The organism is Thermococcus aegaeus (genome assembly GCF_055393685.1).
In genome coordinates this window covers 721,458-774,223 of the sequence record NZ_AP042464.1, presented here as the reverse complement: position 1 = coordinate 774,223, position 52,766 = coordinate 721,458, and the positions used below count along the sequence as shown (strand labels likewise).

Genomic DNA, 52,766 nt, shown 5'->3' with positions numbered 1-52,766 from the left:
CTGATGGGATTTGAGGAGTACAATCCTATAACTGAAGAGAGGGTTGAACAGTGGAGGAAGCTTAGACAAAAACTCCTTGAAGATGGGAACATTCCCCACTGGAGAAAGATTAGTGAGCTGATAAAGGAATATCCTGAAGTCCTAAGAAGTACTGTCGGGGCAGTTGCCTTTGATGGGCAAGAAATAGTGGCTGGCACTTCTACGGGGGGAGTTTTCTTGAAAATGTTTGGAAGGGTTGGAGATACCCCGATAATAGGAGCCGGAACTTATGCTAATGAATTTGCTGGGGCTTCGTGCACTGGACTTGGAGAAGTTGCCATAAAGCTTTCTCTTGCAAAAACCGCTACAGACTTTGTTAGATTCGGCCTGAATGCACAAAAAGCTAGCGAAGCTGCCATAGAACTTGCAACTAAGTACTTTGGGAGAGACAACATGGGGATAATCGTGGTTGATAGAGAAGGGAACATAGGCTTTGCCAAAAACACCAAGCATATGAGTGTTGCATACATGAAAGACGACATGGAGAGTCCAGCTGTGGAGATTTAGGGGGTAAAAGATGAGAAGAAAAGACTTATGGCTTCTTCATTTTTCGACACTTTTCTTCTTCTTGGGCTATATTCTAGTGGCACCTCTAATCTCCCCCCTTGCTATAACTTTTGGTGCCAGCCCATTCTTAGTTGGCATCGTAGCCTCCGTGTCCTCAATATTCGCCTTCGTACTGAAGCCCGTAGGGGGTATCTTGGGAGACAAGGGAAAAAGCTTTGAGGTAATGATGGTAGGCACGGTCCTTGGTGCTGTTGCAGGGGGGTTTTATCTTCTCTCTTTTTTCATGCGAAGTTTGACTATTTTTGCCATAGGAAGGGCAGTGCATGGAGCTGCATCAGCATTTTTCTTTCCCTCCTCCCTCTCAACTGCCATAAACCTAGCTCCTAAAGGAAGAGTCGGGGAAACTTTGGGATGGAGGGGAACAATGTTTTCCCTAAGCCAGCTCATTGGTCCGGCTGTGGGAGGAATAGTTGCAGATTACTTTGGATTTCATTCTGCCTTTGTTCTCGCAATCTTATTCTCTTTAGTGGGCTTTCTATTTGTTTTAAACGCATATAAGGAAGTTAGAGCTAAGATACAGTTCAAAGAAAGCGAAGAAAAGAAGGGTTCTTACAGGGATCTGATTAACATGTCTTTTGTTGGTGCTTCGATTTCACTTTTCTTTATGGTCTTCGCTTATAGTGGTATGTACACGTTTCTCCCGGCATACTACAAGATTGTTGGATTAGGCACAAGTATCTTTGGGATATATGCGAGCATCATGGGTGGTTTTAGCCTTCTCACAAGGGTTTTTGGTGGAAGGGAAGCAGATAAAAGGGGGCCAATTCCAGTAGCTTCTTCAGGATTGCTGCTAATAACATCTGCTTATGCTATCTTATTTTTCTACCTTCTACCCCCGGAAGCATATCTAAGCGCGGTTATTCTGGGAATGGGGTTTGGACTGGCTGTTCCCTCTCTTCAAATGCTGGCTTTAGCTAATCTCCCCAAGAATATTAGAGGGTTAGGCTCGAGTGTCTATACAATGTTTTTTGATTTGGGCTATCTTTCTGGGCCTTTAGTTCTTGGTTACCTAGCGGAAATTGAAGGCTACAAGTCAATATTCCTTTTCCTACCTATGCTAACATTTTTATCTCTATTTAACCTCATATTGCTCAGGATGCTTGGGAGGAAAAGACTATGAAAATAAGGGTTTCATATGGAACCGCAGTTGTCTTAGGGCTTAAGAAGGGAAAAATGTTTGCAAAGCCCACGACGGCGTATTTCATGACGTATTATGATGGGAGATGCTTAAACAATTGTGCCTTTTGTGTTCAGGCCAGAGGGAGTAAGTCAAATCTGGAAAAGCTTTCGAGGATAACTTGGCCTGCATTCGAGTTAAAGGAAGTTGTAGAAAAACTAGAAAGTTCAAAATTTGCGAGAATATGTCTGCAAACTATAGATTATCCAAATTTAAGGGAAGACGTCTTAAAGATTCTAAAAGCTTTTTATCCATTAGGTCTTCCAATTTCCCTCTCGATAACCCCTGTCGATAAAAACTCTCTTAGAGAGTTTCGGAGACTTGGAGTGGATTACATTGGTGTTGGAATAGATGCAGCAAGTGAGAGAGTTTATAGCCGAGTAAAGGAGTCTATGTACTCCTGGGAGGAAATGTGGAAATTTGTTGATGCAGTTATTGATGTTTTTGGGGAAGGGAAGGCATTTGTTCATTTGATCTTTGGATTGGGCGAGAGCGAAGAAGAGTTCTTACAAGCAGTTCAGAGGGCGTATGATTCAAAGGCTAAAGTTTCGATTTTTGCGTTTACTCCAGTTAAAGGAACTATATTGGAAAACCAGACTCCTCCGGATCCAAATAGATACAGATTAATGCAGATTGGGGTTTATTTAATTGAAAACCAGATAGCAAGGGTTGAAGAGTTTAAGTTTGACAATGGAAGACTAATGGATTTCGGCCTTTCCAAAGAAGAGCTTTTGAAGGTTCTCGATGAGAGTGCCTTTATGACTCATGGCTGTCCCGGGTGTAATCGGCCGTATTACAACGAGAAGCCAAGCAGAGAACCATATAACTTTCCGGTAAGACCTGAAAAGAGGCAGTTTGAAAGATTATTGGACAAGCTATTCCATGAGTGATTCTATAACCTCCTTGAGTTTTTCTGAGCTTATATCTTTGGCCAAGACCTGTGCTTTTTTAACATCCCCCTTTGTAAGGGCATCCAATGCCAGTACGAACATTTGGAGGTCTCTGTTAGTAGATGTTTGCGGGAACAAAATCTCCAGCCTATCTCTGATTAGGTCAAATTTATTATTCTTCTTGATTATTGCGAGAACGTTTTTTAGTCTCTCAACTCCGAGCGAAAACATTTCTTCATTTGAAGCATTCAGAAGTGCTCTAATTGAGCACTTTACAGCACCGCTGTAGTTGCCCTCTTCTATAAAAGCCTCGACCAAGCCAAAGCAGGCTTCAAAATAAATCCATGGATAAGAGCCCTTTGAGAGATGCATGACCTCATCGAATTTCTTTTTTGCAGCCTCAATTTTTCGTTCGTTTAATGCTCTTTGAGCCTCCTTTAAGAGGGTTGCAATGACCTCTTCTTTCTTTGTCATCTTTTACGCCTCTTTCAAGCTCTTTTTAAAGGCCTCTTCAAATTCTTTCCAAACCTCATCCCAATTTTTTTCTACCCGCCATTTTCGTTTAAACGAATTCAGGAGCACTCTGAGGTCTCTTTCCAGATAGTACTTGGCATCTGGAAAAGCCGTTGTTAAATATTGGGGCCAGTCTATTATTAATATATCCCCATTCTTTTTAAGAACTATGTTGTAAAGGCTCATATCGGAGTGAATTATCCCGAACTCAACAATCTTTTTATACTCTCCCAGAACTTTGTCTAGTATCTCTGATGCTTCCTCTTTTGTCAAATCTGTATCTGCAAGCTCTATAAGCTCAACCCCTTCTATAAATTCCATAACAATCGCATGTCTGTTCCACGCAAGGGGTTTTGGAACTTTGGCTATTGGGCTCAAGAGCTGAAGGGCTTCATACTCTCTCTGGGCAACAAGCCTTGAAATATAGAGCCATGATATATGCCTTTTGTCGGTAAAATCGGGTCTGTAGAGCTTTATTCTTGTGAAACTTGTTCTTCCTATCCGATTAAATTTAACGGCTACTTTTTCTTCATTCGGAGTTATCCCCACATAAACATCTGCCTCTTTCCCTACTCCAATCTGTGTCTGGCTTATCGCCTTTATAATCCCCTTTTTAGCAAATGCTCTTATTGCCAAAGCGTCGTAGCCGTGAATCGTGAGCTGGTAGCCAATATAACCTATGTCGCTTCTTCTCCTAACGAGCCCCCAGTTGTCAAGCTTTCCCAGTCTGTAAGATGCAGTTTCAACATCAACTCGGGCGAATCTTGCTACGATCTCTAAGGGCACCCACTCATAGTGGCGCATATTAAGCTCTACTCCCCTGAGTATCCTAAAATCGAGATCTTTGAGATTGGGATATACTTCGAGTGCAAGAAGTTTGCTTACCATGGTCCTCACTCAGCCCTATATTGTTTCCTTTTTATATTTAACTCTTCGATAATTTTTTAAACGTTCAACCTTTCACCTCAAAATATGCAGAAAAAACTTCTCCTACTGCTCTCTCTTGGGTGGATATTCAACTATGCCCATAGAATGGCTATTCCTCCCCTTATCCCAATAATCAAAGAAGAGTTAGCCATAACAAACGCCCAGGCTGGGCTTCTCATGACATCCCTTCTTCTCCCCTATGCGTTAATCCAAGTCCCTGCTGGTTATTTTGGGGACAAGCTCGGAAGGAAAAAGCTCATAGTCATTAGCATCGTTGGCTATTCATTAGCAAGCTCCTTGGCCATTTTTGCTCGGCAATACTGGCATCTTATTGGGATCAGGGCTCTCTACGGGATTTTTGCTGGTCTCTACTATGCCCCAGCCACCGCTCTCATAAGTGAGATATATAAGGAGAGAAAGGGCTCTGCGTTGGGTGTTTTTATGGTTGGTCCCCCAATAGGGACTGCCATTGCTCCAGCAATTGTTATCCCAATAGCCTTATCTCTAGAGTGGAGGTATTCGTTTTTGATTCTCTCACTTATGAGCCTAACAGTTGGAATAGCGCTTATGCTAATAATCAAAGGAGAGGTAAAGCAAGTTGAACGACCAAAGTTCACGGTGCCTAGGAAGGTATTTAGCTTGAGTATCATGAACTTCATAGTCCTAGCGGCCTTCTTTGGAATGCTAACTTTTCTTCCAGACTTCTTTGTGAACAAAGGCAGAAGTGTAGAAGAAGCTTCTTTTTACTTTTCTCTCCTTTCGATGGTGGGGATTTTTGGTTCCATTGCTGGAGGAGGTGTGTATGATAAGATCAGGGAAACCAGCCTTCTCTCTGTTCTTGTGCTTAATGCCCTCTTGTCTTTTCTGTTAGTGAAAACAGCTTATCCCATGCTGGTTTTGTTATTGGGGTTGTTTTTTTACTCCGTTGGCCCGATAGTAACTGCCTACACAAGCGAACATGCAAGTGAGGAAAATCTCGGCACTGTTATGGGTTTTGTGAACATGATGGGGTTTTTTGGAGCAACTGCGGGGCCCTATTTTGTAGGGCTTTTGATCGATACTGCAGGCTATGAAATAGCGTTTTATTCAATTTCAGGGATGTACCTGTTAAGTTTCTTAATTCTCTGGTGCTTTCGATGAGAAGCATTTGCTAATTCCTATGGTTTATTTCTTTTGGTTATACTTTTGTACATCTAAGCCTAAAATCAGTCGTTGGTGGGATTTATTTGAACCGTGATGTTGGTTTCTGTTGTTTGAAGAATATATAAACAAAGTATTTTGAGCGAATTTACTGTGTTAAACCTTTGGTTAAAAATCTAAGGATTTAGAAAGGCTTTTTTATACACAAAACAAGCTTTCAATGAGGATGAATAAAAATGTTCACTAGGACTATTTGTGTACATCGGTGGGGTGATGGAGTTGAGATATGTTAAGCTGCCGAAGGAGAATACTTACGAGTTCCTAGAGCGATTAAAGGACTGGGGAACCCTTTACGCTCCGGTAAAAATCTCAGAGAAGTTCTATGACTTCAGAGAAGTTGAAGACGTGAGGCAAATAGAATTCAAATATAACAGAACCATAATGCCTCCGAAGAAGTTCTTCTTCCTTCCGAGAGAAAAAATGTTTGAATTTAGCATTTCGAAGGCAGAATATAAGGAGATTATTGAAAACGTTGAACCATTTGTAGTTTTTGGGGTTCATGCGTGCGATATCTTCGGCCTTAAGATAATGGACACGATATACCTAGATGAGCTTCCTGACAAATACTACAAAGTCAGAAGAGAAAAGGGCATAATAATAGGAATAAGCTGTGTTCCAGATGAGTACTGTTTCTGTAATTTGAGGGAGACAGACTTTGCGGACGATGGGTTCGACTTATTCCTTCACGAGCTTCCTGATGGATGGCTGGTAAGGGTTGGCACCCCAATCGGACACAGAATAGTAGATAAAAACATAAAGCTCTTTGAAGAGGTAACGAGCCAAGATGTATGCAACTTCAGGGAGTTTGAAAACAAAAGACACCAGATGTTCAAATACCATGAAGATTGGGGGAACCTTAGGTATCTGCTTGAGATGGAAATGGAGCACCCCATGTGGGATGAGCAGAGTGAGATATGTTTAGCATGCGGAAACTGTAACCTGACATGTCCCACGTGTAGATGTTATGAAGTCCAAGATATACCAAATCTCGATGGAGACACAGGAGTTAGGATTAGAAGATGGGATTCATGTCAGCTGAGGAGTCACGGCCTTGTGGCTGGAAACCACAACTTTAGACCAACCAAGAAGAGTCGTTTTATGAACCGTTACCTGTGTAAGAACTCCTACAATGAGAAGCTTGGCATAAGCTACTGTGTAGGGTGTGGAAGGTGTACATACTTCTGTCCAGCAGAAATAAGTTTTGTAAAGAACCTGAGGACTATTATGGGACTTGAGGATAAATCATGTCCTCCTGAAGTTGCGGAGGAGATTCCGAAGAGAGGATTTGCATATGGCACTTCTGCCGGAGGTGAGGAACTATGAACACTCCCAGCACTGTACCAAAAGATATTATGATGCCCGATGAGAACCCATATGCTCTCCACAAAGCAAAAGTACTCAAAGTTTACAAGCTTACAGACACAGAAAAGCTATTCCTATTCCGTTTTGAAGATCCAGAGTTAGCTGAAAAATGGACGTTCAGACCAGGTCAGTTTGTCCAGCTTACTATTCCTGGTGTTGGGGAAGTACCTATTAGCATATGTTCTTCCGCTATGAGAAGAGGTTTCTTTGAACTTTGTATAAGAAAAGCAGGTAGAGTAACAACGGTAGTCCACAAGCTCAAGCCTGGAGATACGGTTTTAGTTAGAGGGCCCTACGGAAATGGATTTCCTGTCGATGAATGGGAGGGAATGGATCTACTGCTTATTGCTGCTGGACTGGGGACTGCTCCCCTTAGAAGTGTCTTCCTTTATGCAATGGACAACAGGTGGAAGTATGGAAACATCACATTCATAAACACGGCTAGATATGGAAAGGACTTGCTCTTTTACAAAGAGCTTGAGGCAATGAAAGATTTGGCAGAGGCGGAGAACGTTAAAATAATCCAAAGCGTTACAAGAGATCCTGATTGGCCTGGATTAAAGGGCAGGCCCCAGCAATTTATAGTTGAAGCTAACACAAACCCCAAGAATACAGCAGTTGCAGTTTGTGGTCCCCCAAGGATGTATAAGGCTGTCTTTGAGTCCCTCATAAACTATGGGTATAGGCCAGAAAACATCTACGTAACGCTTGAAAGAAAAATGAAGTGCGGAATCGGAAAATGTGGTCATTGTAACGTAGGAACAAGCACTTCATGGAAGTACATATGTAAAGACGGACCGGTATTTGGCTACTTTGACATAATATCAACCCCTGGACTGCTGGACTGAGGTGGGAGAGATGAGCGAGAAGGTTAGAATTGGATTTTACGCCTTAACTTCATGCTATGGCTGTCAGCTTCAAATGGCCATGATGGATGAAATACTTCACCTCTTAGATAAGACAGAGATAGAATGCTGGTTTATGGTGGAGAGAGACAGTGATGAAGACAGAGAAGTTGATATAGCCTTCATAGAGGGAAGCGTTTCTACTCAAGAGGAAGTAGAGCTTGTAAAGAAGATCAGGGAAAAGGCTAAAATAGTCGTTGCAGTTGGAGCTTGTGCAACCCAAGGTGGAGTGCAGAGCTGGGGTAAGGATAAAGAACTTAGTGAGCTTTGGAGGACTGTTTACGGAGATGCTCATGTTAAATTTGAGCCCAAGATGGCAGAGCCTGTTGAAAAATACATTAAGGTTGACTACAAGCTTTACGGATGTCCACCGGAGAAGAAGGATTTCCTATATGCATTGGGCACATTTTTAGTGGGCTCATGGCCTGAAGACATTGATTATCCGGTGTGTGTTGAGTGCAGGCTTAGAGGAAACCCCTGTATTCTCATAGAAAAGGGAGAGCCATGTCTGGGCCCAGTGACAGTCGCTGGATGTGACGCTAGGTGTCCAGCCTTTAACGTTGCTTGCATTGGGTGTAGGGGAGCTGTAGGCTATGACGTTGCGTGGTTTGACTCTCTAGCGTTAGAATTCAAGAAGAAAGGTCTTACAAAAGAGGAAATACTTGAGAGAATGAAGATCTTTAACGCCCACAATCCAAAGCTTGAGGAGATGGTTAACAAGATATTTGAGGAGGGAGAATGATGTACATCCCGATTACAGTTGATCATATAGCCCGTGTTGAGGGTAAAGGAGGAATAGAGATAGTTACAAGCGAAGAAGGGGTTAAAGAGGTAAAGCTTAATATAATAGAGGGGCCAAGATTCTTTGAGGCTATTACAATTGGTAAGAAGCTTGAAGAGGCGTTGGCAATCTATCCGAGAGTCTGTTCATTCTGTTCGGCTTCCCATAAGCTCACGGCATTAGAAGCGGCAGAAAAGGCTGTAGGATTTACTCCAAGACCCGAAATTCAAGATTTGAGAGAACTCCTCTATATGGGGGATACTATAGAGAGCCATGCCCTACATCTCTATTTACTAGTTCTTCCAGATTATCTCGGATACTCAAACCCACTGGCAATGGTGGATAAGTACAAGAAAGAAATCGAGTATGCAATGGCACTAAAAAACATTGGTTCAAAAATAATGGATTATCTCGGCTCAAGGGCAATTCATCAAGAAAACGCCGTACTTGGAGGCTTTGGAAAGCTTCCAACAAAAGCTCAGTTTGAGGAGCTTAAGAGAGAACTGAAAGAAGCACTACCTTTAGCCGAATATACAGTAGAGCTCTTCTCAAAGCTTGAGCAGTATAAAGAGGTGACCGATGATGAGATGGTTCATATGGCAGTGAAGCCAAGAAACAACGTCTATGGCATATACGGAGACTACATCAAGGTCAGTGATGGGTTTGAGTTCCCAGTTGAAGACTATAAGAAACACATAGTTGAAAAAGTCGTTGAGCACAGCTTTGCAAAGCACAGCTTTTACAAGGAGAGGCCCTTTATGGTAGGTGCAATCTCGAGAATAGTTAACAACGCGAATCTCCTATACGGCAAGGCAAAGGAGCTCTATGCCCAATACAAAGACCTTCTTAGATATAACAACTGTTTTGCAAACAATTTTGCCCAAGCAATTGAGCTGGTGTACTTCATAGAGAGGGCAATAGATATCATTGACGATACCCTTGCAAAGTGGCCGGTAAAAGAGAGGGATGAAGTTGAGCTGAAAGACGGCTTTGGAGTGAGCATAACCGAAGCTCCAAGAGGTTTACTCGTCTATGCCATTGAAGTTAAAGATGGAAAAGTCAACTATGCAGACATAATAACTCCAACAGCAATGAACCTTGCGATTATGGAGCGCCACGTTAGAATGATGGCGGAGAAGCACTGGCAAGACGATCCAGAAAGGCTCAAACTTCTTGCAGAGATGACTGTTAGGGCATACGACCCATGTATCTCATGTTCTGTGCACGTTGTTAGGCTTTAATTTTTTTAGCTTCCTCTCCAATTTTTGTTGGTGAGAATATGAACACGTTAATTCTTGCCCTTGGTAATGAACTAATGCGGGATGATGGTGTGGGGCTGAAAATTGGCAGAATTCTAGCAGATAGAGGTTACAACGTTCTTGAAATTGGGACCGATATATTCAAGCTCCACCGCTATTACAACGGGGAAGAGAAGATAATAATAGTGGATGCGATACTAACGGATAAATACAAACCTGGAGAAATGATTCATCTAAAGGGAGAAGAGATTTTTGGAAAGCTTAAGGCTGAAATAAGGAGTTCACATTTTATGGGAGCCATCGATGGACTCAAGCTTTTGATGACCCTTGATGAACGGTTGGCTAAAGCAGAGATTCATTTCGTTGGGGTTGTGGCTAAGGAGATTGGACTGGGCACTGAGCTTAGTGAAGAAGTTAAAAGCAATATTCATAATATTATAAATGCCATAGAGAATATCGCGAAATGATCTTTGCAAAAATTTTTTATACTTTCGAAGGTTCAGAAGGGTGGAATAGTTCGAAAGCCTTTTAAATACTTTCTTTTTACCCCACTACAGCTTTAGGGTATAGAAATGTAAAGGCTGACTGAAATGGCATGGCATATCTTCATCCCTGATTCACTCCTCGAAGAGACCTCTGACCCGAAAATAAGAACCTACAAAGTGGGGCAGATCGGCAGGGCGGCAGCGATCTTTGGTGTGGAGCACATATGGATTTATAAAGCAGGGGGAAAAGACGGGAAATTCATTAAACTCGTACTGGAGTACATGGAGACACCGCAGTACCTGCGAAAGAGCCTAATACCCCTTACAAAGGAGCTCAAGTACGTTGGTGTTTTGCCACCCCTGAGAACCCCGCACCACAAACTCAAGGAAAGACCCAAGCTCGGTGAAATCAGGGAGGGCATTGTAATCAGGAAGGGTAAAAGGCTTTACGCGGATATTGGCCTTGATGAGCTTGCCCTCGTGGAGGGAAGTGGAGAAGGGAGAATGACATTCAAAATCGTGTCTCTGAAACCGCTCAAGGTAGTGCCTTCAAAACCCGAGGAGTATTGGGGATATCGAGTGCACCTTACCAGAAAGTCCTTGGCAAAAACACTTAAAAAGGCAAAACTCAACCTTGCAATCGCGACCTCACGAAAGGGTGAGGATGTGAGAAAAGTGAACCTTCCCCCGTTGGATGGGGAAGTGGGATTCGTGTTTGGATCTCCCCGGAAGGGAATAATAGAGATCCTGAGAGACTTCAATGAGGATTATCCCTTTGATCTAATCCTCAATACGATTCCAAATCAAAAGACAAAGACCGTTAGAACGGAGGAAGCCGTGTTGGCGACATTGGCGATATTTAATTTCATAAGGAGGGATTGAAATGGGAAAAATTAGCAGACCAAGAAGAGGTTCATTGGCATATTCCCCAAGAAAAAGAGCCAAGAGCATAGTCCCGAGAATTAGAAAGTGGCCACAAGAGCAAGAGGTTAGGATGCTTGGATTTGCAGGATACAAAGCTGGAATGACCCATGTACTTATGATAGACGACGCTCCAGGGCTTACGAAGGGTAAGGAAATCTTCATGCCAGTGACAATAGTCGAAGCTCCACCATTGATAGTCTATGGGGTTAGGGCTTATAAGCAGGGTTACCTTGGACTTGAAACTGCGACTGAGGTCATGGTTCCAGATTTCAAGCTCGAGAATTACCCATCAAAGAAGGCAAAGAACATAACATTCTACAAGCTTCTTGAGAGAAGGATTAAGACCCTTCCAAAGAACTACAACGAAGAGACCTTCCAGCAAAAACTTGGAGAGCTCGAGGATCTTGTTAAGTCTGGAGAGGTGGTTGAGGTTAGGGCTCTTGTGGCAACTCAGCCATGGCTCGCAAGGATAAAGAAGAAGCCTGAGATCATGGAGTACGCTGTTGGTGGAACAAGCGTTGAGGAAAAATTCGCTTACATCAAAGAAAAGCTTGGAAAAGAACTCAGGGCAAGTGAAGTTCTCAAGGAAGGGGAGCTTCTTGACATTATAGCCGTCACAAAGGGTAAGGGTACTCAAGGCCCAGTTAAGAGATGGGGTATCAAGATCCAGTTCCACAAGGCTCAAAGAGCTGGAAAAGCAAGACACGTCGGTAACCTTGGTCCATGGCACCCAGCTAGGGTTATGTGGACGGTTCCACAAGCTGGACAGATGGGCTTCCACCATAGAACTGAATTCAACAAGAGGCTCTTGAGAATAGGGGAAAATGGAAAGCTCAAGCTTAATGGAGAGGAAATCGAGATCACTCCAAAGGGAGGATTCCCCCACTATGGAATAGTGAGAAATGATTTCCTAATGATCGCTGGAACGGTACCCGGAGCAATTAAAAGAATAATCAGGGTAAGACCGGCAATAAGACCTCCAGCAAAGAAGCCACCTGTTGAGGCTCCACAAATAACATACGTTAGTAGGGAATCAAAGCAATGAGGTGAGGGTTTATGAAAGTTAAGGTATTTTCACTCGATGGCGAGCCAATTGAAGAAATTGAACTTCCAAGGGTATTTCAAACACCTTTCAGGCCAGATCTCATTAGAAGAGCTGTCATCGCTTCATGGACCCACCGCATACAACCACAGGGGAGAGATCCCCTTGCGGGTAAGAGGAGGGTTACTGAGAACATCGGAAAAGGTCACGGCATGGCAAGGGTTGAAAGGATAAAGACCTCCCCGAGGTTTGCAGCATTTGTTCCATTTGCCAGAGGTGGTAGAAGAACCCACCCACCAAAAGTCGAGAAGATAATATGGGAAGACATCAACAAGAAGGAAAGGAGACTTGCCTTGATGAGCGCCATAGCTGCCACTGCAAACTACGATTTAGTTAAAGCGAGGGGTCACATAGTGGACAACCTGCCTCAAGTTCCTCTTGTGGTGGAGGATGAACTGGAAAAGGTTTACAAGACAGCAAAAACTAGAGAAATTTTCAAGAAGCTTGGTGTCTGGGATGATATTGAGAGGGCAAAGAAAAACACCAAAGTGAGAGCAGGAAAAGGTAAGATGAGGGGCAGAAGATACAAAAAGGCAAAAGGCCCACTCATTGTGGTTGCCAAAAATGAGGGAATAATTCAGGGAGCAAGGAACCACCCAGGTGTTGACGTGGTCTTAGTGGACAATTTGGGTGTGGAACTGTTAGCTCCAGGTGCACATCCTGGAAGGCTCACAATATGGACAAAGGGAGCAATAGAGAGATTAAGGGAGATTTATGGGTGATGAGCGATGGATCCATATAAGGTTATTATACGACCTGTGGTCACAGAAAAGGCAATCTCCATGGTTGAGAGAGAAAACAAGCTTACTTTCATAGTGGACAGAAGGGCCACAAAGCAAGATATAAAGAGGGCTGTCGAGGAAATATACAACGTCAAAGTGGAAAAAGTAAACACCCTCATAACAATGAAAGGTGAAAAGAAGGCTTATGTGAAATTGAAGCCTGAGTATAGCGCAAGTGAGGTTGCTGCTAGAATAGGATTGTTCTGAGGTGAGTGAGAATGGGTAAGAGTTTGATTCAACAGAGGAGAGGAAAAGGGACAACAACTTTCAGAGCACCATCTCACAGGTATAGGGGTGCGGTTAAGTACATTCCCTTGAATTTCACCCAAGAAAAGACCCTCGCTGGTAGAGTAATTGAGATACTCCACGACCCTGGAAGAACCGCACCGGTTGCCAAGGTTAAGTTTGAGAACGGTCTTGAGAAACTCATCCTTGCGCCAGAGGGCCTTTTAGTTGATCAGGAGGTTTATATTGGGCCCGAAGCTCCGATAGCAATTGGAAATACACTTCCACTTGCAAAGATCCCAGAGGGTACATACGTTTACAACATTGAGGGATCCCCGGGCGATGGTGGAAAGTACGTGAGAGCCGGAGGAAGCTACGCCCTAGTGGTTTCAAAAGAGAAGAACAGAGTAATTGTTCAGTTACCAAGTGGCGAGCTTAAGGCATTCAATCCAATGTGCAGAGCCACAATTGGTGTAGTTGCTGGTGGAGGTAGGCTTGAAAAGCCAATAGTCAAGGCAGGTAAGGCATACTACATAATGAAGGCAAGAAACAGGTTCTGGCCTAAGCCAAGAGGTGTAAAGATGAACGCAGTCAACCACCCACACGGTGGTAAAGAACACCACATTGGTAAGCCAAGTACAGTTTCAAGGAGAGCCCCACCAGGAAGAAAAGTCGGTCATATAGCTGCGAGAAGAACCGGAAGGAGAAAGTGAGGTGGTGTAAATGGCAAGAAAAGAATTTAAATATCGCGGTTATACCCTTGAGGAACTAATGAACATGTCTCTTGAAGACTTGGCTAGACTTTTCCCCTCAAGACAGAGAAGAAGCCTTAAAAGAGGATTAACACCTGAACAGAAAAAACTCCTTAGGAAGATTAGATTAGCAAAGAGGGGTAAATATAAGAAGCCAATAAGAACTCACAGCAGGGACATGGTTATCCTTCCAGAGATGGTTGGAATTACAATTTACGTCCACAATGGTAAAGAGTTTGTCCCGGTAGAGATTAAAGAAGAGATGATTGGACATTACCTTGGAGAATTTGCTCTAACGAGAAAGAGAGTCCAACACGGCTCACCTGGTGTTGGTGCTACAAGGTCATCGATGTTCGTTGCAATCAAGTGAGGTGGTAGATAATGGCAAAGTTTTCCTACTCTTTCCAAAATTTTGACCCAGAGAGAATGGCAAAGGCAAGCGGGAGAGATTTAAGAATATCTCCAAAGCTTTCAATAGAAGTCTGCAGAGAAATTAAAGGAATGATGCTCAACGATGCTATAAAGCTCCTTGATGATGTAATAGCCAAGAGAAGACCTATCCCCCTCAGAAGGTTCAATGACTCTCAGGGGCACAAGAAAGGAAAAGGTTTTGGACCTGGTAGGTATCCTGTGAAAGTTGCTAAAGAAATCAAAAAGATTCTCCTCAATGCTAAGAACAATGCTGAGCAGAAGGGTCTTGATCCGGATAGACTAAAGATTATTCACGCTGCAGCTCACAGAGGCCCAGTGCTTAGAGGATACATCCCAAGGGCTTTTGGAAGAGCCACACCATTCAACGAGCAGACTACACACATCGAGATAGTTGTTGAGGAAATTAGGAGGTGAGCTCATGGCAATCGAGAGATATTTCATAAAGGAAAGCATTAAGGAAATGCTCATCGATGAATATCTTGAGAAAGAGCTTAGAAGAGCGGGTTATGGAGGACTTGACATCAAGAAGACTCCCCTTGGGACAAAGGTTGTTATATTTGCCGAGAGACCGGGTTTTGTTATAGGAAGAGGCGGAAGAAAAATAAGGGAGCTTACAAGGATACTGGAGAGGCAATTTGGTTTAGAAAACCCCCAGATAGAGGTTGAAGAAATCAAAAACCCCTACTTTAACGCTAAGGTTCAGGCAACAAGGCTTGCTCAGGCATTGGAAAGAGGAGTCCACTTTAGAAGGGCTGCATATGCCGCAATAAGGGCAATTATGAACAACGGTGCGAGAGGCGTGGAGATCAGAATAAGCGGCAAGCTTACAGGAGAAAGAGCTAAAAGCGTGAGATTCTATCAGGGATATATTGCAAAAGTTGGAAATCCTGCTGAAACCTTAGTTTCAAGGGGCTATGCACAGGCTTTGCTAAAGCTTGGCGTCCTTGGGGTGAAAGTTTCGATTATGCCACCAGACGCAAGACTTCCGGATGAGATTGAGATCATAGAAAAACCAATTGAAGAAGAGGTGAGCGAGCAATGAAGCCAAGTGAGATTAGGGAGATGAGCGTGGAAGAGATAGAGGCCAAGATCAGAGAGCTAAGACTTGAGCTTGCAAAGGAAAGAGGAATGCTTACAATGGGAACATCTTTAGAAAACCCGATGGTTATTAGGAACCTTAGGAGGGATATCGCCCGCCTTTTAACAATAAAGAAGGAAAAGTTGAGGAGCAAAGGGTGATGGTTAGTGCCTAGGATTGTGAACCCCCTGGATGAGATGTTATTTAAAGAGGTGTTGAAGGAACAGCAAAGGATTAGGGTCTACATTGAGAAGGCCCGTTATGGAAAGCTCAAGACCATAATAGAGGGAATCGATGAGAAAGAGTTTAACCTTGAAGAAATTGCAAAAAAGCTTAAGGCGAAACTGGCATGCGGAGGAACGGCCAAAAACGGGAGAATAGAGCTCCAAGGAGATCACAGAGAAAAGGTGAAGCGCTTATTGGCAGAACTTGGATTTTCAGAGGAATTAATAGAGGTCGAGTAACCAGAAAAACAATAACAATGCACGAGCTCATAGGCCTGAAAGTCAAAGTCATTAAAAGCTCTCATCCGGGGTTGATAGGTATTGAGGGATATGTGATTGACGAGACGAGAAACACCCTCACAATCCTTGGAGAAAGGGTGTGGATAGTTCCCAAGAATGTTGCGGAATTTGAGTTTGAAATTGACGATAAAAAAATACGAATAAAGGGAGAAGAACTAATTGGAAGGCCTGAGATGAGATTAAAAAAGAGGTGAAAAAGATGAGAGACATCGGATTGAGGATACAACCTCCCGCAGAGAAGTGTGATGATCCAAAGTGCCCATGGCACGGACGCATTAAGGTGCATGGTAGAGTGTTTGAGGGAGTTGTCATTAGTGACAAGCCAAGACATACAGTTACCGTTGAAAGACAGCACTATCACTACTTGAAGAAATACGAGCGTTACGAACTTAGAAGAAGCAGAATACATGCCCACAACCCACCATGCATCAATGCAAAGCCGGGAGACAAAGTTATCATAGCCGAAACCAGACCTCTTAGCAAAACAAAGAGCTTTGTAGTTATTGCAGTTACCCAAAAAGCTGAGGAGAGGTGAATATAATGGCAAAAAAAGGTGCTGGTGCTACGAGAGGTATCTCCCCAGTTAGACCTACAAGAGCACTACCAATTGGTGCCTACCTCAAAGTGGCAGACAACTCAGGGGCAAAAGTTATCCAGATAATCGGGGTAGTAGGCTACAAAGGTGTTAGAAGGAGACTTGCTTCAGCGGGCGTTGGTGACATGGTAGTTGCAACGGTAAAGAAGGGAAGACCAGATATGAGGCACCAAGTTGTTAGGGCAGTTATCGTAAGGCAGAGAAAAGAGTACAAGAGGCTTGACGGAATGAGAGTAAAATTTGAAGACAATGCAGCTGTCATTACAACACCTGAAGGTGTTCCAAGAGGAACTGAGGTTAGAGGACCTGTCGCGAGAGAAGCCGCTGAGAAGTGGGTTAGAGTAGGAAGTATTGCGAGTATAGTATTGTGAGGTGAGAGAAATGAGATTAAAAAGCAAACAACCGAGAAAGCAAAGAAAGTTTTTGTACAATGCTCCCCTTCATCTTAGACACAAGATAGTTAGTGCCACTCTTTCAAAAGAACTTAGACAGAAGTACGGCATTAGAGCTCTTCCAATTAGGACTGGAGACAAAGTGAAGATAATGAGAGGGGACTTTAAAGGGCATGAAGGAAAGGTTGTGGAAGTTGATCTCAAGAGGTACAGGATTCACGTTGAGGGAGCAACCCTTAAGAAGGTTAACGGTACTGAGGTGTTCTATCCAATACACCCATCAAATGTTATGATTGTTGAGCTGAATCTTGAGGATGAGAGAAGGAAAAAGATAATTGAGAGGAGGGCTTGAAGATGGCGAGGAAAGGTGCTAAGAGGCACTTAAAGAGACTTGCTGCTCCAACTCAGTGGTACATTGAGAGAAAGACATACAAGTGGGCTGTAAGACCTTCCCCTGGTCCGCACAACATGAAAACATCAATTCCCCTCATTTACATAGTTAGGGATTACCTTGGATACGCAAAGACTGGTAGAGAAGCAAGAAAAATCCTCAACGAAGGGAAAGTTCTGGTAGATGGAAAAGTCAGAAAGGACTATAAGTTCCCAGTTGGTATCATGGACGTTGTCTCAATACCGGAAACCGGGGAACACTATAGAGTTTTTCCAAACAGAATCGGAAAGCTTATTCTGCACCCAATAAGCGAAGATGAGGCAAAAATAAAACCACTGAGGATAAACAACAAAAGAATGGTAAAGGGAGGAAACTTGCAGCTCAACTTCCATGATGGAACAAACCACCTAATCAAGCTCAGTTCACTCACCGATGAGACCAAGGATCAGTTCAAGACCTCAGACACTGTCTTAATGAAAGTCCCAGAGAGGGAAATAATTGAAGTGCTCCCATTTGAGATTGGGGCTTATGTATTCGTTGTTCAGGGTAAGAACGTTGCAAGGGTAGGAAAAATAGTTGAAGTCAGGCACTTCCCAGGTGGATGGCCAGACGTGGTTACCATTGAAGACAAGGAAGGAGAGCTCTTTGATACCTTGAAAGATTACGCATTTGTATTGGGTAAAGAGGAACCAAAGATCTCATTACCGTGAGGTGAAAAGGAATGATAGCTAACAGAGAGGCAATCTTGGCGGATTGGGAAGCTCACCCTATGAGAAAGCCTAGGATAGCCAAGGTCACCATAAACATTGGTGTTGGTGAGAGTGGTGAGAGACTTACAAAGGCTGAGACAATGTTAGAATCACTTGTTGGTCAAAAGCCAATAAGAAGGAAGGCAAAGAAAACAAACAGGGACTTTGGAATTAGAAGAGGCGAGCCGATAGCAGTCAAGGTAACTTTAAGGGGTCAAAAAGCCTATGACATGCTCAAAAGGCTATTGGCCGCCGTTGACAACAGACTTAAAGAGTCCAGCTTTGATGAACACGGAAACGTTTGCTTTGGTATTGATGAACACATCAACATTCCGGGAGTAGAATACGACCCAGAAATCGGTATATTTGGTATGGATGTTTGTGTAACACTTGAAAGACCAGGATACAGGATTGCAAGAAGAAAGAGAAGGAGACACCACATTCCCACAAGACACAAGCTTACAAAGGAAGAAGGTATGGTTTTCATGCAAGAAGAGTTTGGAGTCCAGATTGTGGAGGGATGATTATGGCGAAGGCTGATTATAACAAGAGAAAGCCGAGGAAGTTTGGTAAGGGCGCGAGAAGATGCATCCGCTGTGGACAATTTGGACCAATAGTTAGAATACACGGACTAATGCTCTGCAGGCACTGCTTTAGAGAGGTAGCTCCAAAATTAGGATTTAAGAAATACGACTGAGGTGAGATGAGATGACTCTGTTAGATCCTTTGGCAAATGCTTTGTCTCACATTACAAACAGCGAGAGAGTTGGAAAGAAAGAGGTTTACATAAAGCCGGCCTCAAAGCTTATTGGAGAGGTACTTAGGGTTATGCAAGAGAATGGATACATAGGCGAGTTTGAATTTATCGATGATGGGAGGGCAGGCATATACAGGGTTCAGCTCCTAGGAAAGATAAACAAGGCAGGGGCAATAAAGCCAAGATTTTCAGTAAAAGCCAGAGAGTATGAAAAGTGGGAAAAGAGATTCCTTCCAGCATTCGAGTTTGGTATCCTAATAGTTTCAACATCCCAAGGTGTTATGACACACAAAGAAGCCCTTGAGAAGGGCGTTGGTGGAAGGTTAATAGCTTACGTCTACTGAGGTGAGAGAAATGCCAATTGATGCATGGGTGAGGGAAGAAGTTGAGATTCCAGAAGAGGTCACGGTCGAGATAGATGGTAGCCTTGTCAAGGTGAAGGGACCAAAAGGGGAAGTTGAGAGAGAACTCAGCTATCCAGGGGTCAAGATATTCACTGAAGACGGCAAAGTTGTTGTTTACAAGGACTTTCCAAGAAGAAAGGACATAGCTATTGCAAGAACATTCAAGGCCCACATAGCAAACATGATCAAGGGCGTCACGGAAGGATTCACTTACAAGCTTAAGGTCGTTTACAGCCACTTCCCAATAACAGTCAAGGTGCAAGGAGACAAGGTTTACATAGAAAACTTCCTTGGTGAAAAAGCACCAAGAGTTGCCGAGATACTCCCCGGGGTCACAGTAAAGGTCATGGGTGGCGAAATAATAGTAGAGGGAATCGACAAAGAAAAAGTCGGACAAACTGCAGCAAACATCGAGCAGGCGACAAGAATTACCGGTAGGGATAGGAGAGTCTTCCAAGATGGTATTTACATCGTTGAAAAGGCTGGTAAACCTATAAAGTTCTGAGGTGAGACTGATGGAAAAAGCGAGACTCTTAAGAATAAGGGCCAAACTCAAAAGGAAGAAGCCCAAGTTTCTTAGGCAAGAATGGTGGAGATTTCCCAAATTTAAGAATGATCCCAAATGGAGGAGACCCAAAGGAACAGACAGCAAGATGAGACTAAAGCTTAAAGGAAAGGCAAGATCACCCAGCATTGGATGGAGCTCACCAAGGGCAGTTCGTGGATTGCATCCAAGCGGTTACGAAGAAGTGCTTGTACACAACGTTAAAGAGCTTGAGATGATAGACCCAACAAGACAGGCTGCTAGGATAGCTAGAACAGTCGGAAAGAAGAAGAGACTCATGATAATTGAGAGGGCCAAGGAATTGGGTATTAAGGTGCTCAACGCGAGGTGAAGGTCATGCTTAAGATGCAGAGAAGGATTGCTGCTGAACTTTTGAAATGTGGCGAGAATAGGGTTTGGATAGACCCTGAAAGGATTGATGATGTTAAGTCCGCTATCACTAGAGAGGACATTAGAAGGCTAATAAATGAGGGCGTCATCAAGAAAAAGCCAATCAAGGGCCAAAGCAGATACAGGGCAAAACTTAAGCAAGAAGCAAGGAAAAAGGGAAGACACAGGGGGCATGGAAGCAGAAAAGGTAAGAAGACTGCAAGGATGGGCAAGAAAGAGAGATGGATGATGACGATTAGAGCTCTTAGAAAGGAGCTTAGAAAGCTCAAGGCAGAGAAGAAGATTGACGAACACACCTACCGCAACCTTTACATAAGGGCCAAGGGTGGTCAGTTCAAGAGCAAACACCAGCTTTATCTGTTCATGGAAGAGAAAGGGATATTGAAGAGGTGATATAAATGGCACACGGACCAAGATATAGGGTTCCATTCAGGAGGAGAAGGGAAGGTAAGACTAACTATCATAAGAGGCTTGCACTCCTTAAATCAGGCAAGCCCAGGTTGGTTGTGAGAAAAACCCTCAACCACCACATAGCGCAGATAGTGCTATATGATCCAAAGGGTGACAAAACGGTTGTTTCAGCTCACACGAGAGAGCTCATGAGGGACTTTGGATGGAAGGGACATGGTGGAAATACTCCAAGCGCTTATCTCCTTGGATTGCTCGTAGGATACAAGGCACTTGAAAAAGGAATTGAAGAGGCAATCCTTGACATAGGACTCCACCCACCCACAAGAGGCTCAAGCATATTTGCAGTCCTCAAGGGAGCAGTTGATGCAGGATTGAATGTTCCTCACAGTGAGGAAATTTATCCGGAAGAGTATAGAATTAGAGGAGAACACATCGCAGAGTACGCAAAGATGCTTAAAGAGGAGGATGAAGAGAAGTACAGGAGACAGTTTGGGGGATATCTCGTTAAGGGACTTGAACCTGAAAAGCTTCCCGAGCACTTTGAAGAGGTTAAGGCGAGAATCATTGAGAAATTTGAGAAGGTGAGAGCATGAGCCAGGAGTGGAAAGAATACGCTCAGAGGGTTTTAGAAGAGTGGCAACCCAAGACAAAGCTCGGTATGCTCGTTAAAGAAGGTCAGATCACTGACATTCACGAGATCTTTAGAAAGGGATACCAAATAAAAGAGCCTGAAATTGTTGACGTATTACTCCCAGAAGTCAACGCACGTGAGAACCAAGAAGTACTTGACATAGCACTTACAGTGAGAATGACTGACAGCGGTAGGAGAGTTAGGTTTAGGGTACTAGCAGCGGTAGGAAACAGAGACGGTTACGTGGGGCTTGGAATTGGTCACGGAAGAGAAGTTGGAATAGCCATAAGGAAAGCAATAAACTACGCTAAGATGAACATAATTGAGATCAAGAGAGGCTGTGGTTCATGGGAGTGCAGATGTAGAAGACCACACTCAATCCCATTCGCCGTTGAAGGTAAGAGCGGTAGCGTAAAGGTCAAGCTCATGCCAGGACCAAGAGGGCTTGGTCTCGTTATCGGTGACGTTGGTAAGAAGATACTCAGCCTAGCTGGAGTCAAGGACGTGTGGTCACAAACATTGGGTGAGACAAGAACCACAGTTAACTTCGCAAAGGCAGTGTTTGAGGCACTCTACAACACCAACAGTGTCGCCGTGAAACCTGAGATGATCGAGCGCTATGGTATCGTGGTTGGTAGAGAAGTCCCACAGAACTTTGAACTGTGAGGTGAGCGAGGATGGCAAAACTTGCTTTGATTAGGATAAGAGGCAGGGTGAATGTTAAGAGACCCGTAAAAGATACCCTTGCAATGCTGAGACTTCACAAGGTAAACCACCTTGTGATCGTTGACGACACCCCAACTTACAAGGGAATGATACAGAAGGTAAAGGACTACATCACTTGGGGAGAGATAAATGCCGAAACCTTAGCAAAGCTTATAGAAAAGAGAGGAAGGCTTCAAGGAAACAAGAGAGTTACAGAGGAATACGTCCAGGAAAAACTTGGCATGAGCATCAAAGAATTTGCTGAGAAAGTAGTCAACGGGGAGATGAAGCTCGCCGATTTGCCGGGACTCAAGCCAGTATTTAGACTTCACCCGGCAAGGGGTGGCATTAGGAGCAAGAAGAGAACCTTCAAAGAGGGCGGAGCTTTAGGGTATAGAGGAGAGGCTATTAACGAGCTTATAGAGAGAATGCTGTGAGGTGCGCGAGATGATTAGGAGAAAGAAAAAAGTGAGAAAGCTTCGCGGTTCCCACACTCATGGATGGGGCTGCAAAAAGAAGCACCGCGGTGGAGGACACAAGGGCGGTAGAGGTATGGCAGGAACTGGAAAGAGGAAGAAGACAAAATGGACATGGGTCATCAAGTATGCCCCTGATCACCTAGGCAAAAGGGGTTTCAAGAGGCCTGTGGAAGTTCAAAGAGAGATAACTGCAGTAAACCTCAAATTCATTGACGAGCACCTTGACGAGCTCATGCAGCTTGGTATTGCCTACGAGGAAGAAGGAAAAATTATTGTCGATACAACTCAGTTTGCCGATAAGGTGCTTGGAAGCGGAAAGCTCACAAAGCCACTCGTAATTAAAGCCAGGGCCTTCTCCCCCAAGGCCGAGGAGAAGATTATTCAGGCCGGGGGAGAGGCGCTGATAGCTTGATTTTTCTTTCTCTTTTTGGATAATTATTTTTGGGGTGTAATCCATGGGAGCAAGGGAAATAATATACAAAATAGAGCACATGTTTCCAGAAATTGAAAGGCCAAAAAGACATGTCCCGCTGAAGGAAAAATTCGCTTGGACAGGAGTTGCATTGTTGCTGTATTTTATTATGGCACAGATACCTCTTTTTGGAATTCCTGGCCAGATACAGGACTATTTCCAGACTTTAAGAGTGGTTCTGGCAGGTAGGAACGGTAGTCTATTAACATTGGGAATAGGACCCATAGTTACTGCTGGAATTATAATGCAGCTTTTAGTTGGTTCAGAGATTATCAAGCTGGATCTTTCAAACCCCGAGGACAGAAGATTTTATCAAGCTCTGCAGAAGGTATTTGCGGTGTTCATGTGCTTCTTTGAGGCAGCTGTTTACGTATTTGCGGGAGCATTTGGGAATCCTACATTAACAATTAAGGTACTCCTCATGCTTCAGCTCGCCTTTGGTGGGATAATGGTAATGATTATGGATGAGCTGGTAAGCAAGTGGGGAATTGGTAGCGGTATAAGCTTATTCATCGCTGCTGGTGTTTCACAGACAATTGTTACGAGGGCACTTAATCCATTAACAACAAATCAAGCTATAGATCCCCTAACAGGTGGTCCTGCTATAATAGGTGCTATCCCAGCATTTATCCAGCATATAATTAAGGGTGATGTTACAGGGGCACTATACAGAAGAGGATTGCCTGACATGCTAAGCGTTCTGGCAACAATAGTTATCTTCTTGATAGTTGTTTATTTAGAAAGCATGAGGGTGGAGATTCCTCTCAGCTATGGAAGGGTAACTGTTAGAGGAAGATACCCGATAAGGTTCATGTATGTCAGCAATATTCCGATCATACTTACATTTGCCCTTTACGCAAACATCCAGCTTTGGGCTAGGCTTTTACAAAGACTTGGTCACCCAATACTTGGAACTTTTGATGAAACGGGAGCGGCAGTTTCTGGGTTTGTAAGATACGTCCTACCGCCTAGAGACATATTCAGCGTTACAGCCGATCCACTAAGAGCTTTTGTCTACGCTATACTCACCATAACGTTCTCCCTAATATTTGGATTCCTCTGGGTTGAGCTTACTGGGCTTGACGCGAAGAGCATTGCGAGGCAACTGCAGAGAGCTGGGTTGCAAATACCTGGCTTTAGAAGAGATCCAAGAATCTTAGAAAGGGTCTTGCAGAGATACATACCCTACGTTACATTCTGGGGAGCATTTACCTTGGCTATTGTTGCGGTATTAGCAGACTTCCTTGGAGCGCTGGGAACTGGAACTGGAATACTGCTTACGGTGGGTATCCTTTACAGGTTTTACGAGGAAATAGCAAGGGAACAAGCAACAGAGATGTTCCCAGCACTACGCAGGTTCTTTGGTTGAGTTTCTTTTTTCACCATCTATTCTTCTAAAAAACCTTATAAACCAATTTTTCTTTGTACTCTCTGGAGTGCGAGTTTTGATCAGGGTGATAGAATATGCCATTTGTAGTGGTCATTACGGGAATCCCGGGGGTAGGAAAGAGCACAATCACAAAACTGGCCTTGAAAAGGACTCGAGCAAAATTTAGGGTAGTTAATTTTGGGGATATAATGTTCGAGGAAGCTGTCAAGGCAAAGCTAGTTACCCACAGAGACGAGATGAGAAGGTTGAGCTTAAAGGTGCAGAGGGAATTGCAACTTAAAGCTGCCCAACGGATCCTTGAGATATCTAGAGAGGAACCCGTACTGCTTGATACTCATGCCACAATAAAAACGCCCTTGGGGTATATGCTTGGCTTTCCTAAGGAGGTAATTGAGGTCATAAACCCAAGATTTGTTGTTATAATAGAGGCAACACCTAGTGAAATACTTGGAAGAAGATTAAGAGACCTGAAAAGAGACAGAGATGTTGAAACTGAAGAGCAAATTCAGAGACATCAGGACTTAAATAGGGCCGCTGCAATAAGTTATGCAATGCATTCCAATGCACTTATAAAGATAATTGAAAATCATGAAGATAAAGGTCTAGAAGAGGCTGTTAATGAGCTGGTGAAAATACTCGATCTGGCGGTGGAGGAAGATGCTTGAAGGAATATACCTTGCACTTGACAAAGTATTTGGGCCGTTGGTGACCAATGCTCACCCTATGTGGGTGGTAACAATCTCAGGAATTATACTTGGAGCTTTTTTCACACTAGTTAATCACATGCTGATAGATCAAGAGAAAATGAAGAGGCTACAAAAAATGAGCAGGGAATTTCAGAAGGAGTGGAAAGAAGCCCAAAAAGCTAAGGACGAGAAAAAATTAAGAAAGCTTCAACAAAAACAGTTGGAGCTTTTAAAACTTCAAAATGAAGTTATGAAAGACTCAATGTTTAAACCAATGCTCTTTACAATGCCGATATTCTTCATATTCTTTGGATGGATGAGAAGGTGGTACGTTGAAACGGCAATCGTTAAATCACCATTTAACTTTTTCCTCTTTGACTGGTTCCACAGATTTTACCACTCTTCCCTCCAAGCCAACGAGCTAGGTTACATCGGATGGTACATCTTAACATCAATGATTGTCGGCCAGGTTTTAAGAAAGCTTTTGGACTCATATTAGTTAAATTTAAAAATGCTACACAAAAAAGCTAAGCGGGGTGAGAAATATGAAACCAATGTACAGGTCAAGATCATGGAGAAGAAAGTACGTTAGAACTCCGGGTGGAAGGACTGTAATACACTTTGAGAAGAAGAAGCCAAAAATAGCACACTGTGCAATGTGCGGAAGACCACTAAACGGAATCCCAAGGGGAAGGGCAAGTGAGTTAAGAAAGCTTCCCAAAACCAAGAAGAGGCCTGAGAGGCCTATGCCACACCTTTGCCCAAGCTGCATGCGCAGAGTCATGAAGGCTCAGGTAAGGGCTGCTCTCTAATCTTGGACGAAAGGGATGTACCATGCCAAAAGGATGTCTAGTGATCACAGTGAGCGGACTGGCAGGGAGCGGTACCACAACTCTTTGCAGGAATCTAGCCAGACACTACGGCTTCAAGCACATCTATGCTGGTTTAATATTCCGACAAATGGCAAAAGAGAGGGGGATGTCTCTCCAAGAATTCCAAAAATATGCTGAAATGCACCCAGAAATAGACAGGGAAGTTGACAGAAGACAGGTAGAAGCGGCAAAAGAATGCAACGTGGTTATTGAAGGTCGTTTGGCTGGGTGGATGGTAAAAAATGCTGATTTAAAGATATGGCTTGATGCACCGATTCAAGTAAGGGCTCAGCGTGTAGCAAAGAGAGAGGGCATAAGTGTTGAGGAAGCGTTCATGCAGATTGCCGAGAGGGAAATGCAGAACAGGAAAAGATATTTAAACTTATACGGAATTGACATTAACGATCTCTCAGTTTATGATTTGGTTATTAACACTGCCAATTGGGGTCCCGATGGGGTCTTCGCCATTGTGAAGGCCGCCATCGACCACCTATACCCCGATGGCGACACGGGGAAATAAAAAAGATGGAGGTGGGATGAATGCCAGCAATTGATGTTGGAAGGCTAGCTGTTGTTATCGCTGGAAGAAGGGCTGGGCAAAAGGTAGTTGTTGTTGACATAATCGACAAGAACTTCGTCCTCGTTACTGGTGCTGGATTAAACAAGGTGAAGAGGAGAAGGATGAACATAAAGCACCTCGAGCCTCTTCCAGAGAAGATTAACATTGAAAGGGGCGCCGACGACGAGGCTGTTAAGGCCGCTCTTGAGCAAGCTGGAATCAGCTTGGAGTGATTTGAGGGCTTTATGTCCCTCTTTTCAAATTACAAAAATTTTCTTTTAAATTTCCCATTCTGTAAATGAAAAGCTCTTTAACTTATTTTTCCTAAATAATTATCGAAGTGATTTAGATGATTAAAGCTGTTTGGAATGGAAAAGTTATTGCTGAGGCCAAAAAGGATGAAGTTATTCTCCTTGAGGAGAACGTTTACTTTCCTTCAGAAGCTGTTCGCAGGGAATTTCTCCGAGAAAGCGATACTCATACAACCTGTCCATGGAAAGGAGAAGCCAGTTATTATCATGTTGTTGTGGATGGAGAGATAAATGAAGATGCTGCATGGTACTATCCCGAACCCAAAGAAGCAGCTAAGGTGATTAGGGGTTATATTGCCTTTTGGAGAGGAATTGAGATAATATGGGATGATTAAAATGGGAGAATTTGATGTTGTAGTTATTGGAACTGGCGTTGCCGGCTCTTCCGCAGTTTATAAGCTTGCACAAGCAGGACTGAAAGTTGCCATTGTTGATGAGAGACCTTTTGGAGGCACTTGTGCCTTAAGGGGATGTGATCCAAAGAAAATCCTCATTGGGGGGGCTGAGCTTGTTGACTGGGCCAAGAGAATGAAAGAAAAAGGCATTGAAGGGGAAATTAGAATAAACTGGAAAAAACTTATGGCCTTCAAGAGAGAATGGACTGAAGGATTTCCAGAGAGAATGGAACGAAGTCTCAAAAAAGCGGGTATTGAGGCAATTCATGGCAGAGCACAGTTCATAGACAAGGATAAAATAGAGGTAAATGGGGAGGTAATCTCAGCCCACAAGTTCCTTATTGCGACCGGAGCAAAACCAAGAAAGCTCAATATTCCTGGGGAGGAGCATGTAATAACGAGTGACGAATTTCTTGAGCTGGATGATCTTCTTGATAGGATAATCTTTATAGGAGGAGGGTACATCTCCTTTGAGTTCGCCCATTTGGCAGCACGTGCAGGGAGCGAAGCGATGATACTTCACCGAAGTGGAAGACCATTAAAGAATTTTGAACCTTACATCGTTAGCGTTCTCCTTAGAGCTACTGAAGAAGAGAGCATAAGGGTTATGACAGAAGCTCCTGTGAAAGAGATTGAAAAGAAAGGTGCCATGTTTATTGTAAAAACCCCTAAGGGGAATTTTGAAGCCGATCTTGTAGTCCACGGCGCTGGTAGAGTTCCTAATATAGATAACCTTGGGCTTGAAAAAGCAGGGATAGAATATGGAAAGAGGGGGATAAAAGTTAATGAGTACATGCAAACTACCAACCCCAAAATCTATGCTGCTGGAGATTGTGCCGAAGGTGGCTTGCCCTTAACCCCTGTAGCCACTGTAGAAGGTAGTATAGCGGCAAGTAACATGATAAAAGGCAATCACGTTAAAATTGACTACACGGGCATACCTACAGTAGTTTTCACAATCCCTCCAATGGCCTCTGTCGGATTAACGGAAGATAGAGCCCTGGAACAGGGTTTTAAGATTAGGATTAAAAAAGGTGAGACTTCAAGATGGTACTCTTCGCTGAGAATAAACCAGAAATATAGTGCTTATAAGATAATCTTTGATGAAAATACCGGAAAGATCTTAGGAGCCCACTTGCTCGGCCACAATGCGGAAGAAGTCATAAACATCTTTGCCCTTGCGATCAAGATGGGTTTACATGCAGGTGAAGTTAAGCACACTTACTACACCTACCCCAGTCACACTTATGATATCCTCTATATGCTTTAAGGCTGGTTGAGACTGTAAAGGTTTATAACCCCTTTTCTCAATTTTTTGTAGGTGAGCAGGATGAGTAGAAAGAAACAGAAGCGAGAGGTCATGCTTCCTGCTGATATTAAGAGAGAAATCATTATTAAGGATGAAAAAGCTGAAACCAACCCGAAATGGGGATTTCCCCCAGATAAAAGGCCTATTGAAATGCATATGCAGTTTGGAGTTATAAACCTTGATAAGCCCCCCGGACCCACAAGTCACGAGGTAGTTGCGTGGGTTAAGAAGCTTTTAAATCTTCAAAAAGCTGGTCATGGAGGGACCTTAGACCCAAAAGTTACTGGAGTTTTGCCTGTGGCTCTGGAGAGGGCTACAAGAGTTGTTCAAGCCCTTTTACCAGCTGGAAAAGAGTATGTAGCCCTGATGCACCTCCACGGAGAAGTTCCCGAAGATAAAATAAGGGCTGTTATGAGGGAATTTGAGGGAGAAATCATCCAAAGACCCCCTCTAAGGAGTGCCGTTAAGAGAAGGCTGAGGACGAGAAAAGTTTACTATATCGAGATAATTGAGATAGATGGTAAAGATGTTCTCTTCAGAGTCGGAGTCGAGGCTGGTACCTACATAAGATCTCTCATCCATCACATCGGCTTAGCTTTGGGAGTTGGTGCTCACATGGCCGAGTTAAGAAGAACAAGGAGCGGGCCGTTTAAAGAAGATGAAACTCTTGTTACTTTGCACGACCTTATAGATGCCTATTACTTCTGGAAAGAAGATGGCATTGAAGAATATTTTAGAAAAGCAATCCAGCCAATGGAAAAAGCTGTTGAGCATCTCCCCAAGGTGTGGATAAGGGACTCTGCAGTTGCAGCTGTAACCCACGGTGCGGACTTGGCAGTTCCCGGAATAGTGAAGCTTCACAAAGGGATAAAGCCTGGAGACCTTGTTGCAATAATGACCCTCAAAGATGAGCTTGTTGCGTTGGGTAAGGCAAAGATGAACACACAGGAGATGCTCACAAAAACAAAAGGGATAGCGATAGATGTGGAAAAGGTCTTCATGCCGAGGGACTGGTATCCCAAGATGTGGTAGAAACCCTGTGCGAAGTTTCACCAAGGTTTGTGATTTTTTTAATAAAACTTTTTTCAAAGGCCTCGCCATTCAGGGAGGTTGGAAGGTTCACCTTTATAAACCCCTCTTCTAATTTTCGAGCATGAGCCACTACTACTCCGAAGAGCCAAATGTTCCGTTAAAGACCAAGATAATCGAAGTATTTATTAGAGGGGAGCGTTTTAGATTTATAACGGCCAGCGGTGTCTTTTCCTTTGGTAAGCTTGATAGAGGGACAGAGTTGCTTATAGAGAACATGATACTTAAGAAAAACTGGCGGGTTTTGGACTTGGGATGTGGTTATGGGGTGATTGGTATCGTTGCCTCCCGCTTTGTGGAGTATGTTGTAATGACCGACATAAACAAGAGGGCCGTAAGCATAGCAAAGAAAAACTTAAAAATCAACAACGTTAAGAATGCCGAGGTAAGATGGGGCTATCTTTATGAGCCTGTAAAAGGAGAGAGGTTCCACAGCATAATAACGAATCCTCCAGTGCATGCTGGAAAGGATGTGTTGAGGGAAATAGTTATAAATGCACCCCATCATCTCTACGATGGAGGATTACTTCAAATTGTCATTCGCACTAATCAAGGCGCAAAGTATATTAAGGGACTCATGGAGGAGAACTTCAAAGAAGTAGAAGAAATTGCGAAGGGATCGGGCTTTAGGGTGTATGCCGGGATCGCCTAGCCTGGGATGGCGCGGGCCTTGAGAGCCCGTGGGCGTTTGCCCGCCGGGGTTCAAATCCCCGTCCCGGCGCCAAAATCCTCGTTGAAGGATTAACTTGTGGAGGTGTGCTTATAATGGCTGACTTTAGACATATCGTGCGTGTAGCAAATGTTGATATAGATGGGCACAAACAACTTAGATGGGCCCTCACTGGAATTAGGGGTATAGGAATAAACTTTGCAACAATGGTATGCAGAGTTGCAGGGTTAGATCCAAAAATGAAGGCGGGTTACCTTACTGATGAGCAAGTAAAGGCCATTGAGGCTGTGCTTGAAGATCCAGTAAAACACGGCATCCCTGCATGGGCAGTCAACAGACCAAAAGACTACGAGACTGGTAGAGATCTACATCTTACCGGAGCAAAACTCGTTATGGCATGGCGTGAGGACGTTAACAGACTCAGGAGAATCAGGGCTTATAGGGGTATTAGGCATGAGCTTGGTCTTCCATTGAGAGGACAGAGAACCAGGTCAAACTTCAGAAGAGGAACCACAGTTGGTGTTAGCAGAAGGAAGAAGTGAGGTGGTATAAATGGGAGATCCAAAAAGGCAAAGGAAAAGGTACGAAACTCCCTCTCACCCTTGGATTAAGGAGAGACTTGATAGAGAGAGAGTACTAATGCAGAAGTATGCGCTCAAAAATAAGAAGGAGCTTTGGAAGCACGAGACCCAACTTAAGAACTTCAGAAGAAGGGCAAGGAGATTGTTAGCTGCTAGAGGTAAGCAGGCAGAAATTGAGAGAGCTCAGCTCCTTCAGAGATTGGCTAGATTGGGACTGCTTCAAGAGGGAGCTCACCTTGATGATGTCCTCTCACTTACAATAGAGGATATTCTTGAGAGGAGACTACAGACGATGGTGTTTAAGAAGGGATTAGCGAGAACAATAAAGCAGGCCAGACAATTAATCGTCCACGGACACATTGAAGTAAACGGCCAGATAATAAGATCTCCAAGTTATCTGGTGCTCAAAGAGGAGGAAGACGGCATAACATACGCAAAGACTTCACCTTTTGCAAACTCCCAGCACCCTGAGAGAATTGTTATTGAGCAGGCTCAAAAGGGTGAGGCGCAATGAGTGAGGAAGTTAACATCAAAAAGAAAGAAAAATGGGGAGTTGCCCACATTTATGCCTCCTACAACAACACAATCATTCACATCACCGACCTCACAGGGGCTGAGACAATATCAAGATGGAGCGGTGGGATGGTAGTTAAGGCAGACAGAGACGAGTCATCTCCCTATGCAGCAATGATTGCTGCTAAAAGAGCCGCCGAGGAGGCTCTCGAAAAGGGCATTGTCGGTGTTCATATAAAAGTCAGAGCACCTGGTGGAAGTAAAAGCAAGAACCCCGGCCCTGGAGCACAGGCAGCTATTAGAGCTCTTGCAAGAGCCGGACTTAGAATAGGCAGAGTAGAAGACGTTACACCAATACCACACGATGGTACAAGACCGAAAGGCGGCAGAAGGGGAAGGAGAGTTTGACTCCCCTTTATAACCTCTTTTTTGGTGAGAAAAATGCAAATAAAAATTCTTGAAAAAAGGGACGATGCAATCCGCTTCATTTTAGAGGGAGTTGATGTTGCATTTGCAAATGCACTTAGAAGAACGATAATAGGAGAGGTTCCAACTTTTGCCGTTGATGAGGTGGAATTCTACGAGAACGATTCTGCCCTTTTTGATGAGATCATTGCCCACAGGTTGGCGTTAATTCCTTTAACAACACCCTCGGACAGATTTGAATTGGATGCATTGGAGTTAGATGACTACACCGTCACATTGAGCCTGGAAGCAGAAGGTCCTGCTATAGTTTACTCGGGAGATTTAAAGAGTGATGATCCAGATGTAAAACCCGTGACCCCTGACATTCCGATAGTCAAACTAGCTGAGGGGCAGAGGCTCGTTTTTAATGCATATGCAAAGCTTGGCAGAGGAAAAGATCATGCAAAATGGCAACCTGGCTTTGCTTACTACAAGTATCTTACAAAAGTGCATGTAAGCAAAGAGATCCCTGGCTGGGAGAAAATTAAAGAGCTCGCAGCTAGAAAGAAGCTCCCTATTGAAGAAAACGAGAAGGAACTTATCGTAACCACCCTAACAGGCTTCTATTTGCCGAAAGAATTTGATCCGTATTTAGGAGATAAAATTAAGGAAGAAGTAGTGCCAAATACATTCGTCTTTACGGTAGAAAGCAATGGAGAACTGCCTGTTGAGGAAATAGTAGCTTTAGCGCTCAAAATTTTAATGAGAAAGAGCGATAAATTTATAAACGAGCTTCATAAATTAGCCGAATAGCGCGGGGGTAGCCGAGCCTGGCCAAAGGCGCGGGATTTAGGGTCCCGTCCCGTAGGGGTTCCGGGGTTCAAATCCCCGCCCCCGCACCATAATGATCACCCCGTCCCTCGGTGCGAGAAATAAAAGGAGGAATGCTTATGAAGAGGACTGGTCCAACTGATATTAACCTGAGAAGGCTCATTCGCTATCTAAGGAAGAAGTCCAACGAGGAGAACGTTAAAATATGGAAGGATATAGCTTGGCGCTTAGAAAGGCCGAGAAGGCAAAGAGCTGAGGTAAACATTAGCAGAATAAACAGATATACCAAGGAAGGAGACATGGTGATAGTCCCAGGAAGTGTTCTAGGAGCTGGAAACCTGGATCATAAGGTCATAGTTGCCGCATGGAAGTTCAGCGAAAAGGCAAAGGAAAAGATTATTCAAGCAGGTGGGGAGGCAATAACAATCGAAGAACTTGTAGAGAGGAATCCAAAGGGTAGTGGAGTAATCATAATGGAGTGATGAGCCATGAGGATTATTAATGCTGATGGTTTAATACTTGGAAGGCTCGCTTCAAAAGTTGCCAAGATGCTCCTTGAAGGGGAGGAGGTAATTATCGTCAACGCCGAAAAGGCCATCATTACTGGAAACAGAGAGTTCATTTTCGAGAAGTACAAGCAGAGAACAGAGCTAAGAACAAGAACAAACCCAAGAAAGGGGCCATTCTATCCAAAAAGAAGCGACGAAATAGTTAGAAGAACCATTAGGGGCATGCTTCCATGGAAAACCGACAGAGGAAGGAAAGCCTTTAAGAGACTTAAGGTCTATGCAGGGATCCCAAAAGAGTTTGAAGACAAAGAGTTGGAGACAATTGCTGAAGCTCATATGTCAAGACTTAAAACCCCCAAATACGTAACTGTTGGAGAGGTTGCTAAATTCCTTGGTGGAAAGTTCTGAGGTGATGATAATGAGGATAATCCAAACTGCAGGAAAGAGAAAAACCGCTATCGCGAGAGCTACCATAAGAGAAGGTAAAGGGAGAGTTAGGATTAATAACAAGCCTGTTGAGATTATTGAGCCAGAAATAGCCCGTTTCACAATAATGGAGCCACTAGTTTTGGCTGGAGAGGAGATAGTCAGCAAGGTGGACATTGACGTTAAGGTCGAAGGCGGAGGATTCATGGGGCAGGCCGAGGCTGCAAGAGTCGCAATAGCAAGGGCATTGGTGGAATGGACCGGTGATATGAACCTCAAAGAAAAGTTTATGAAGTATGACAGAACTATGCTTGTTGGCGACTCAAGAAGAACAGAGCCGCACAAACCAAATCGCTCTACAAAAGGTCCAAGAGCAAAGAGACAAAAGAGTTACCGTTGATTTCCTTCAAACTTTCCTTAAAATTTAAAAACCAAAAAGGTGATTCGCTTGATAGTTCCAGTGAGATGTTTCACCTGTGGAAAGGTGATTGGGGATAAATATTACATATTCAAAGAGCGTGTTGAAAAAGGGGAAGATCCCGAAAAAGTGCTTGATGAGCTTGGACTTGAGAGGTACTGCTGCAGGAGAATGCTCCTCAGCCACGTTGAGTTAATAGATGAGATAATGCACTACAGAGTATATTGAAAAAACCACATTTCTTTGGAGGGGCCGTGGGGTAGCTTGGTCTATCCTCCCGGCTTGGGGTGCCGGAGACCCGGGTTCAAATCCCGGCGGCCCCACCAAAATTTGCACGGGTGAGAAAGATGTTTAGATACACAAGATTTGAGAAGGCTCGTATAATAGGAGCAAGGGCACTTCAGATCGCCATGGGCGCTCCTGTGCTGATTGACATACCTGAGGGAGCCACACCTTTAGAAGCCGCGATAATGGAGTTTGAGAAGGGAATAATCCCAATAACAGTAATAAGGCCGAGTTGATGTGGGATGACAATAATCGAGAACATAGTCGGCAGAATTTCAATCCTCAAGGGTGGGAAGTATTCAATTGAAGTTGACGTTATAACAACTTCGGGGTTTGGTAGATTCGCCGCTCCCGTAGATGAGAATCCATCCCTCTACATAGTGGAAGCCCACAGAGCAGTTAGCGAAGTTGATGAGATAATCGGACCGGAGCTTATTGGATTTGACTCTCAAGAGCAAGAGCTCATAGACAGTTACCTCTGGGAAATAGATGGAACTGAGGATCTAAGTCACATAGGGGCGAACACTGCTCTGGCTGTTTCAGTTGCCGTGGCAAAAGCAGCTTCAAATGCCAAAAACATTCCCCTTTACAGCTACATAGGGGGAACATTCACTACAGAGCTTCCAGTTCCAATATTGAGGTTTGCAGAGGATGAAATGTTTGAGTACCTTGTCTTGGTCAAGGATTTAATGGAGATCTCGGATGTAATAGATGCAATTACAAAAATAAAGGAGCATGCAAAGAGCATTGACCTTCAAGAACTCTCAAGAGCTTCAGAAATAGCCGGGGACGAACTTGGTCTTGAGGTGTCTCTTGGAATAATACAGAAGAAGGAAATGAGTATCGAAGAAGTCCTGCAAAAAGTCGAGGATAACAATATCTCCTACATCAAGCCCTTAGGGGAAGAAGAGCTCTTCCTTGAACTTATAGCCGGAACACACGGAGTGTTTGTCGACGGGGAGTACCTCTTCAGAACAAAAGACATCTTGGATAGGAGATATTACAATGCACTTTCGATTAAGCCGATTAACCTAGGTACTCTCACGGATCTCTACAACTTGGTTAATGACGTTAAATCTGAAAGAATAACTCCGATTTTGGCGGAGGCAAAGTATGAATCCGCTGATGATGCTTTACCCCACTTGGCTGTGGGTCTTAAATGTCCTGCTATAATGCTCCATGAGAGCTCCCTTGTTAAAATAAACGAACTTATTAGGATAGCGGAGGATTTGGGTGAAAGAGGAAGAATAATAACGTTTGAGGGGTGAAGAAAATGGAAGAGTATTTGGTTCCACTCGATCAATATTTGGCTGCAGGTGTTCACATTGGAACACAACAAAAAACAAAAGATATGAAGCGCTTTATATATAGGGTCAGGCAAGATGGCCTATACGTGCTCGATGTAAGGAAAACCGACGAAAGACTCAGGGCTGCGGGGAAGTTTCTGGCAAAGTTCGATCCAGATAGAATATTAGCGGTAAGCGTAAGGCTCTATGGTCAGAAGCCAGTCAAAAAGTTTGGAGAAATCACCGGAGCGAGGGCAATACCCGGAAGATTTTTACCTGGAACAATGACAAATCCGCAGGTTAAGAACTTCTTTGAGCCCGACGTACTCATAGTAACAGACCCAAGGGCGGATCACCAAGCGATGAAAGAGGCAATAGAGATTGGAATTCCGATAGTAGCCCTCGTTGATACGGAGAACCTTTTGAGCTATGTAGACTTGGCAATTCCAACAAACAACAAGGGAAGAAAAGCTTTGGCCCTAATTTACTGGATACTTGCAAGAGAAGTTCTCTTTAACAGAGGAGACATCAACAGCAGGGAAGACTTTAAAGTCCCTGTGGAAGAGTTCGAAATGAAAATAATCAGAGGATGAAGTCTGCTCTCTCGGATTTCTTCTCTTTTCTCCTTAAAGTATATTAACCAGAACAACATAAAGGAATTTTGGTGAGCTGGATGGAGTTAAATGAGGTAATATTTAACAGAATGTCCGTGAGGTATTATGAAGAGAGAAGCATTGAGGAAGAAAAGCTCAAAGAGCTAATAAACTCTGCAATAAGAGCCCCTACTGCAAGTGGTCTTGAAAACTGGCTGTTTGTAGCGTATAAAGACGAGAACATCAAAAAACGAATTCATGAGATGATGTACGAGGCCCATGCAGAGTATTACCGTGCGTACGGATTACCTGAAGAAAAAATAGAAAAACTGAAAACGAAGATATTTGAAAGAGGAATGTACAAAGCTCCAGTTTATATAGGGGTTTTTGTCGATAAAGAAACGCGCTTCTTAAAAGGAAAAGAATATGAGGAAATTGAATTTCTGTGGAGCGTTGAAAGCGCTGCAATGGCAATAGAAAACCTTATGCTGAAGGCGGTGGAGCTTGGCTTGGGAACATGTTATATAGGAGTTACCAGCTTGGAGAGATACCAGAGAGAGCTTAGGGAAATGGCGGGACTTAGTGAAAATTGGTATCTCGTTGGGTTAGTTCCCGTAGGGTATCCTGCTGAAAAAATAGCTCCTAGGCCAAGGAGGAAATCTCTGGAAAAAGTCCTCAAAATAATTTAAATCTGGTGGATGAGAATGCTAAATGCCATAATAGTCAGATACGGCGAAATAGGCACGAAGTCCCCAAAAACGAGAAGATGGTTTGAGAACATTTTGGTCAATAACATAAAAGAGGCTCTCTTAAGTGAAGCTGTAGAGTACAAAAATGTCTTTGCAAAGCATGGCAGAATTATCGTAAAGACAAACAAAGCGGAAAACGGCGTGGAAGTTCTCAAGCGAGTTTTTGGCATAGTCTCGCTTTCACCTGCTGCTGAGATAGATGCGGAACTGGAGAAAATATATAGGGCCTCTTTAAAGTTGTTTAGGAGAAAATTGAGGGCGCTTGGGTTGGAGAATCCTAAGTTCAGAGTAACTGTAAGAAGAATAACTAAGGAGTTTCCCCTTAAAAGCCAAGAGCTGGCCGCTAAAGTTGGTGAATATATACTAAAAAACGAAGAATGCAAAGCGGATTTGAAGAACTATGACATCGAGGTGGGTATTGAGCTGATGGAGGGGAAAGCATACATCTATGTCGATAAATTCCAAGGATTTGGAGGTCTTCCAGTAGGAACCCAAGGAAAGGTTATAGCCCTTTTAAGTGGGGGTATAGACTCTCCAGTTGCGGCTTTTCTGATGATGAAGCGAGGGTGTGAGGTAATCCCCGTTCATATTTACATAGGGGAGAAGACTCTTGAGAAAGTTAGGAAGATATGGAACCAGCTCAAAAAATACCATTATGGTGGTAAAAGCGACCTGATAGTTATTAAGCCTCAGGAAAGGGAGAAAGTTATCCAAACGCTAAAGCAGCTTAAAAAAGAGAGCTATACGTGTGTTTTCTGCAAGTACATGATGGTTAAAAAGGCGGACAAGATTGCTAGGGAATTTGGGGCAAAAGGGATCATTATGGGGGACTCCCTAGGCCAAGTTGCTTCTCAAACACTGGAGAATATGTACATAATAAGCCAAGCAAGCGACCTACCAATCTACAGACCATTAGTTGGACTGGATAAAGAAGAGATAGTTGCTATTGCAAAGAACATTGGAACCTTTGAACTCTCTATACTACCGGAAGATGAGATACCATTTATCCCAAAGCATCCAGTGATAAGAGGATCTTGGGAGGAGTTCAAAAAGCTGTATAAAGCCATCTTTGGCGAAGAGCCGAGAAAACGGGGATGTCAATGAAAAAGTGGGTAAGGATTTTGGGGTTTTCCTTCCCCTTCCTTACTTTTGGTGGCATCTTCATTTCAATTTACTTGAATCCATGGTTTTCTCTAACGGAAAATGCCCTTAGTGACATGGGCTCTATTAAAAACCCAGTAGGGTATGTTTTCAACTCTCTGTTAGTTCTTCTCGGCTTTCTTGGTGTTGCGTTTGGCATTAAGATGATGAAAGAAAGAAGAGTCACCATTTTGTTCCCACTTGGAATGGCTTCATTATTGCTTGTGGGAATTTTTCCAGAAGAGTATAAGCTCCATTCGTTTTTTGCACTCTCCTTTTACCTCTTGCTCTTTGCAGACATCTTTATCTGTGGTTTAAAGGGAATTGGAAAAAAGAAGTTTGCTGTCATATGGCTTCTTGGTAGTCCGATAGTCTTCATGCTAATGGTTTACCTCTCTGGGGTGTTTGATGGACTCGCTATCCCAGAGCTTGTGGGAGCTGTCTTCATAAACGCTTGGATAGTTTATCTAACCTTGGAGGTAGGACGATGAAGGCTGTTGCGCTTTTGAGTTCGGGAATAGATTCACCAGTAGCGATATACTTAATGCTTAAAAAAGGTTTTACGATTTACCCGATTCACTTTATGCAGAGTGAAATCAATTATCAAAAAGTTAGAAGAATCTGGCAGAGGCTTAAGGAACTTTTTCCAGAGAACTTGGAGGAGCTAATCATTGTTGACTCCTTTGAATACCAAAAACCCATCTTTGATAGACTAATAGGGCTGAAAAAAGAAAAGTGGATATGCATTTTTTGCAAATTCAGCATGTTTATAAAAGCTACGGAGATAGCAAAAGAAAAGAATGCTATGGCAGTAATTACGGGAGATTCTCTTGGCCAAGTTGCTTCTCAAACCTTGGACAATCTCCTAATAATAAGCCTCGCAACTGATCTGCCAGTACTTAGACCTCTTATAGGAATGGACAAAATAGAGATCGAGAAAATTGCAAAAGAGATAGGCACATTTGAGATAAGTATAGAACCTGAAGAGGGCTGTAATTTTGTACCGAAACATCCCGTGATAAGAGGAGCTCTTGGTGAGTTCAAAAAGATTCACCGAGAAGTCTTTGGCAAGGAATGCTAGATACACACTTTTGTGTAAGATTGCCGCAAAAGAAACATTTATAAAGCCCGATTAAAAGCCCAATATGGTGATCAAAAATGAACGTTTTTAGCAATCCACTCGAGCTCTTTGAAAAATTTAAACCAACCCCCCTGCTCAGACTTTCCCTTTCAGATGAGAGGGGGGATGTATTTTGCCAAGTTAGAGTTCTTTAACCCCTTCAGCAGAAGCATAAAGGACAGGGCCGTTTTTAACCTTATCATGAAAGCTATTGAGCGGGGAGACATTAACGGCACAAGAAGACTTTTTGAAGCAACTTCGGGGAATGTTGGCATATCCATGGCAGCCATGTCAAACATCTTCGGCATTGAATTCAGGGCTTATCTCCCAAAACCCACTCCAAGTACAACTCAAACTCTGCTGAAAGTTCTCGGAGCTGAAATTGTAAAAACTGAATTTGAGACTATCGATCCAGAGATGGTCGAATTCGTCAAAAGAGAGGCAGAAAATGCAAATGCAGTAAATCTAAACCAGTTTGAAAACGATGACAATTTTGAAGCCCACTACAGGTACACTGCAAGGGAAATAGAAGAGCAACTTAAAAGCATAGGGCAGAAGGCGGATGTTATTGTGGCAGGTATAGGGACTTCCGGACATATAGCGGGAATAGCAAAATACTTCAAGGAACGCTACGACACAAAGGTTATTGGAGCAATTCCAGCCAAAGGTGAAAAAATACCTGGCATAAAGAGGCTTGAAACAAAGCCGAAGTGGTTTTTTAAGGTGAAAATTGATGAAGTAGTGGAGATTAGTCAAAGAGAAGCAATCGAAAGTTCTGTACAAGTAGCCAGAAAGGAGGGTCTTTTAATAGGCTTAAGTTCGGGTGCGGTGGTTAAGGCCTTTGAAAAAATCCGTGATAAATACCCCGGAACCGCAGTTTTGATATTTCCAGACGATGGGTTTAAATACGTTGAGGCATTTGAGAGATACTTGAGTGAGGGTCAATGAGAGTTGCTGTGTATTTGCTGTTTCTACAATCATTTTTCCTTTTATACTATTCAGCCGGTACTTTTGGGAGCGAACGGTATATGCTGCTTATTTTTGGTCTTTTGAATTTTCTCCTGGCTTGGGGGATAGTTAAGGGCGAAAGAAGGGCTGTAAAAATAACAATCGCATACAAAGGTGTCGACTTTTTCTTTGCAGTATTAATGCTGATGGCAGGAGCGGTTTTTCAATCATTAAACGCTGCAATAGATTTGGCAATACTTCACGATTTAATTGGACTTTTTGGTAAAAAAGAAGAGCTTACGGAAGAAACCTGAATTTTCTATGCTTCAAAATCTCGCCTAACTTTGGCACACTCCATGCTCCCCGTTTTGTAGTTGAGAGTGCAGCCACTAGGTTTGCAAAGCTTCCCACTTCCTTCAGTTCTTCTTCGGAGAACTCCAGTTTATTCAGCTTGTCCATATAGAAAAGAGAGGCTAAGAGAGCTGCCATAAATGCATCTCCGGCCCCAGTGGTATCTACAGGCTTAACTTTAAACGAGGGCACCTCAACCCTTATCTCATTGTGAATAATTGTGCTCCCTTTAGCTCCTTTTGTTATTGCCACGAGATCAAAGCTGAAGTCTTCAAGTGTTATCCCATTTTTATTGAGGTAATTTAACTCTTCATCTCCAATTTTTACTATATCTGCGAGCTTAAGAGCTTCTTTTATATCTCTGAGCATTTCTTCCTCTTTTCCTTTCCACAGATCGAGTCTGATATTGACATCATAGCTAATGGGGATTTTTCCTTTAATGTCTCTAAGAACACTAAATACTGTTGACCTGCTTGGTTCTCTCGCGAAGAGAACACTTCCAAAATGCAAAAGCTTAGCGTCCTCCATAAAATCCCATTTTATCTCTTCCTTTCTTAGGTTGAAGTAAGCCACACCATCGTATAATATGAATTCGGGCTTTGCTCCTATAAGCTGGACAAAGACTATTCCCGTGTGCCTGTTTACGTCTTTTACTATGTATTTTGTTTCAACCCCTTCTTTTTTGAGTTTTTCTATAAGAAATTCGCCAAAGGGATCATCACCAACTTTGCTTATTAACCCACTCTTTACTCCGAGCTTTCTCAAGCCAACGGCAACATTTGCGGGAGCACCGCCAGGATGCTTTTCAAATTCTCTAACATTTTTTAACTTCCCTTCTTCCTTTGCAATAAAATCTATTAGGACTTCTCCTATTGCATAGATCATTCTAACCCCCCATGGAGTATTGTTTAGGAGACTTAAAGTTTTACTTTAAGGACGTTTATACTTAAAGTAAATAAACAGCATACCTATAGTTGGACTATAGGTTTTAGATAAGAAACGGCAATTAACATTTTGTTTAGGATCAATAAAGCACTGCAATCGTCGAAAATTTTGACTGTTCTATCCGCAAAATATATATACTTTTAGTATATACAAGAGATTGAGGTGTCTCTATATGGATGTCAAGAAGGTGTTGCTCGGTTTGTTTTTAGTTGGAGTGCTGGGCATTGCAGTAGTAGCAAGTGGATGCATTGGTGGTCAACAGACTTCTACCCCAACTACGGTTACACAGAAAGAGACCGTTACAGAGACAAAGCCAGTAGAGCAGATTACTTTAAAAGTAATAGGCCCGTGGTCTGGAGCAGAGCTTGATGCTTTTATGGAAGTTATTAAGGCTTTTGAGGCTCAACATCCAAACATAAAGGTAGAGTACAAAACATATAGAGCTGAAGACCTTTCGACTATTTTACCCTTGCAATTCGAGTCAGGAGATACCCCTGCTGATGTCATTGCAATGTGGGGATGGTTTATCGCAGAAATGGGCCAAAAAGGTCACTTAATGGAGTTTAATGGAGTGATCAACCCAGACGAATACGTTCCCGGAATTCTTGATACTGTAACAGTAGACGGAAAGATCTATGGTGTTCCATTTACAGCGGCAGCTAAGCCCGGTTTCTGGTATAGAAAGTCTTTCTTCGAGAAATACGGCTTAAAGCCCCCGGAAACATGGGACGAATTTGTGGCATTGCTTGAGAAGATTAAGCAAATACCTGGAATAAAGGCACCAATAGTTAGTGGAGACAGCGTTGGATGGCCACTTTCAGATGTAACGGAGCACTTCATTCTAACCTTTGGAGGAAAAGATCTTCAGCTTAAGCTCATAAACGGAGAAGTTAAGTGGGAAGACCACAGGTGAGAAGCATATTTGAGCAGAGGCTTGTGCCCCTTCTAAAGGCTGGATACTTTAGTGATCCAATAGAGTGGACATCTGCAGTTGATCTATGGTGGAAGGGAGACTATGCATTGTACTTTATGGGAACTTGGATAACTGGAATGGTTGATGATCCAACTGATCTTGGTCTAATTTCACTACCGGGAGTTAAAGCAATGGTTCTTGCTCCGGACTATTTCATGGTGCCTAAGTACACAAGCCATCCAAAAGAAGCCATGGAGCTTGCCAAATTCTTAGCAACAGAGGGACAAAGAATTCACGTGGGTACCAAGTCAGGAAAGCTGGCAACATGGAAGAAGGTGTCCATTGAGGACTACTGGGAGCCAATGAAAGATGTTGCTAAGGTGGTAGCCAACGTCGAATCTGCACCAGATTTGGATGACAGCGTTGGAGGAGAGTGGCAGAAGACCTTCTGGGATCAGTTAAAGCTTCTATGGGTGCAGCCAGATAGATTGGATGACGTTTTAAGCACTTTGGATGCCAAGTTCCCAAAGAAGTGAAAGGAGGGTCTTAATGAGGAGGCCTAGATCTTTAACTCCCCTTTTTTTCCTTTTACCGGCACTTGCTTTGATGGTTCCATTTGTGATATACCCAGTATTCAAGACGATATACTTAAGCTTCTTCCTTGACGGAAAGTTCGTTGGTTTGGAAAATTACAAGAATGTTCTGTTAAGCTCTGATATAATAAACCTCGACAGATTCCCGACTAAGTCTCCCCCATGGGGGGCTCTAATTCATAACATAGTATGGATAGCCATTCATCTCCCTGCAACTGTGTTTTTGGGGTTAGGAATTGCTCTTCTCTTAAGACGAGAGGAAGTTAAGGGGAGTTCGATAGTCAAGTCTATAATCTTCTTGGGTATGGTCATACCAATGATCGTTGGAGGTTTGATAATTCGCTTTCTTTTTGAAGAGGGGGCTGGGGTAATTCCCGCAATTTTTAGGTTACTTGGCATTGAGAGGCTCGCAATTACTTGGACGGCATATCCTGAAACCGCACTTTTTGCTGCGATTTTGGGATCAATTTGGATATGGACTGGTTTTAGCATGCTTATGTATTCAGCGGGCTTGGCCTCTATCCCCAAAGACTATTACGAAGCCGCTTTGATAGACGGTGCTAACAGATTTCAAATCTTTAAAAATGTAACCTGGCCCTTGTTGAAACCGATTACCGTTGTGGTAGTGGCAATGACCTTGCTCTGGGATCTCAAAATCTTCGATGTTGTATACGTAGCCACAGGCGGAGGGCCTGGAGGAGCTTCAATGGTTCTCGCACTTCAGATGTGGGACTACTTTGCAAGAGCTCTCAACTACAACTATGCCGCTGTAGTAGCGGTGCTCTTGACTGCACTAACACTAATACCTGCCCTGTGGCTAATTAGGAGGAGGGAGTGAAATGGTCGTTCCAAGGTACAAGCTGAGGAAATACATAATCTCAAATGCACTTGCTTGGACTATAGGGATAATATGGCTGATACCTTTTATAGGAGTCCTTATGGCCTCAATAAGGCCGTATGAAGAAATTGTAAGTGGATGGTGGCATTTTCATCCTTTCACGATAACCTTGAAAAATTACATAAATGCCTTTAACCATCCAATGTTCCCCATTAGTCAAGGGTTAAAAAATTCCCTAGTAGTTGCAATACCCTCCACAATCATTCCTTTAATAGTGGCTGCATTAGCTGCTTATGCCTTTGCCAGATACAGCTTTCCAATAAAGCATTATCTATTTGCGTTCATAGTGTTCCTAATGGCACTTCCGCAGCAAATGACTGTAGTGCCACTCTACTTCCTTTTAAGAAACCTCCATATGTTAAACACGTTCAGAGGGCTAATAACTGTCCATTCAGCATGGGGTCTGGCGTGGATAATCTTCTTTATGCGAAACTACTTCTCAATGCTCCCAACAGACGTTGAGGAAGCCGCTAGAATAGACGGTGCCACAGATTTCCAGATATTCTACAAAATTGTCCTACCAATGGCGTTACCTGGATTAATCTCAGCTGCGATACTTCAGTTTACATGGGTATGGAGTGACTTCTTCCTAGCGTTGGTCTTTCTACAAAATCCAGAAAAATACGTTGCTACTCAAAGGCTTCCTCTGCTTAGGGGGCAGTATTTTGTTGATTGGGGCATACTAACTGCAGCTTCTATTATGGTCATGATAGTCCCTCTGCTTGTCTATGCCCTCTTCCAGAAGTACTACATAAGCGGTATGATAGGATGGTCAACTGAGAAATAATGGGAGGAATGGAGATGTATGAGGTAACGAAGTTTGGTGGGGAAGGTAAAAGGCTTGAGGACTACAGGGAAATAATAGGGAATAAAGCCTTGGAAACCATTAAAGAAAAGGCAGAGAATCTGAAAGGTAAGAGTTTTATCCATGTAAACTCCACTTCTTTTGGTGGAGGTGTGGCAGAGATTTTGCACAACCTCGTCCCCCTTATGAGGGACGTTGGAATAGATGCAAGATGGTTTGTAATTGAGGGGACAAACGAATTTTTCAATGTTACAAAGAGCTTTCACAATGCTCTTCAAGGAAACAAAGAGCTTAGGCTAACTGATGAAATGAAAGAGCTTTATTTAGAAATAAACAAAAAGAACGCAGAAGATTTAGACCTGAGTCCATTTGATTACATCCTGATACATGATCCTCAGCCAGCACCTCTTATAGAGTTTTATGAGAAAAGACAGCCTTGGATTTGGAGATGCCACATAGATCTAAGCGATCCAAACTTGGAGTTTTGGAAGTTTCTGAGGCAGTTTGTCGAGAAATATGACCGCTACATTTTCCACATGGAAGAGTACGTTCAAGAAGATCTAAACCAGGAAAAAGTCGTTATAATGCCCCCTTCCATTGACCCCCTCAGTGAAAAGAACATAGAACTGAGTGAAAGTGAAATTTTGAAAATCCTGGAAAGGTTTGATGTGGATCCGGAGAGGCCAATAATCACCCAAGTATCTCGGTTTGATCCGTGGAAAGGTGTCTTTGATGTCATTGACGTTTACAAGAAAGTCAAAGAGAAAATACCGGAAGTTCAGCTCTTGCTAGTTGGTGTAATGGCTCATGATGATCCTGAAGGCTGGATATACTTTGAGAAAACTCTGAGAAAGATCGGAGAAGACTATGACGTCAAAGTGCTTACAAACCTCACCGGAGTTCACGCAAGGGAGGTAAATGCCTTCCAAAGGGCAAGTGACGTGATCCTTCAGATGTCTATTAGGGAAGGGTTTGGACTAACTGTTACCGAAGCAATGTGGAAAGAAAAGCCTGTAGTAGGCAGAGCTGTAGGTGGAATAAGGCTTCAGATAGTGGACGGAGAAACGGGATTCCTAGTGAAAGATGTTAACGAGGCCGTTGAGAAAACTCTCTACCTCCTTGAGCACAAAGATATAGCACAGAAAATGGGTAAAAACGCCAAAGAAAGAGTTAAAGAGAATTTCATAATAACAAAGCATCTCGAGAGGTATCTTGACTTGCTAAATTCTTTTTAAACCCTCTTCCAATATACTTTATTAGGTGACAGTAATGGAGATACCCCCAGAAATCTCGCATGCATTGAGTGAAATTGGATTTACAAAATACGAAATTCTCACCTACTGGACTCTTTTGGTTTATGGGCCTAGCACAGCTAAGGAGATATCTACAAAAAGCGGAATCCCGTACAACAGGGTATATGACACAATATCCTCCCTAAAACTTAGGGGTTTTGTGACTGAAATTGAGGGAACGCCAAAGGTATACGCTGCCTACTCACCAAGAATAGCATTTTTCAGGTTCAAAAAAGAACTTGAGAACATAATGAAAAAGCTCGAAGTTGAACTTAAGAACGTAAAAAAAGAAGAACAGAGGCCCGCGATATGGAGAAGCAGAAGTTTTGACGAGGCCCTTGAGATGTTCAGGGAGTCCCTATATTCCGCTAAAAATGAGGTGATAGTAGTTACCCCAAGTGAATTCTTTGAGACTATTGAGGGAGATCTGCTAAGAACTCTCGAAAAAGGCGTTACAGTATCTCTCTACATAGACAAGATCCCGGATCTGTCGAAGTTTATAGGAAAAGGAAACTTCTTTGTTAGGCAGTTCTACAAGCTGAATCACCTAATCGGTATGGCAGATGGAAGGGAAGTGGTCATGATCCAAAACGTGAGCTTTAAGCCAACTCTTCCACCGAGCTTCAAGGCGACTTATCCAGAAATAATATTCTCCCAATACAGCCTTATAATAGAGATATTCAAGGAATCATCGCTGGAGGCTGAGTATTTGGGAAATCCTCAGGATATCAGGTTCTTTGCTATGTTTCATGCTGCAGATTTTGTAAAGAGGCATATCAACAAAAACGTAATAACGGCAGAGATCGTTGGAAAAAACATCAAGACTGGAAAAGTTGAAACCCTTTATGGTAACGTTGTTGGATACACCCTCTCTTTTAAAGAGGCCGTTAACAACATCCATCTTGAAACGGAAAAAGGTGTGGTGAAAATTGGAGGAATGTTTGCTGTTATTGAAGATTACGAAAGTACCGAAATAAAATTCATAGTGGGGTGATCCTATGGCTGGTGTTGGGCTTGTGGGTGTTTGGAAGGTGTTTGGTGAGGTTACTGCGGTGAAGGATTTGAGTTTGGAGGTTAGGGATGGAGAATTCCTAGTCTTGCTTGGCCCTTCAGGTTGTGGGAAGACTACGACTTTGAGGATGATTGCTGGTTTGGAAGAACCTACGAGGGGGCAAATTTATATTGGGGATAAGCTTGTTGCTGATCCGGAAAAGGGCGTCTTCATTCCGCCAAAGGATAGGGATATTGCTATGGTTTTTCAGAGTTATGCTCTGTATCCTCATATGACTGTTTACGATAATATTGCCTTTCCGCTTAAGCTCAGGAAGGTTCCCAAACAAGAAATCGACCAACGCGTTAGGGAGGTTGCGGAGTTGCTTGGTTTAACTGAACTCCTCAGGAGGAAGCCGAGGGAACTGTCAGGAGGGCAGAGGCAGAGGGTTGCTTTGGGGAGGGCTATTGTGAGGAAGCCTCAGGTTTTTCTTATGGATGAGCCGTTGAGTAACTTAGACGCGAAGCTTAGGGTTAAGATGAGGGCAGAACTTAAGAAGCTGCAGAGGCAGCTTGGGGTGACTACTGTTTATGTGACTCATGATCAGGTTGAGGCTATGACGATGGGTGATAGGATTGCTGTTATGAATCAGGGAGTGTTGCAGCAGGTTGGTTCGCCGGATGAGGTTTATGATGGGCCGGCGAATGTTTTTGTGGCTGGTTTTATTGGTTCGCCGCCGATGAATTTTTTGGATGCTACTGTTAGTGAGGATGGTTTTGTGGATTTTGGGGAGTTTAGGCTTAAATTACTTCCAGATCAGTTTGAGGTATTGGAAGAGCTTAACTACGTTGGCAAGGAGGTTATTTTTGGTATTCGTCCGGAGGATGTTTATGATGCACTCTTTGCCCAAGTGAAAATCCCGGGAGAAAACATGGTTAGGGGAGTGGTAGATATTGTGGAGAACCTTGGTGGGGAGAAAATCGTGCATATAAGGATTGGAAACCAAACAGTCACAGGAAAATTCCCAGGAGAATCAAAGGTCAAAGAAGGAGGCGAAATAGACATTGTCTTCGATATGAAAAAAGCCCATATATTTGACAAAAAAACAGGAAAAGCAATATTCTAGTCCTTTCCTCTTCCCTCAAATTTTAAAAGCAATTCATGCATAACAAAGGGCAGGTGATGTAATGTGCTAGCCCTTATAACTTTCACAGACCCGAGGAAAACTGCCCTTTCAATAGAGAGGGAAAAAGCCCTTTTGGAAAAGCATAAAAAACTTCTACAAGAACTAAAATCCTCTAACTTCGAGGTCTTTGATGTCAATAAGGCTCTTGGAAAATATGAAGCTCTCGAAAAAGGAGAAAACTTCGGAATTGATGACAAAGAAGAAGTTATTAAAGCTTCCAGATTGATCGGTTCCAGAGATATAAGCGGGATTATTCTGGGTTTGTGGCACTGGACGGAAAGCAACCTTGTAACATTGTTGGCGAAGGAGGCTAATAAACCCCTACTTCTCTACGCTGATGATGATCCCGCATGGGCTGGAAGTACGTGTATAACCTCTGTTGGGGCTTCCCTATGGGAAAGCTCTGTGAACTACCATGCCTTACACCATGTAAGGCTTAAAGGGGACACTAAGAAAGTAAAAGCATGGGCAAGAGCTGTGGAGGCGGCGTCCAAGCTCTCCAAAAAGTCTCTACTCCTCTGGGGGGCTCCATATACGCTTGGAATGGAACATTTGATGGACGATTTGCCAAGACTAAAGAGATTTATAGGAGATCTCTTAATCCTGGATCAGTACGCAATAATCAAGAGAGCAGATTCTATGATTAGTGATGAGAAAGAGCGTATCCGCGTCGAGGAGTTCTTTGATTGGCTGAACGAGAAGACGAGAATTAATTATGACAACAACATGCTCACTCCAGAGGTCCTAAGGAGGCAGATAGCTATATATCTCGCTGCAAAGGACATCTGGAAGGAATATGAAAAAGAAACAGCGGCTGTTTCAATTAAATGCCAGCCGGAGCTTAGTGAGATGTATGGAGTTACTGCATGTCTAATTCCGGCTCTCTTTCCATTTAATGCTGATGCAAAAGGGGAAAAACCTATTGTGCCAGCTACCTGTGAAGGGGATGTGAAAGGAACGATAACCTCTGCCTTGCTCTTTTATTTGAGTAGGAAACCTCCGCTTTTTGGAGACATAAAGTATGTTGACGATGAACTTGTACTGATAGCAAACTGTGGAGCCTCGTCTCTTTACTATGCAAAGCTCAGCGAAAATCCCGAAGAAAACCTCAAAGAAACAACTATACAAGGACAATGCCAAGGAAAAAGCGGAGGGGCTTTAACATATAGAACCCCACCAACTAAGCTCACTGTTGCAAGGCTTATAAGAAAAGGGGGAGAGTACTATCTTTTATACTTCCTTGCAGAGGGAGTTGAGATCACTGAAAATATTGAATCCAAGCTGAAATGGGGCAAGCAGTGGCCCCACACAGCGATAAAGAACCCCCTCGACAAGGAGAAGTTCCTGAATGTAATGGGGGCAAATCACCTCTCAGCAGTTCCAGGGGATTTCACGGAGGAAGTTAGATTCGTAGCGAGAATATGGGGCATTAAAGCGGTAAATATGAGAACGGAGGAAGAAGTTGATAGATTCCTGAATTACCTTTAATCTCAATTCTTTGGAGGCTAGAGGGATGTCAGTGATTCTTTCTTATAATGGAGCTTTTGTAGTTACAAGACAAAACGGAGATATGAAAGATAGCTATGATGGCTTTTATATCTTTGACACCCGCTTTCTGAAGGGAGTGAAGCTTAAACTAGATAAGAACAGTGTGCTCATAGGGAGTTCCCAAGATGGTCCAAGGAAGGCATACTCTCATTTTTCTATAGATGATGAAGTAGTTCTTTTGAGAAAGCGAGAGATAAAAGACAACTGGGCATATAGAGAAGAGCTTCAATTCTACAACACCTCAAAGAGAAGGATGCGTCTTAGAGTGGAGTACTTCTTTAAAGTTCCAATTGAAGATATTTTTGAAGTCAGAAAATTTGGAGGGCAGAAAATTAGACGTAGGATCAGGAACTCTCTTGGAGACGAGAATGAGTATATGTATACAGGAAAAGATAAAATAAAGAGAAATCTGAAAATCAAAACGAACATGAGGACTGAGAAAGGATTGGCGTTTGCGGAGATTACTCTAGAGCCTCTTGAGAAAGAGACTCTTTATCTTGAATTCATTCCTCAGGTCTCGAAAGAAGGACTTGAAGTATTTTTGGCAGAAAAGCCTCTTCTGCTTCCAAACGTTGTCTCAACGAACTTAACGTGGCTTGACAGGATTTTTGAAAAAGCTGTTGAGGATCTAACTGCCTTGACAGCATATACCAACTATGGGATGGTTCCGTTCGCTGGTATTCCTTATTATGCATGTCCTTTTGGAAGAGATAGCATTATCACCTCTTGGTTTTTGCTTCCTTACTATCCTCAGTATGCCGAAGGAACACTAAAGTTTTTTGCCAAGATTCAGGGAAGGAAGTTTAATCCACTCAACGAGGAAGAGCCCGGTAAGATCCCCCACGAGTTCAGATTTGGCGAGTTGTCTCATTCGAGAAAAATGCCCTTTGCCCCTTATTACGGAACCGTAGATGCAACGCCCCTTTACGTTATTTTAGCCGCTGAATACCTTCGGTGGACAGGTGATAAGGAGCTAATAGAGAGGCTCAAGCCAAATCTGACTGCTGCAGTGGAATGGATTCTGAGAAGGCTCGATGAAGGGGGAGGTTACATAAGGTATAGGGGGGGTCTTCTGGCCAATCAAGGATGGAAAGACTCAAAGGAAGGCATTCCAACCGAAGAGGGAACTCCTACGAAACCACCTGTTGCCTTGGTGGAAGTGCAGGGATATGCCTATAAGGCCCTTATGGATGCGGCTTCACTTGGTCTAACTTCACTGGATCCAAAAATGCTTAAAAAAGAAGCAGAAGAACTGAAGAGGCGCTTTAACAGAGATTTCTGGTGCAGTGGGTTCTACGCACTTGCCCTAGACGGAGACAATGTTCCCTCTAAAGTACTCTCTTCCAACATGGGGCATCTTCTATTTACCGGAATAGCCGAACACCAAAAAGAAATAGCAGAAAGGTTGTTTGAAGAGGATATGTTCTCTGGATGGGGGATTAGAACGCTCAGCTCAAAGGAAAAAGCCTATAACCCATTCAGTTATCACAACGGCAGCATATGGCCTCACGACAATGCAGTGATTGCCATTGGGCTTGCTTCAATTGGAGAGAAAGAAAAGGCAAGAGCACTTGCGGAGGCAATCTTCAAAGCTGCAAAGTTCCTCCCTAATTCTCAGCTTCCAGAACTTTTCAGTGGTCTTGAGAGCGAGTATCCGCTCTTATGTCCTAGAGCAAATGCTCCGCAGGCTTGGAGTGCTGCAAGTGTATTCGCATTTCTTACAGCTTTATTAGGCCTTAAAGCTGAAAAGGAGCTGACTGTCTCTCCACTATTGCCCAAAAACCTTAAAGTTTCCCTATTGATTAGGTTTAGAAGGAAGGCATATTTAATTGAATCCCAAGAGGAGGAGGTTGTCAGGTTTGAAGAGCGAGATATTTGAAAAGATTCTCAAAATAGAAGGGAGCAAAGTCAGTATAAAGCCTCCAAAAAAGATTCCTCAGCCTATTTTGTCTCCCTCAAGGGAAGGTTTTGATTCCAGAAACACTTACAATCCTGCGGTTATTAAAGAGAGGGGCAGAATAGTCATGCTTTACAGAGCGGAATCCAAAGAAGACAAGCTGACAGGCAGAATTGGGCTTGCAATAAGTTATGATGGTGTTAACTTTTTTAGACATCCAGAGCCAGTAATAGAGCCAGAATACAAGTGGGAAAGTGCTGGTGTCGAAGATCCGAGGGTGGTAAAGATCGGCAAGACCTACTACATGACGTACACAGGTTATGATGGTAAAACCGCAAGGCTGTGTCTGGCGACTTCAAAGAATATGCTAACATGGAAAAAGTATGGCCCAATTTTTGAAGGTTTTGAGTATAAAAAGAACAGCATTCAGGGTTGGACGAAAAGCGGAGCAATTTTGCCAAAAAAACTTGAAAAAGGTGATTTCAAGGGGAACTACTTAATGTATTTTGGTGATTCAAATATCTGGATGGCAGTTTCAAAGGACTTGCTCACATGGGAGTACATGAAAGAGCCGGTACTGTCTCCAAGAGGAGGATACTTTGACAACGTTCTGGTAGAGCCAGGTCCCCCTTTGTTTGAGACTAGCCACGGGATAGCTTTGATTTACAACAGCGCTGGCAGATATGGAGAGGGATTAAAGTACAGGGTAGGACTCGCAATTTTCGATAAAGAGCGTCCAAATAAAGTTGTTGCAAGAGCTGAAAATCCACTAATGGTTCCGGAGTATAACTGGGAAATCTATGGCTATGTTAATAACGTCGTCTTTGTTGAAGGCATGGTGGAGCACGAGAACAAGATTTTGCTGTATTACGGTGGGGCTGATAGGTACATTGGTTTAGCCTACTGGACAACAGACTTATAAAACCATATAACTCACTAAACCCGATGAAGATGAAGTGGAGAAACTTCATAGTTTTCCTCCCTCTTGTTTTTCTGTTCCTGTTCTTTTACTTTCCCCTAATGATCATATTAAAGGAGGGTTTATGGGATAATGGGATTACGCTAAAGTACATTCTCCAGGTTATCTCAAACAGCTATCACAGAAGGGTTATATTTTTCACTTTTTGGCAGGCACTTGCATCTACACTTCTAACGTTGGTACTGGGTTTGCCTGGAGCGTATATCTTTGCAAAATATGACTTTCCTGGCAAAGGGATTTTAAAAGCCCTTTTAACGGTTCCCTTTGTAATGCCCAGTATCATGGTTGCCTTGGGCTTTATACTCCTATTTGGGAGATCTGGAATTCTTGCCCAGCTAATTGAAAGGGATCCGGGTATTCTCTACTCTTGGAAGGCAATAATTTTGGCTCACGCCTTTTACAACTTTCCTGTGGTTGT

The 52,766-nt window shown here is 43.2% G+C and carries 75 protein-coding genes and 3 tRNA genes (2 of these 78 cut by a window edge); 75 read left to right on the top strand and 3 right to left on the bottom strand.

The window, feature by feature from the left end; translation table 11 throughout:
* The 3 genes in view from ACZ5NL_RS04330 to ACZ5NL_RS04320 are tightly spaced (at most 10 nt apart) and all read left to right on the top strand, a layout consistent with a single transcriptional unit that may run on beyond the window.
* On the top strand, nt 1-546 hold the 3' portion of the coding sequence (locus tag ACZ5NL_RS04330; RefSeq protein WP_464843312.1) for an isoaspartyl peptidase/L-asparaginase family protein. It extends 372 nt beyond the left edge of the window; the window shows 546 of its 918 coding nt (coding positions 373-918); its start codon lies off the left edge, out of view; its stop codon occupies nt 544-546.
* 10 nt (nt 547-556) lie between these two features.
* Entirely contained in the window at nt 557-1,726 is a 1,170-nt protein-coding gene (locus ACZ5NL_RS04325) for an MFS transporter (protein ID WP_464843113.1), read from the top strand.
* Complete coding sequence (locus ACZ5NL_RS04320) at nt 1,723-2,673, top strand: radical SAM protein (RefSeq protein WP_464843112.1); 951 nt, start codon at nt 1,723-1,725, stop codon at nt 2,671-2,673. The genes ACZ5NL_RS04325 and ACZ5NL_RS04320 overlap by 4 nt, the downstream gene beginning before the upstream one ends.
* Here ACZ5NL_RS04320 and ACZ5NL_RS04315 read toward each other — a convergent pair.
* A complete protein-coding gene (locus ACZ5NL_RS04315; protein WP_464843111.1) occupies nt 2,659-3,147 on the bottom strand; it encodes a hypothetical protein in 489 nt (162 codons plus the stop codon). The two genes, ACZ5NL_RS04320 and ACZ5NL_RS04315, sit on opposite strands and share 15 nt — an antisense overlap.
* A 3-nt stretch (nt 3,148-3,150) precedes the next feature.
* Nucleotides 3,151-4,074: an RIO1 family regulatory kinase/ATPase domain-containing protein gene (locus tag ACZ5NL_RS04310; RefSeq protein WP_464843109.1), complete on the bottom strand. Its 924-nt coding sequence runs from the start codon at nt 4,072-4,074 to the stop codon at nt 3,151-3,153.
* 84 nt (nt 4,075-4,158) lie between these two features.
* On the opposite strand from ACZ5NL_RS04310, the gene ACZ5NL_RS04305 reads away from it, so the two are divergent.
* From ACZ5NL_RS04305 to ACZ5NL_RS04005, 61 genes are all read left to right on the top strand, one after another.
* Nucleotides 4,159-5,253, top strand: coding sequence for an MFS transporter (locus ACZ5NL_RS04305; RefSeq protein ID WP_464843107.1), 1,095 nt, complete (start codon nt 4,159-4,161; stop codon nt 5,251-5,253).
* 279 nt (nt 5,254-5,532) lie between these two features.
* Nucleotides 5,533-6,636, top strand: coding sequence for an NADPH-dependent hydrogenase/sulfhydrogenase 1 subunit beta (gene hydB, locus ACZ5NL_RS04300; protein WP_464843311.1), 1,104 nt, complete (start codon nt 5,533-5,535; stop codon nt 6,634-6,636).
* The gene (hydG, locus tag ACZ5NL_RS04295; protein WP_464843105.1) at nt 6,633-7,523 is read left to right on the top strand and encodes an NADPH-dependent hydrogenase/sulfhydrogenase 1 subunit gamma; all 891 of its coding nucleotides are present in this window, start codon (nt 6,633-6,635) and stop codon (nt 7,521-7,523) included. The genes hydB and hydG overlap by 4 nt, the downstream gene beginning before the upstream one ends.
* 10 nt (nt 7,524-7,533) lie before the next feature.
* On the top strand, nt 7,534-8,322 hold the full coding sequence (hydD, locus tag ACZ5NL_RS04290; RefSeq protein ID WP_464843104.1) for an NADPH-dependent hydrogenase/sulfhydrogenase 1 subunit delta: 789 nt from the start codon (nt 7,534-7,536) through the stop codon (nt 8,320-8,322).
* Entirely contained in the window at nt 8,322-9,602 is a 1,281-nt protein-coding gene (hydA, locus tag ACZ5NL_RS04285; protein ID WP_464843310.1) for an NADPH-dependent hydrogenase/sulfhydrogenase 1 subunit alpha, read from the top strand. The genes hydD and hydA overlap by 1 nt, the downstream gene beginning before the upstream one ends.
* A gap of 38 nt (nt 9,603-9,640) precedes the next feature.
* On the top strand, nt 9,641-10,087 hold the full coding sequence (locus ACZ5NL_RS04280) for a hydrogenase maturation protease (RefSeq protein ID WP_464843102.1): 447 nt from the start codon (nt 9,641-9,643) through the stop codon (nt 10,085-10,087).
* 123 nt (nt 10,088-10,210) lie between these two features.
* Entirely contained in the window at nt 10,211-10,987 is a 777-nt protein-coding gene (locus ACZ5NL_RS04275; protein ID WP_464843100.1) for a putative RNA uridine N3 methyltransferase, read from the top strand.
* 1 nt (nt 10,988) lies between these two features.
* Nucleotides 10,989-12,074: a 50S ribosomal protein L3 gene (locus tag ACZ5NL_RS04270; protein WP_464843098.1), complete on the top strand. Its 1,086-nt coding sequence runs from the start codon at nt 10,989-10,991 to the stop codon at nt 12,072-12,074.
* An 11-nt stretch (nt 12,075-12,085) separates the two neighbouring features.
* A complete protein-coding gene (rpl4p, locus tag ACZ5NL_RS04265) occupies nt 12,086-12,853 on the top strand; it encodes a 50S ribosomal protein L4 (RefSeq protein WP_464843096.1) in 768 nt (255 codons plus the stop codon).
* 6 nt (nt 12,854-12,859) lie between these two features.
* Entirely contained in the window at nt 12,860-13,120 is a 261-nt protein-coding gene (locus ACZ5NL_RS04260; protein WP_252743204.1) for a 50S ribosomal protein L23, read from the top strand.
* 11 nt (nt 13,121-13,131) lie between these two features.
* Complete coding sequence (locus ACZ5NL_RS04255; protein ID WP_464843094.1) at nt 13,132-13,851, top strand: 50S ribosomal protein L2; 720 nt, start codon at nt 13,132-13,134, stop codon at nt 13,849-13,851.
* 10 nt (nt 13,852-13,861) lie between these two features.
* Nucleotides 13,862-14,260, top strand: coding sequence for a 30S ribosomal protein S19 (rpsS, locus tag ACZ5NL_RS04250; protein ID WP_225806963.1), 399 nt, complete (start codon nt 13,862-13,864; stop codon nt 14,258-14,260).
* A gap of 11 nt (nt 14,261-14,271) precedes the next feature.
* Nucleotides 14,272-14,736 (top strand): 50S ribosomal protein L22, encoded by a 465-nt coding sequence (gene rplV, locus ACZ5NL_RS04245; RefSeq protein ID WP_464843093.1) that lies wholly within the window; start codon nt 14,272-14,274, stop codon nt 14,734-14,736.
* 4 nt (nt 14,737-14,740) lie between these two features.
* Complete coding sequence (locus tag ACZ5NL_RS04240) at nt 14,741-15,364, top strand: 30S ribosomal protein S3 (RefSeq protein ID WP_252743206.1); 624 nt, start codon at nt 14,741-14,743, stop codon at nt 15,362-15,364.
* Entirely contained in the window at nt 15,361-15,561 is a 201-nt protein-coding gene (rpmC, locus tag ACZ5NL_RS04235) for a 50S ribosomal protein L29 (RefSeq protein ID WP_464843091.1), read from the top strand. The genes ACZ5NL_RS04240 and rpmC overlap by 4 nt, the downstream gene beginning before the upstream one ends.
* Before the next feature lie 36 nt (nt 15,562-15,597).
* On the top strand, nt 15,598-15,864 hold the full coding sequence (yciH, locus tag ACZ5NL_RS04230) for a stress response translation initiation inhibitor YciH (protein WP_238565091.1): 267 nt from the start codon (nt 15,598-15,600) through the stop codon (nt 15,862-15,864).
* Complete coding sequence (locus ACZ5NL_RS04225) at nt 15,750-16,118, top strand: ribonuclease P protein component 1 (protein ID WP_464843089.1); 369 nt, start codon at nt 15,750-15,752, stop codon at nt 16,116-16,118. Before yciH ends, ACZ5NL_RS04225 begins: the two co-directional genes overlap by 115 nt.
* A gap of 5 nt (nt 16,119-16,123) precedes the next feature.
* Nucleotides 16,124-16,459 (top strand): 30S ribosomal protein S17, encoded by a 336-nt coding sequence (locus ACZ5NL_RS04220; RefSeq protein WP_004068329.1) that lies wholly within the window; start codon nt 16,124-16,126, stop codon nt 16,457-16,459.
* A gap of 5 nt (nt 16,460-16,464) precedes the next feature.
* On the top strand, nt 16,465-16,890 hold the full coding sequence (locus ACZ5NL_RS04215) for a 50S ribosomal protein L14 (protein WP_004068327.1): 426 nt from the start codon (nt 16,465-16,467) through the stop codon (nt 16,888-16,890).
* A gap of 10 nt (nt 16,891-16,900) precedes the next feature.
* Nucleotides 16,901-17,263 (top strand): 50S ribosomal protein L24, encoded by a 363-nt coding sequence (gene rplX, locus ACZ5NL_RS04210; RefSeq protein WP_004068324.1) that lies wholly within the window; start codon nt 16,901-16,903, stop codon nt 17,261-17,263.
* Between the two features lie 2 nt (nt 17,264-17,265).
* Complete coding sequence (locus ACZ5NL_RS04205) at nt 17,266-18,012, top strand: 30S ribosomal protein S4e (protein ID WP_464843087.1); 747 nt, start codon at nt 17,266-17,268, stop codon at nt 18,010-18,012.
* 11 nt (nt 18,013-18,023) lie between these two features.
* Nucleotides 18,024-18,575 (top strand): 50S ribosomal protein L5, encoded by a 552-nt coding sequence (locus ACZ5NL_RS04200; RefSeq protein ID WP_464843085.1) that lies wholly within the window; start codon nt 18,024-18,026, stop codon nt 18,573-18,575.
* 2 nt (nt 18,576-18,577) lie between these two features.
* A complete protein-coding gene (locus tag ACZ5NL_RS04195) occupies nt 18,578-18,748 on the top strand; it encodes a 30S ribosomal protein S14 (RefSeq protein ID WP_004068318.1) in 171 nt (56 codons plus the stop codon).
* Between the two features lie 11 nt (nt 18,749-18,759).
* The gene (locus ACZ5NL_RS04190; protein WP_464843084.1) at nt 18,760-19,152 is read left to right on the top strand and encodes a 30S ribosomal protein S8; all 393 of its coding nucleotides are present in this window, start codon (nt 18,760-18,762) and stop codon (nt 19,150-19,152) included.
* 10 nt (nt 19,153-19,162) lie between these two features.
* Nucleotides 19,163-19,717, top strand: a complete 555-nt coding sequence (locus ACZ5NL_RS04185; protein ID WP_464843082.1) for a 50S ribosomal protein L6 — start codon at nt 19,163-19,165, stop codon at nt 19,715-19,717.
* Nucleotides 19,718-19,727: 10 nt separating this feature from the next.
* Nucleotides 19,728-20,108, top strand: a complete 381-nt coding sequence (locus ACZ5NL_RS04180) for a 50S ribosomal protein L32e (protein ID WP_004068311.1) — start codon at nt 19,728-19,730, stop codon at nt 20,106-20,108.
* 5 nt (nt 20,109-20,113) lie between these two features.
* Nucleotides 20,114-20,560 (top strand): 50S ribosomal protein L19e, encoded by a 447-nt coding sequence (locus ACZ5NL_RS04175; protein WP_464843080.1) that lies wholly within the window; start codon nt 20,114-20,116, stop codon nt 20,558-20,560.
* 5 nt (nt 20,561-20,565) lie between these two features.
* On the top strand, nt 20,566-21,171 hold the full coding sequence (locus tag ACZ5NL_RS04170) for a 50S ribosomal protein L18 (RefSeq protein ID WP_464843078.1): 606 nt from the start codon (nt 20,566-20,568) through the stop codon (nt 21,169-21,171).
* Complete coding sequence (rpsE, locus tag ACZ5NL_RS04165) at nt 21,168-21,875, top strand: 30S ribosomal protein S5 (RefSeq protein WP_464843076.1); 708 nt, start codon at nt 21,168-21,170, stop codon at nt 21,873-21,875. Before ACZ5NL_RS04170 ends, rpsE begins: the two co-directional genes overlap by 4 nt.
* 11 nt (nt 21,876-21,886) lie before the next feature.
* Complete coding sequence (locus ACZ5NL_RS04160; protein ID WP_464843074.1) at nt 21,887-22,351, top strand: 50S ribosomal protein L30; 465 nt, start codon at nt 21,887-21,889, stop codon at nt 22,349-22,351.
* A gap of 10 nt (nt 22,352-22,361) precedes the next feature.
* Nucleotides 22,362-22,805, top strand: a complete 444-nt coding sequence (locus ACZ5NL_RS04155) for an uL15m family ribosomal protein (RefSeq protein ID WP_464843072.1) — start codon at nt 22,362-22,364, stop codon at nt 22,803-22,805.
* Between the two features lie 43 nt (nt 22,806-22,848).
* Nucleotides 22,849-24,234, top strand: a complete 1,386-nt coding sequence (secY, locus tag ACZ5NL_RS04150; RefSeq protein WP_464843070.1) for a preprotein translocase subunit SecY — start codon at nt 22,849-22,851, stop codon at nt 24,232-24,234.
* Nucleotides 24,235-24,329: 95 nt separating this feature from the next.
* Nucleotides 24,330-24,920, top strand: coding sequence for an adenylate kinase (locus ACZ5NL_RS04145; RefSeq protein ID WP_042700011.1), 591 nt, complete (start codon nt 24,330-24,332; stop codon nt 24,918-24,920).
* On the top strand, nt 24,913-25,440 hold the full coding sequence (locus tag ACZ5NL_RS04140; RefSeq protein WP_464843069.1) for a DUF106 domain-containing protein: 528 nt from the start codon (nt 24,913-24,915) through the stop codon (nt 25,438-25,440). Before ACZ5NL_RS04145 ends, ACZ5NL_RS04140 begins: the two co-directional genes overlap by 8 nt.
* Before the next feature lie 46 nt (nt 25,441-25,486).
* Nucleotides 25,487-25,753, top strand: a complete 267-nt coding sequence (locus tag ACZ5NL_RS04135) for a 50S ribosomal protein L34e (protein ID WP_464843067.1) — start codon at nt 25,487-25,489, stop codon at nt 25,751-25,753.
* A gap of 22 nt (nt 25,754-25,775) precedes the next feature.
* Nucleotides 25,776-26,333, top strand: coding sequence for a (d)CMP kinase (gene cmk, locus ACZ5NL_RS04130; RefSeq protein WP_464843066.1), 558 nt, complete (start codon nt 25,776-25,778; stop codon nt 26,331-26,333).
* Nucleotides 26,334-26,353: 20 nt separating this feature from the next.
* Nucleotides 26,354-26,605 (top strand): 50S ribosomal protein L14e, encoded by a 252-nt coding sequence (locus ACZ5NL_RS04125; protein WP_175058925.1) that lies wholly within the window; start codon nt 26,354-26,356, stop codon nt 26,603-26,605.
* Between the two features lie 116 nt (nt 26,606-26,721).
* Nucleotides 26,722-27,018: a DUF427 domain-containing protein gene (locus ACZ5NL_RS04120; protein ID WP_464843064.1), complete on the top strand. Its 297-nt coding sequence runs from the start codon at nt 26,722-26,724 to the stop codon at nt 27,016-27,018.
* Nucleotide 27,019: 1 nt separating this feature from the next.
* A complete protein-coding gene (locus ACZ5NL_RS04115) occupies nt 27,020-28,348 on the top strand; it encodes a dihydrolipoyl dehydrogenase family protein (protein WP_464843063.1) in 1,329 nt (442 codons plus the stop codon).
* A gap of 60 nt (nt 28,349-28,408) precedes the next feature.
* On the top strand, nt 28,409-29,419 hold the full coding sequence (locus ACZ5NL_RS04110) for an RNA-guided pseudouridylation complex pseudouridine synthase subunit Cbf5 (RefSeq protein ID WP_464843309.1): 1,011 nt from the start codon (nt 28,409-28,411) through the stop codon (nt 29,417-29,419).
* A gap of 121 nt (nt 29,420-29,540) precedes the next feature.
* Nucleotides 29,541-30,128, top strand: a complete 588-nt coding sequence (locus ACZ5NL_RS04105; protein WP_464843062.1) for a class I SAM-dependent methyltransferase — start codon at nt 29,541-29,543, stop codon at nt 30,126-30,128.
* A tRNA-Ser gene (locus ACZ5NL_RS04100) sits at nt 30,114-30,200 on the top strand. Before ACZ5NL_RS04105 ends, ACZ5NL_RS04100 begins: the two co-directional genes overlap by 15 nt.
* A 41-nt stretch (nt 30,201-30,241) precedes the next feature.
* Nucleotides 30,242-30,688: a 30S ribosomal protein S13 gene (locus ACZ5NL_RS04095; protein WP_004068757.1), complete on the top strand. Its 447-nt coding sequence runs from the start codon at nt 30,242-30,244 to the stop codon at nt 30,686-30,688.
* Between the two features lie 10 nt (nt 30,689-30,698).
* The gene (locus ACZ5NL_RS04090) at nt 30,699-31,241 is read left to right on the top strand and encodes a 30S ribosomal protein S4 (protein ID WP_464843060.1); all 543 of its coding nucleotides are present in this window, start codon (nt 30,699-30,701) and stop codon (nt 31,239-31,241) included.
* A complete protein-coding gene (locus tag ACZ5NL_RS04085; RefSeq protein WP_004068754.1) occupies nt 31,238-31,648 on the top strand; it encodes a 30S ribosomal protein S11 in 411 nt (136 codons plus the stop codon). The genes ACZ5NL_RS04090 and ACZ5NL_RS04085 overlap by 4 nt, the downstream gene beginning before the upstream one ends.
* A 24-nt stretch (nt 31,649-31,672) precedes the next feature.
* A complete protein-coding gene (locus ACZ5NL_RS04080; RefSeq protein WP_464843058.1) occupies nt 31,673-32,458 on the top strand; it encodes a DNA-directed RNA polymerase subunit D in 786 nt (261 codons plus the stop codon).
* Between the two features lies 1 nt (nt 32,459).
* Nucleotides 32,460-32,547 (top strand) — tRNA-Leu (locus ACZ5NL_RS04075).
* Nucleotides 32,548-32,595: 48 nt separating this feature from the next.
* Nucleotides 32,596-32,958, top strand: coding sequence for a 50S ribosomal protein L18e (locus ACZ5NL_RS04070; RefSeq protein ID WP_252742473.1), 363 nt, complete (start codon nt 32,596-32,598; stop codon nt 32,956-32,958).
* 6 nt (nt 32,959-32,964) lie between these two features.
* Nucleotides 32,965-33,393: a 50S ribosomal protein L13 gene (gene rplM, locus ACZ5NL_RS04065; RefSeq protein ID WP_464843057.1), complete on the top strand. Its 429-nt coding sequence runs from the start codon at nt 32,965-32,967 to the stop codon at nt 33,391-33,393.
* A gap of 10 nt (nt 33,394-33,403) precedes the next feature.
* Nucleotides 33,404-33,811: a 30S ribosomal protein S9 gene (locus ACZ5NL_RS04060; RefSeq protein WP_175058934.1), complete on the top strand. Its 408-nt coding sequence runs from the start codon at nt 33,404-33,406 to the stop codon at nt 33,809-33,811.
* Nucleotides 33,812-33,859: 48 nt separating this feature from the next.
* On the top strand, nt 33,860-34,057 hold the full coding sequence (locus ACZ5NL_RS04055; protein WP_004068745.1) for a DNA-directed RNA polymerase subunit N: 198 nt from the start codon (nt 33,860-33,862) through the stop codon (nt 34,055-34,057).
* 20 nt (nt 34,058-34,077) lie between these two features.
* Nucleotides 34,078-34,155, top strand: a tRNA-Pro gene (locus ACZ5NL_RS04050).
* A gap of 21 nt (nt 34,156-34,176) precedes the next feature.
* Nucleotides 34,177-34,350 carry a DNA-directed RNA polymerase subunit K gene (locus ACZ5NL_RS04045; RefSeq protein ID WP_464843055.1) on the top strand — a complete coding sequence of 58 codons (174 nt, stop codon included), beginning with the start codon at nt 34,177-34,179 and terminating at the stop codon, nt 34,348-34,350.
* A 6-nt stretch (nt 34,351-34,356) separates the two neighbouring features.
* Complete coding sequence (locus ACZ5NL_RS04040) at nt 34,357-35,382, top strand: hypothetical protein (protein WP_464843054.1); 1,026 nt, start codon at nt 34,357-34,359, stop codon at nt 35,380-35,382.
* A 5-nt stretch (nt 35,383-35,387) separates the two neighbouring features.
* Nucleotides 35,388-35,993, top strand: coding sequence for a 30S ribosomal protein S2 (rpsB, locus tag ACZ5NL_RS04035; protein ID WP_464843053.1), 606 nt, complete (start codon nt 35,388-35,390; stop codon nt 35,991-35,993).
* A gap of 80 nt (nt 35,994-36,073) precedes the next feature.
* Entirely contained in the window at nt 36,074-36,682 is a 609-nt protein-coding gene (locus ACZ5NL_RS04030) for a nitroreductase family protein (protein WP_464843051.1), read from the top strand.
* A 15-nt stretch (nt 36,683-36,697) separates the two neighbouring features.
* On the top strand, nt 36,698-37,846 hold the full coding sequence (gene thiI / locus ACZ5NL_RS04025) for a tRNA uracil 4-sulfurtransferase ThiI (protein ID WP_464843050.1): 1,149 nt from the start codon (nt 36,698-36,700) through the stop codon (nt 37,844-37,846).
* The gene (locus tag ACZ5NL_RS04020) at nt 37,843-38,373 is read left to right on the top strand and encodes a DUF998 domain-containing protein (RefSeq protein WP_464843049.1); all 531 of its coding nucleotides are present in this window, start codon (nt 37,843-37,845) and stop codon (nt 38,371-38,373) included. Before thiI ends, ACZ5NL_RS04020 begins: the two co-directional genes overlap by 4 nt.
* On the top strand, nt 38,370-38,963 hold the full coding sequence (locus ACZ5NL_RS04015) for a hypothetical protein (RefSeq protein WP_464843048.1): 594 nt from the start codon (nt 38,370-38,372) through the stop codon (nt 38,961-38,963). The genes ACZ5NL_RS04020 and ACZ5NL_RS04015 overlap by 4 nt, the downstream gene beginning before the upstream one ends.
* A 165-nt stretch (nt 38,964-39,128) precedes the next feature.
* Nucleotides 39,129-39,950 carry a cysteine synthase family protein gene (locus tag ACZ5NL_RS04010; RefSeq protein ID WP_464843047.1) on the top strand — a complete coding sequence of 274 codons (822 nt, stop codon included), beginning with the start codon at nt 39,129-39,131 and terminating at the stop codon, nt 39,948-39,950.
* On the top strand, nt 39,947-40,264 hold the full coding sequence (locus ACZ5NL_RS04005; protein ID WP_464843046.1) for a hypothetical protein: 318 nt from the start codon (nt 39,947-39,949) through the stop codon (nt 40,262-40,264). Before ACZ5NL_RS04010 ends, ACZ5NL_RS04005 begins: the two co-directional genes overlap by 4 nt.
* On the opposite strand, the gene ACZ5NL_RS04000 is transcribed toward ACZ5NL_RS04005, so the two are convergent.
* The gene (locus ACZ5NL_RS04000; protein WP_464843044.1) at nt 40,248-41,186 is read right to left on the bottom strand and encodes a carbohydrate kinase family protein; all 939 of its coding nucleotides are present in this window, start codon (nt 41,184-41,186) and stop codon (nt 40,248-40,250) included. The genes ACZ5NL_RS04005 and ACZ5NL_RS04000 overlap by 17 nt on opposite strands.
* Before the next feature lie 232 nt (nt 41,187-41,418).
* Between ACZ5NL_RS04000 and ACZ5NL_RS03995 the strand changes: the two genes are divergently transcribed.
* From ACZ5NL_RS03995 to ACZ5NL_RS03945, 11 genes are all read left to right on the top strand, one after another.
* Nucleotides 41,419-42,159 (top strand): ABC transporter substrate-binding protein, encoded by a 741-nt coding sequence (locus tag ACZ5NL_RS03995; RefSeq protein WP_464843043.1) that lies wholly within the window; start codon nt 41,419-41,421, stop codon nt 42,157-42,159.
* Complete coding sequence (locus ACZ5NL_RS03990; RefSeq protein ID WP_464843041.1) at nt 42,156-42,695, top strand: extracellular solute-binding protein; 540 nt, start codon at nt 42,156-42,158, stop codon at nt 42,693-42,695. The genes ACZ5NL_RS03995 and ACZ5NL_RS03990 overlap by 4 nt, the downstream gene beginning before the upstream one ends.
* Nucleotides 42,696-42,708: 13 nt before the next feature.
* Nucleotides 42,709-43,590: a carbohydrate ABC transporter permease gene (locus tag ACZ5NL_RS03985; protein ID WP_464843040.1), complete on the top strand. Its 882-nt coding sequence runs from the start codon at nt 42,709-42,711 to the stop codon at nt 43,588-43,590.
* Between the two features lies 1 nt (nt 43,591).
* The gene (locus ACZ5NL_RS03980; RefSeq protein WP_464843038.1) at nt 43,592-44,437 is read left to right on the top strand and encodes a carbohydrate ABC transporter permease; all 846 of its coding nucleotides are present in this window, start codon (nt 43,592-43,594) and stop codon (nt 44,435-44,437) included.
* A gap of 14 nt (nt 44,438-44,451) precedes the next feature.
* On the top strand, nt 44,452-45,690 hold the full coding sequence (treT, locus tag ACZ5NL_RS03975) for a trehalose synthase (protein WP_464843308.1): 1,239 nt from the start codon (nt 44,452-44,454) through the stop codon (nt 45,688-45,690).
* A 34-nt stretch (nt 45,691-45,724) separates the two neighbouring features.
* Nucleotides 45,725-46,741: an HTH-type sugar-sensing transcriptional regulator TrmB gene (gene trmB, locus ACZ5NL_RS03970; protein ID WP_464843037.1), complete on the top strand. Its 1,017-nt coding sequence runs from the start codon at nt 45,725-45,727 to the stop codon at nt 46,739-46,741.
* Nucleotides 46,742-46,745: 4 nt separating this feature from the next.
* On the top strand, nt 46,746-47,864 hold the full coding sequence (locus ACZ5NL_RS03965) for an ABC transporter ATP-binding protein (protein ID WP_464843036.1): 1,119 nt from the start codon (nt 46,746-46,748) through the stop codon (nt 47,862-47,864).
* A 63-nt stretch (nt 47,865-47,927) separates the two neighbouring features.
* Nucleotides 47,928-49,412 carry a fucose isomerase gene (locus ACZ5NL_RS03960; protein ID WP_464843035.1) on the top strand — a complete coding sequence of 495 codons (1,485 nt, stop codon included), beginning with the start codon at nt 47,928-47,930 and terminating at the stop codon, nt 49,410-49,412.
* A 25-nt stretch (nt 49,413-49,437) separates the two neighbouring features.
* Nucleotides 49,438-51,351, top strand: coding sequence for a glycogen debranching N-terminal domain-containing protein (locus ACZ5NL_RS03955; RefSeq protein WP_464843034.1), 1,914 nt, complete (start codon nt 49,438-49,440; stop codon nt 51,349-51,351).
* The gene (locus tag ACZ5NL_RS03950; protein WP_464843033.1) at nt 51,332-52,291 is read left to right on the top strand and encodes a glycoside hydrolase family 130 protein; all 960 of its coding nucleotides are present in this window, start codon (nt 51,332-51,334) and stop codon (nt 52,289-52,291) included. The genes ACZ5NL_RS03955 and ACZ5NL_RS03950 overlap by 20 nt, the downstream gene beginning before the upstream one ends.
* A 29-nt stretch (nt 52,292-52,320) precedes the next feature.
* Nucleotides 52,321-52,766 carry the 5' portion of an ABC transporter permease gene (locus ACZ5NL_RS03945; RefSeq protein ID WP_464843307.1) on the top strand. 1,180 nt of this gene lie beyond the right edge of the window, so only the first 446 of its 1,626 coding nucleotides appear in the window; it begins with the start codon at nt 52,321-52,323; the stop codon falls past the right edge of the window.

Excerpts from the sequence above, each read along its gene's own strand:
- ACZ5NL_RS04325 (WP_464843113.1), top strand. The coding sequence starts at position 557 with ATGAGAAGAAAAGACTTATGGCTTCTTCATTTTTCGACACTTTTCTTC.
- ACZ5NL_RS04320 (WP_464843112.1), top strand. The coding sequence starts at position 1,723 with ATGAAAATAAGGGTTTCATATGGAACCGCAGTTGTCTTAGGGCTTAAG.
- ACZ5NL_RS04315 (WP_464843111.1), bottom strand. The coding sequence starts at position 3,147 with ATGACAAAGAAAGAAGAGGTCATTGCAACCCTCTTAAAGGAGGCTCAA.
- ACZ5NL_RS04310 (WP_464843109.1), bottom strand. The coding sequence starts at position 4,074 with ATGGTAAGCAAACTTCTTGCACTCGAAGTATATCCCAATCTCAAAGAT.
- ACZ5NL_RS04305 (WP_464843107.1), top strand. The coding sequence starts at position 4,159 with ATGCAGAAAAAACTTCTCCTACTGCTCTCTCTTGGGTGGATATTCAAC.
- hydG (WP_464843105.1), top strand. The coding sequence starts at position 6,633 with ATGAACACTCCCAGCACTGTACCAAAAGATATTATGATGCCCGATGAG.
- hydD (WP_464843104.1), top strand. The coding sequence starts at position 7,534 with ATGAGCGAGAAGGTTAGAATTGGATTTTACGCCTTAACTTCATGCTAT.
- hydA (WP_464843310.1), top strand. The coding sequence starts at position 8,322 with ATGTACATCCCGATTACAGTTGATCATATAGCCCGTGTTGAGGGTAAA.
- ACZ5NL_RS04280 (WP_464843102.1), top strand. The coding sequence starts at position 9,641 with ATGAACACGTTAATTCTTGCCCTTGGTAATGAACTAATGCGGGATGAT.
- ACZ5NL_RS04275 (WP_464843100.1), top strand. The coding sequence starts at position 10,211 with ATGGCATGGCATATCTTCATCCCTGATTCACTCCTCGAAGAGACCTCT.
- ACZ5NL_RS04270 (WP_464843098.1), top strand. The coding sequence starts at position 10,989 with ATGGGAAAAATTAGCAGACCAAGAAGAGGTTCATTGGCATATTCCCCA.
- rpl4p (WP_464843096.1), top strand. The coding sequence starts at position 12,086 with ATGAAAGTTAAGGTATTTTCACTCGATGGCGAGCCAATTGAAGAAATT.
- ACZ5NL_RS04260 (WP_252743204.1), top strand. The coding sequence starts at position 12,860 with ATGGATCCATATAAGGTTATTATACGACCTGTGGTCACAGAAAAGGCA.
- ACZ5NL_RS04255 (WP_464843094.1), top strand. The coding sequence starts at position 13,132 with ATGGGTAAGAGTTTGATTCAACAGAGGAGAGGAAAAGGGACAACAACT.
- rpsS (WP_225806963.1), top strand. The coding sequence starts at position 13,862 with ATGGCAAGAAAAGAATTTAAATATCGCGGTTATACCCTTGAGGAACTA.
- rplV (WP_464843093.1), top strand. The coding sequence starts at position 14,272 with ATGGCAAAGTTTTCCTACTCTTTCCAAAATTTTGACCCAGAGAGAATG.
- ACZ5NL_RS04240 (WP_252743206.1), top strand. The coding sequence starts at position 14,741 with ATGGCAATCGAGAGATATTTCATAAAGGAAAGCATTAAGGAAATGCTC.
- rpmC (WP_464843091.1), top strand. The coding sequence starts at position 15,361 with ATGAAGCCAAGTGAGATTAGGGAGATGAGCGTGGAAGAGATAGAGGCC.
- yciH (WP_238565091.1), top strand. The coding sequence starts at position 15,598 with ATGTTATTTAAAGAGGTGTTGAAGGAACAGCAAAGGATTAGGGTCTAC.
- ACZ5NL_RS04225 (WP_464843089.1), top strand. The coding sequence starts at position 15,750 with ATGCGGAGGAACGGCCAAAAACGGGAGAATAGAGCTCCAAGGAGATCA.
- ACZ5NL_RS04220 (WP_004068329.1), top strand. The coding sequence starts at position 16,124 with ATGAGAGACATCGGATTGAGGATACAACCTCCCGCAGAGAAGTGTGAT.
- ACZ5NL_RS04215 (WP_004068327.1), top strand. The coding sequence starts at position 16,465 with ATGGCAAAAAAAGGTGCTGGTGCTACGAGAGGTATCTCCCCAGTTAGA.
- rplX (WP_004068324.1), top strand. The coding sequence starts at position 16,901 with ATGAGATTAAAAAGCAAACAACCGAGAAAGCAAAGAAAGTTTTTGTAC.
- ACZ5NL_RS04205 (WP_464843087.1), top strand. The coding sequence starts at position 17,266 with ATGGCGAGGAAAGGTGCTAAGAGGCACTTAAAGAGACTTGCTGCTCCA.
- ACZ5NL_RS04200 (WP_464843085.1), top strand. The coding sequence starts at position 18,024 with ATGATAGCTAACAGAGAGGCAATCTTGGCGGATTGGGAAGCTCACCCT.
- ACZ5NL_RS04195 (WP_004068318.1), top strand. The coding sequence starts at position 18,578 with ATGGCGAAGGCTGATTATAACAAGAGAAAGCCGAGGAAGTTTGGTAAG.
- ACZ5NL_RS04190 (WP_464843084.1), top strand. The coding sequence starts at position 18,760 with ATGACTCTGTTAGATCCTTTGGCAAATGCTTTGTCTCACATTACAAAC.
- ACZ5NL_RS04185 (WP_464843082.1), top strand. The coding sequence starts at position 19,163 with ATGCCAATTGATGCATGGGTGAGGGAAGAAGTTGAGATTCCAGAAGAG.
- ACZ5NL_RS04180 (WP_004068311.1), top strand. The coding sequence starts at position 19,728 with ATGGAAAAAGCGAGACTCTTAAGAATAAGGGCCAAACTCAAAAGGAAG.
- ACZ5NL_RS04175 (WP_464843080.1), top strand. The coding sequence starts at position 20,114 with ATGCTTAAGATGCAGAGAAGGATTGCTGCTGAACTTTTGAAATGTGGC.
- ACZ5NL_RS04170 (WP_464843078.1), top strand. The coding sequence starts at position 20,566 with ATGGCACACGGACCAAGATATAGGGTTCCATTCAGGAGGAGAAGGGAA.
- rpsE (WP_464843076.1), top strand. The coding sequence starts at position 21,168 with ATGAGCCAGGAGTGGAAAGAATACGCTCAGAGGGTTTTAGAAGAGTGG.
- ACZ5NL_RS04160 (WP_464843074.1), top strand. The coding sequence starts at position 21,887 with ATGGCAAAACTTGCTTTGATTAGGATAAGAGGCAGGGTGAATGTTAAG.
- ACZ5NL_RS04155 (WP_464843072.1), top strand. The coding sequence starts at position 22,362 with ATGATTAGGAGAAAGAAAAAAGTGAGAAAGCTTCGCGGTTCCCACACT.
- secY (WP_464843070.1), top strand. The coding sequence starts at position 22,849 with ATGGGAGCAAGGGAAATAATATACAAAATAGAGCACATGTTTCCAGAA.
- ACZ5NL_RS04145 (WP_042700011.1), top strand. The coding sequence starts at position 24,330 with ATGCCATTTGTAGTGGTCATTACGGGAATCCCGGGGGTAGGAAAGAGC.
- ACZ5NL_RS04140 (WP_464843069.1), top strand. The coding sequence starts at position 24,913 with ATGCTTGAAGGAATATACCTTGCACTTGACAAAGTATTTGGGCCGTTG.
- ACZ5NL_RS04135 (WP_464843067.1), top strand. The coding sequence starts at position 25,487 with ATGAAACCAATGTACAGGTCAAGATCATGGAGAAGAAAGTACGTTAGA.
- cmk (WP_464843066.1), top strand. The coding sequence starts at position 25,776 with ATGCCAAAAGGATGTCTAGTGATCACAGTGAGCGGACTGGCAGGGAGC.
- ACZ5NL_RS04125 (WP_175058925.1), top strand. The coding sequence starts at position 26,354 with ATGCCAGCAATTGATGTTGGAAGGCTAGCTGTTGTTATCGCTGGAAGA.
- ACZ5NL_RS04120 (WP_464843064.1), top strand. The coding sequence starts at position 26,722 with ATGATTAAAGCTGTTTGGAATGGAAAAGTTATTGCTGAGGCCAAAAAG.
- ACZ5NL_RS04115 (WP_464843063.1), top strand. The coding sequence starts at position 27,020 with ATGGGAGAATTTGATGTTGTAGTTATTGGAACTGGCGTTGCCGGCTCT.
- ACZ5NL_RS04110 (WP_464843309.1), top strand. The coding sequence starts at position 28,409 with ATGAGTAGAAAGAAACAGAAGCGAGAGGTCATGCTTCCTGCTGATATT.
- ACZ5NL_RS04105 (WP_464843062.1), top strand. The coding sequence starts at position 29,541 with ATGAGCCACTACTACTCCGAAGAGCCAAATGTTCCGTTAAAGACCAAG.
- ACZ5NL_RS04095 (WP_004068757.1), top strand. The coding sequence starts at position 30,242 with ATGGCTGACTTTAGACATATCGTGCGTGTAGCAAATGTTGATATAGAT.
- ACZ5NL_RS04090 (WP_464843060.1), top strand. The coding sequence starts at position 30,699 with ATGGGAGATCCAAAAAGGCAAAGGAAAAGGTACGAAACTCCCTCTCAC.
- ACZ5NL_RS04085 (WP_004068754.1), top strand. The coding sequence starts at position 31,238 with ATGAGTGAGGAAGTTAACATCAAAAAGAAAGAAAAATGGGGAGTTGCC.
- ACZ5NL_RS04070 (WP_252742473.1), top strand. The coding sequence starts at position 32,596 with ATGAAGAGGACTGGTCCAACTGATATTAACCTGAGAAGGCTCATTCGC.
- rplM (WP_464843057.1), top strand. The coding sequence starts at position 32,965 with ATGAGGATTATTAATGCTGATGGTTTAATACTTGGAAGGCTCGCTTCA.
- ACZ5NL_RS04060 (WP_175058934.1), top strand. The coding sequence starts at position 33,404 with ATGAGGATAATCCAAACTGCAGGAAAGAGAAAAACCGCTATCGCGAGA.
- ACZ5NL_RS04045 (WP_464843055.1), top strand. The coding sequence starts at position 34,177 with ATGTTTAGATACACAAGATTTGAGAAGGCTCGTATAATAGGAGCAAGG.
- ACZ5NL_RS04040 (WP_464843054.1), top strand. The coding sequence starts at position 34,357 with ATGACAATAATCGAGAACATAGTCGGCAGAATTTCAATCCTCAAGGGT.
- rpsB (WP_464843053.1), top strand. The coding sequence starts at position 35,388 with ATGGAAGAGTATTTGGTTCCACTCGATCAATATTTGGCTGCAGGTGTT.
- ACZ5NL_RS04030 (WP_464843051.1), top strand. The coding sequence starts at position 36,074 with ATGGAGTTAAATGAGGTAATATTTAACAGAATGTCCGTGAGGTATTAT.
- thiI (WP_464843050.1), top strand. The coding sequence starts at position 36,698 with ATGCTAAATGCCATAATAGTCAGATACGGCGAAATAGGCACGAAGTCC.
- ACZ5NL_RS04020 (WP_464843049.1), top strand. The coding sequence starts at position 37,843 with ATGAAAAAGTGGGTAAGGATTTTGGGGTTTTCCTTCCCCTTCCTTACT.
- ACZ5NL_RS04015 (WP_464843048.1), top strand. The coding sequence starts at position 38,370 with ATGAAGGCTGTTGCGCTTTTGAGTTCGGGAATAGATTCACCAGTAGCG.
- ACZ5NL_RS04010 (WP_464843047.1), top strand. The coding sequence starts at position 39,129 with ATGTATTTTGCCAAGTTAGAGTTCTTTAACCCCTTCAGCAGAAGCATA.
- ACZ5NL_RS04005 (WP_464843046.1), top strand. The coding sequence starts at position 39,947 with ATGAGAGTTGCTGTGTATTTGCTGTTTCTACAATCATTTTTCCTTTTA.
- ACZ5NL_RS04000 (WP_464843044.1), bottom strand. The coding sequence starts at position 41,186 with ATGATCTATGCAATAGGAGAAGTCCTAATAGATTTTATTGCAAAGGAA.
- ACZ5NL_RS03995 (WP_464843043.1), top strand. The coding sequence starts at position 41,419 with ATGGATGTCAAGAAGGTGTTGCTCGGTTTGTTTTTAGTTGGAGTGCTG.
- ACZ5NL_RS03985 (WP_464843040.1), top strand. The coding sequence starts at position 42,709 with ATGAGGAGGCCTAGATCTTTAACTCCCCTTTTTTTCCTTTTACCGGCA.
- ACZ5NL_RS03980 (WP_464843038.1), top strand. The coding sequence starts at position 43,592 with ATGGTCGTTCCAAGGTACAAGCTGAGGAAATACATAATCTCAAATGCA.
- treT (WP_464843308.1), top strand. The coding sequence starts at position 44,452 with ATGTATGAGGTAACGAAGTTTGGTGGGGAAGGTAAAAGGCTTGAGGAC.
- trmB (WP_464843037.1), top strand. The coding sequence starts at position 45,725 with ATGGAGATACCCCCAGAAATCTCGCATGCATTGAGTGAAATTGGATTT.
- ACZ5NL_RS03965 (WP_464843036.1), top strand. The coding sequence starts at position 46,746 with ATGGCTGGTGTTGGGCTTGTGGGTGTTTGGAAGGTGTTTGGTGAGGTT.
- ACZ5NL_RS03955 (WP_464843034.1), top strand. The coding sequence starts at position 49,438 with ATGTCAGTGATTCTTTCTTATAATGGAGCTTTTGTAGTTACAAGACAA.